General features: G+C 71.9%; 46 protein-coding genes. 24 read left to right on the top strand and 22 right to left on the bottom strand.

The window, feature by feature from the left end; genetic code table 11:
- The 4 genes from ACWEPL_RS29515 to ACWEPL_RS29500 all read left to right on the top strand — a co-directional run.
- Nucleotides 1–2,361, top strand: a 2,361-nt coding sequence (locus tag ACWEPL_RS29515; RefSeq protein ID WP_452438059.1) for an SDR family NAD(P)-dependent oxidoreductase, incomplete at its 5' end; no start/stop codon positions are given.
- 70 nt (nt 2,362–2,431) lie between these two features.
- Nucleotides 2,432–3,778, top strand: coding sequence for a crotonyl-CoA carboxylase/reductase (gene ccrA / locus ACWEPL_RS29510; protein WP_363982061.1), 1,347 nt, complete (start codon nt 2,432–2,434; stop codon nt 3,776–3,778).
- Nucleotides 3,779–3,795: 17 nt separating this feature from the next.
- Nucleotides 3,796–4,557 carry an SDR family NAD(P)-dependent oxidoreductase gene (locus tag ACWEPL_RS29505; RefSeq protein ID WP_350743003.1) on the top strand — a complete coding sequence of 254 codons (762 nt, stop codon included), beginning with the start codon at nt 3,796–3,798 and terminating at the stop codon, nt 4,555–4,557.
- 100 nt (nt 4,558–4,657) lie between these two features.
- Entirely contained in the window at nt 4,658–5,623 is a 966-nt protein-coding gene (locus ACWEPL_RS29500) for an alpha/beta hydrolase (RefSeq protein ID WP_452438058.1), read from the top strand.
- 76 nt (nt 5,624–5,699) lie between these two features.
- On the opposite strand, the gene ACWEPL_RS29495 is transcribed toward ACWEPL_RS29500, so the two are convergent.
- A complete protein-coding gene (locus ACWEPL_RS29495; protein ID WP_452438057.1) occupies nt 5,700–7,211 on the bottom strand; it encodes an AMP-binding protein in 1,512 nt (503 codons plus the stop codon).
- Nucleotides 7,212–7,351: 140 nt separating this feature from the next.
- On the opposite strand from ACWEPL_RS29495, the gene ACWEPL_RS29490 reads away from it, so the two are divergent.
- Entirely contained in the window at nt 7,352–7,600 is a 249-nt protein-coding gene (locus tag ACWEPL_RS29490; RefSeq protein WP_452438056.1) for a phosphopantetheine-binding protein, read from the top strand.
- 60 nt (nt 7,601–7,660) lie between these two features.
- On the opposite strand, the gene ACWEPL_RS29485 is transcribed toward ACWEPL_RS29490, so the two are convergent.
- From ACWEPL_RS29485 to ACWEPL_RS29460, 6 genes are read right to left on the bottom strand one after another with little or no spacing between them, the layout of a single operon-like run.
- Complete coding sequence (locus ACWEPL_RS29485) at nt 7,661–8,605, bottom strand: ACP S-malonyltransferase (RefSeq protein WP_452438055.1); 945 nt, start codon at nt 8,603–8,605, stop codon at nt 7,661–7,663.
- Entirely contained in the window at nt 8,602–9,714 is a 1,113-nt protein-coding gene (locus ACWEPL_RS29480) for a DegT/DnrJ/EryC1/StrS family aminotransferase (protein ID WP_452438054.1), read from the bottom strand. The genes ACWEPL_RS29485 and ACWEPL_RS29480 overlap by 4 nt, the downstream gene beginning before the upstream one ends.
- 31 nt (nt 9,715–9,745) lie before the next feature.
- Complete coding sequence (rfbC, locus tag ACWEPL_RS29475; protein WP_350742991.1) at nt 9,746–10,354, bottom strand: dTDP-4-dehydrorhamnose 3,5-epimerase; 609 nt, start codon at nt 10,352–10,354, stop codon at nt 9,746–9,748.
- A 33-nt stretch (nt 10,355–10,387) separates the two neighbouring features.
- Nucleotides 10,388–11,248 (bottom strand): 3-hydroxybutyryl-CoA dehydrogenase, encoded by an 861-nt coding sequence (locus ACWEPL_RS29470; protein WP_350742989.1) that lies wholly within the window; start codon nt 11,246–11,248, stop codon nt 10,388–10,390.
- Nucleotides 11,248–12,267: a 3-oxoacyl-ACP synthase III family protein gene (locus tag ACWEPL_RS29465; RefSeq protein ID WP_350742988.1), complete on the bottom strand. Its 1,020-nt coding sequence runs from the start codon at nt 12,265–12,267 to the stop codon at nt 11,248–11,250. Before ACWEPL_RS29465 ends, ACWEPL_RS29470 begins: the two co-directional genes overlap by 1 nt.
- 38 nt (nt 12,268–12,305) lie before the next feature.
- Nucleotides 12,306–13,733, bottom strand: coding sequence for an acyl-CoA carboxylase subunit beta (locus tag ACWEPL_RS29460; protein ID WP_452438061.1), 1,428 nt, complete (start codon nt 13,731–13,733; stop codon nt 12,306–12,308).
- 400 nt (nt 13,734–14,133) lie between these two features.
- Here ACWEPL_RS29460 and rfbB point away from each other — a divergent pair, with 400 nt between their 5' ends.
- From rfbB to ACWEPL_RS29430, 6 genes are read left to right on the top strand one after another with little or no spacing between them, the layout of a single operon-like run.
- Nucleotides 14,134–15,117 carry a dTDP-glucose 4,6-dehydratase gene (gene rfbB / locus ACWEPL_RS29455; protein ID WP_452438053.1) on the top strand — a complete coding sequence of 328 codons (984 nt, stop codon included), beginning with the start codon at nt 14,134–14,136 and terminating at the stop codon, nt 15,115–15,117.
- A 17-nt stretch (nt 15,118–15,134) separates the two neighbouring features.
- The gene (locus ACWEPL_RS29450) at nt 15,135–17,489 is read left to right on the top strand and encodes a penicillin acylase family protein (protein ID WP_452438052.1); all 2,355 of its coding nucleotides are present in this window, start codon (nt 15,135–15,137) and stop codon (nt 17,487–17,489) included.
- Between the two features lie 39 nt (nt 17,490–17,528).
- Nucleotides 17,529–18,419 (top strand): glucose-1-phosphate thymidylyltransferase RfbA, encoded by an 891-nt coding sequence (gene rfbA / locus ACWEPL_RS29445; protein WP_350742982.1) that lies wholly within the window; start codon nt 17,529–17,531, stop codon nt 18,417–18,419.
- Nucleotides 18,420–18,444: 25 nt separating this feature from the next.
- Entirely contained in the window at nt 18,445–19,185 is a 741-nt protein-coding gene (locus ACWEPL_RS29440; RefSeq protein ID WP_350742980.1) for a thioesterase II family protein, read from the top strand.
- A complete protein-coding gene (locus ACWEPL_RS29435; RefSeq protein ID WP_452438051.1) occupies nt 19,182–20,009 on the top strand; it encodes a metallophosphoesterase family protein in 828 nt (275 codons plus the stop codon). Before ACWEPL_RS29440 ends, ACWEPL_RS29435 begins: the two co-directional genes overlap by 4 nt.
- Nucleotides 20,006–20,665 (top strand): 4'-phosphopantetheinyl transferase family protein, encoded by a 660-nt coding sequence (locus ACWEPL_RS29430; protein WP_355213022.1) that lies wholly within the window; start codon nt 20,006–20,008, stop codon nt 20,663–20,665. The genes ACWEPL_RS29435 and ACWEPL_RS29430 overlap by 4 nt, the downstream gene beginning before the upstream one ends.
- A 10-nt stretch (nt 20,666–20,675) precedes the next feature.
- Here the strand turns inward: ACWEPL_RS29430 and ACWEPL_RS29425 are convergent, their stop codons facing one another.
- Entirely contained in the window at nt 20,676–21,074 is a 399-nt protein-coding gene (locus ACWEPL_RS29425; protein WP_350742974.1) for a winged helix-turn-helix transcriptional regulator, read from the bottom strand.
- A gap of 123 nt (nt 21,075–21,197) precedes the next feature.
- Between ACWEPL_RS29425 and ACWEPL_RS29420 the strand changes: the two genes are divergently transcribed.
- The 3 genes from ACWEPL_RS29420 to ACWEPL_RS29410 all read left to right on the top strand — a co-directional run bounded on the left by ACWEPL_RS29420 (nt 21,198) and on the right by ACWEPL_RS29410 (nt 24,949).
- On the top strand, nt 21,198–21,338 hold the full coding sequence (locus ACWEPL_RS29420) for a hypothetical protein (protein ID WP_350742972.1): 141 nt from the start codon (nt 21,198–21,200) through the stop codon (nt 21,336–21,338).
- Nucleotides 21,335–21,997: a DsbA family oxidoreductase gene (locus ACWEPL_RS29415; RefSeq protein WP_452438050.1), complete on the top strand. Its 663-nt coding sequence runs from the start codon at nt 21,335–21,337 to the stop codon at nt 21,995–21,997. Before ACWEPL_RS29420 ends, ACWEPL_RS29415 begins: the two co-directional genes overlap by 4 nt.
- A 108-nt stretch (nt 21,998–22,105) precedes the next feature.
- Nucleotides 22,106–24,949, top strand: coding sequence for a SpoIIE family protein phosphatase (locus tag ACWEPL_RS29410; RefSeq protein WP_452438049.1), 2,844 nt, complete (start codon nt 22,106–22,108; stop codon nt 24,947–24,949).
- 49 nt (nt 24,950–24,998) lie between these two features.
- On the opposite strand, the gene rpoB is transcribed toward ACWEPL_RS29410, so the two are convergent.
- The 3 genes from rpoB to ACWEPL_RS29395 form a co-directional block, all read right to left on the bottom strand.
- Nucleotides 24,999–28,451, bottom strand: a complete 3,453-nt coding sequence (gene rpoB, locus ACWEPL_RS29405) for a DNA-directed RNA polymerase subunit beta (protein WP_363982097.1) — start codon at nt 28,449–28,451, stop codon at nt 24,999–25,001.
- Between the two features lie 586 nt (nt 28,452–29,037).
- The gene (locus ACWEPL_RS29400; RefSeq protein WP_452438048.1) at nt 29,038–29,547 is read right to left on the bottom strand and encodes a 6-pyruvoyl trahydropterin synthase family protein; all 510 of its coding nucleotides are present in this window, start codon (nt 29,545–29,547) and stop codon (nt 29,038–29,040) included.
- Complete coding sequence (locus ACWEPL_RS29395; RefSeq protein WP_452438047.1) at nt 29,519–30,259, bottom strand: 7-cyano-7-deazaguanine synthase; 741 nt, start codon at nt 30,257–30,259, stop codon at nt 29,519–29,521. The genes ACWEPL_RS29400 and ACWEPL_RS29395 overlap by 29 nt, the downstream gene beginning before the upstream one ends.
- Before the next feature lie 117 nt (nt 30,260–30,376).
- On the opposite strand from ACWEPL_RS29395, the gene ACWEPL_RS29390 reads away from it, so the two are divergent.
- Nucleotides 30,377–31,219, top strand: coding sequence for a TauD/TfdA dioxygenase family protein (locus tag ACWEPL_RS29390; RefSeq protein ID WP_452438046.1), 843 nt, complete (start codon nt 30,377–30,379; stop codon nt 31,217–31,219).
- A gap of 8 nt (nt 31,220–31,227) precedes the next feature.
- Here ACWEPL_RS29390 and ACWEPL_RS29385 read toward each other — a convergent pair whose 3' ends face one another.
- Nucleotides 31,228–32,112: a helix-turn-helix transcriptional regulator gene (locus ACWEPL_RS29385; RefSeq protein WP_363982109.1), complete on the bottom strand. Its 885-nt coding sequence runs from the start codon at nt 32,110–32,112 to the stop codon at nt 31,228–31,230.
- Nucleotides 32,113–32,234: 122 nt separating this feature from the next.
- Here ACWEPL_RS29385 and ACWEPL_RS29380 point away from each other — a divergent pair, with 122 nt between their 5' ends.
- The 5 genes from ACWEPL_RS29380 to ACWEPL_RS29360 all read left to right on the top strand — a co-directional run bounded on the left by ACWEPL_RS29380 (nt 32,235) and on the right by ACWEPL_RS29360 (nt 37,781).
- Nucleotides 32,235–33,125 carry a sensor histidine kinase gene (locus tag ACWEPL_RS29380; protein ID WP_363982112.1) on the top strand — a complete coding sequence of 297 codons (891 nt, stop codon included), beginning with the start codon at nt 32,235–32,237 and terminating at the stop codon, nt 33,123–33,125.
- Between the two features lie 11 nt (nt 33,126–33,136).
- Nucleotides 33,137–33,817 carry a response regulator transcription factor gene (locus ACWEPL_RS29375; RefSeq protein WP_363982115.1) on the top strand — a complete coding sequence of 227 codons (681 nt, stop codon included), beginning with the start codon at nt 33,137–33,139 and terminating at the stop codon, nt 33,815–33,817.
- 105 nt (nt 33,818–33,922) lie between these two features.
- On the top strand, nt 33,923–34,975 hold the full coding sequence (locus tag ACWEPL_RS29370; protein WP_452438045.1) for an ABC transporter substrate-binding protein: 1,053 nt from the start codon (nt 33,923–33,925) through the stop codon (nt 34,973–34,975).
- The gene (locus ACWEPL_RS29365; protein WP_452438044.1) at nt 34,972–36,693 is read left to right on the top strand and encodes an ABC transporter permease; all 1,722 of its coding nucleotides are present in this window, start codon (nt 34,972–34,974) and stop codon (nt 36,691–36,693) included. The genes ACWEPL_RS29370 and ACWEPL_RS29365 overlap by 4 nt, the downstream gene beginning before the upstream one ends.
- Nucleotides 36,690–37,781, top strand: coding sequence for an ABC transporter ATP-binding protein (locus ACWEPL_RS29360; RefSeq protein WP_363982124.1), 1,092 nt, complete (start codon nt 36,690–36,692; stop codon nt 37,779–37,781). The genes ACWEPL_RS29365 and ACWEPL_RS29360 overlap by 4 nt, the downstream gene beginning before the upstream one ends.
- Here ACWEPL_RS29360 and ACWEPL_RS29355 read toward each other — a convergent pair.
- From ACWEPL_RS29355 to ACWEPL_RS29330, 6 genes are all read right to left on the bottom strand, one after another.
- Nucleotides 37,776–38,567, bottom strand: coding sequence for an SDR family oxidoreductase (locus tag ACWEPL_RS29355; protein ID WP_452438043.1), 792 nt, complete (start codon nt 38,565–38,567; stop codon nt 37,776–37,778). The two genes, ACWEPL_RS29360 and ACWEPL_RS29355, sit on opposite strands and share 6 nt — an antisense overlap.
- 187 nt (nt 38,568–38,754) lie before the next feature.
- Nucleotides 38,755–39,126, bottom strand: a complete 372-nt coding sequence (locus ACWEPL_RS29350; RefSeq protein ID WP_363982130.1) for a hypothetical protein — start codon at nt 39,124–39,126, stop codon at nt 38,755–38,757.
- A gap of 29 nt (nt 39,127–39,155) precedes the next feature.
- Nucleotides 39,156–39,530: a roadblock/LC7 domain-containing protein gene (locus ACWEPL_RS29345; protein WP_350741003.1), complete on the bottom strand. Its 375-nt coding sequence runs from the start codon at nt 39,528–39,530 to the stop codon at nt 39,156–39,158.
- A gap of 29 nt (nt 39,531–39,559) precedes the next feature.
- Nucleotides 39,560–40,462: a hypothetical protein gene (locus tag ACWEPL_RS29340; RefSeq protein ID WP_452438042.1), complete on the bottom strand. Its 903-nt coding sequence runs from the start codon at nt 40,460–40,462 to the stop codon at nt 39,560–39,562.
- Between the two features lie 3 nt (nt 40,463–40,465).
- A complete protein-coding gene (locus ACWEPL_RS29335; RefSeq protein ID WP_319719198.1) occupies nt 40,466–40,840 on the bottom strand; it encodes a roadblock/LC7 domain-containing protein in 375 nt (124 codons plus the stop codon).
- A gap of 268 nt (nt 40,841–41,108) precedes the next feature.
- A complete protein-coding gene (locus tag ACWEPL_RS29330) occupies nt 41,109–41,240 on the bottom strand; it encodes a hypothetical protein (protein ID WP_452438041.1) in 132 nt (43 codons plus the stop codon).
- An 80-nt stretch (nt 41,241–41,320) separates the two neighbouring features.
- Between ACWEPL_RS29330 and ACWEPL_RS29325 the strand changes: the two genes are divergently transcribed.
- From ACWEPL_RS29325 to ACWEPL_RS29310, 4 genes are read left to right on the top strand one after another with little or no spacing between them, the layout of a single operon-like run.
- Complete coding sequence (locus ACWEPL_RS29325) at nt 41,321–42,043, top strand: FadR/GntR family transcriptional regulator (protein WP_449910467.1); 723 nt, start codon at nt 41,321–41,323, stop codon at nt 42,041–42,043.
- Between the two features lies 1 nt (nt 42,044).
- Entirely contained in the window at nt 42,045–42,848 is an 804-nt protein-coding gene (locus ACWEPL_RS29320) for an SDR family oxidoreductase (RefSeq protein WP_452438040.1), read from the top strand.
- The gene (locus tag ACWEPL_RS29315) at nt 42,849–43,874 is read left to right on the top strand and encodes an alcohol dehydrogenase catalytic domain-containing protein (protein ID WP_452438039.1); all 1,026 of its coding nucleotides are present in this window, start codon (nt 42,849–42,851) and stop codon (nt 43,872–43,874) included. It begins immediately after the preceding gene.
- A gap of 58 nt (nt 43,875–43,932) precedes the next feature.
- On the top strand, nt 43,933–46,206 hold the full coding sequence (locus tag ACWEPL_RS29310; protein WP_452438038.1) for a glycoside hydrolase family 6 protein: 2,274 nt from the start codon (nt 43,933–43,935) through the stop codon (nt 46,204–46,206).
- A gap of 7 nt (nt 46,207–46,213) precedes the next feature.
- On the opposite strand, the gene ACWEPL_RS29305 is transcribed toward ACWEPL_RS29310, so the two are convergent.
- Genes ACWEPL_RS29305 through ACWEPL_RS29290 form a run of 4 tightly spaced genes read right to left on the bottom strand, consistent with a single transcriptional unit; the run spans nt 46,214 to nt 50,153 of the window.
- Nucleotides 46,214–46,795 carry a GTP-binding protein gene (locus ACWEPL_RS29305; RefSeq protein ID WP_350740995.1) on the bottom strand — a complete coding sequence of 194 codons (582 nt, stop codon included), beginning with the start codon at nt 46,793–46,795 and terminating at the stop codon, nt 46,214–46,216.
- The gene (locus ACWEPL_RS29300; protein ID WP_452438037.1) at nt 46,776–47,126 is read right to left on the bottom strand and encodes a DUF742 domain-containing protein; all 351 of its coding nucleotides are present in this window, start codon (nt 47,124–47,126) and stop codon (nt 46,776–46,778) included. Before ACWEPL_RS29300 ends, ACWEPL_RS29305 begins: the two co-directional genes overlap by 20 nt.
- Nucleotides 47,123–47,548: a roadblock/LC7 domain-containing protein gene (locus ACWEPL_RS29295; protein WP_363982151.1), complete on the bottom strand. Its 426-nt coding sequence runs from the start codon at nt 47,546–47,548 to the stop codon at nt 47,123–47,125. Before ACWEPL_RS29295 ends, ACWEPL_RS29300 begins: the two co-directional genes overlap by 4 nt.
- Nucleotides 47,529–50,153, bottom strand: a complete 2,625-nt coding sequence (locus ACWEPL_RS29290; protein ID WP_452438036.1) for a nitrate- and nitrite sensing domain-containing protein — start codon at nt 50,151–50,153, stop codon at nt 47,529–47,531. Before ACWEPL_RS29290 ends, ACWEPL_RS29295 begins: the two co-directional genes overlap by 20 nt.
- Nucleotides 50,154–50,270 lie beyond the last annotated feature (117 nt).

The raw sequence follows: 50,270 nt of genomic DNA, 5'->3' as shown, positions 1-50,270 counted from the left end.
ACCAACACCACCCCCAACTGGACCACCCTCATCCCCCACGCCACCACCACCGACCTGCCCACCTACCCCTTCCAACACCACCACTACTGGCTCGAGCCGTCGTCCCACGGGCACGGGTCGGACGGCCCCCAAGACGACGGTTTCTGGAAGGCGCTGGAGTCGGAGGAGACGGAGGCACTGGCCACCCGGTTGAAGGTGGACGCGGACGCGCTCAGGACCGTGCTTCCCGCCCTGTCGTCCCTGCGGGACGCGGAGCGCAAGCGCTCCGTGCTCGACGACTGGCGTTACAAGCTGGTGTGGCGCGGGGTGAGCGCGCCGAGCCCGGCGGGGATCACCGGTACGGCGTGGCTGGTGGCCGTGCCCGCCGCGGGCGGCGATCCGCGGATCGTCCGGGACGTCCTGGACGGTCTGTCCGCGCGGGCCGCCCAGGTGTATCCGCTGGTGGTCGGCGGTGAGGACCGCGCCGCGCTCGCTGAAGCCATACGTGCGCAGGCCCGGCCTGGACTGACCGGTGTGCTCTGTCTCCTGCCGCTCGACGACGAGCCGCACGAGGAGCACCCGACGCTGTCCCGGGGCGCCGCGGCCACCGTCACGTTGGTGCAGGCGCTGGCCGATGCGGAGGTGAGCGCGCCCCTGTGGCTGACCACGTCCGGCGCGGTCGCCCTGGACGAGGCCACCGGAAACGGAGCGACCGGAAACGGAGCGGCTGGAAACGGAGCGGCTGGGGACAGCGCCACCGGAGACAGCGCCAGCGGAGACGGCGCCAGCGGAGACGGCGCAACCGAAGAGGGAAGCGGCGGAGACAGGGCTGTGGAGAGGGTCAGTCCGTTCCAGACTGCGCTCTGGGGGCTCGGCGCGGTTCTCGCGGTGGACCACCCGGACACCTGGGGCGGCATCGTCGACCTTCCCCCCGCCCCCGGAGCCGACGATATCGCGCTGCTCCAAGGGGTGCTCGCGGGCACGAGCGGCGAGGACCAGGTGGCGATCCGCTCAGGCGTCGTACGGGCACGCCGCATGGTGCGCTCGCCGAACGGCGGCGCGGACCGGGCGCGGAGCTGGAGGCCGAACGGAACGGTGCTGGTCACCGGCGGCACCAGCGGGGTCGGAGCGAACGTGGCGCGGTGGCTCGCCCGGGAGGGCGCCGACCGCCTGGTGCTGGTCAGCCGACGCGGAAGCGCCGCTGAGGGCGTCGCGGAGCTCGAGGCGGAGCTGACCGAGCTGGGCGCAGCCGTCACGGTGGCCGCCTGCGACGTCGCCGACCGGGCGGCGGTACGAGATCTGCTGGAGTCGATCCCCGACCTGACGGCGGTGATGCACGCGGCCGGTGTCGGGCACGACGACGTGCTCGTGGCCGACACCACGCTGGAGGACTTCGCCGGCTACGCCCGGTCCAAGGTCATCGGGGCGATCAACCTGGACGAGGTCCTGGGCGACCGGCCGCTGGAGGCGTTCGTGATGTTCTCCTCCGGCGCGGCCGTGTGGGGGTCGAGCGGGCAGGCCTCCTACGCCGCCGCCAACGCGTTCCTCGACGGGCTGGCGCAGCGCCGGCGGATCCGCGGGCTCGCGGGCTCCTCGATCGCCTGGGGCGGTTGGGGCGGCGGCGGGATGATGGAGGACGCCGGGGAGCAGCTGGGCAGGAGCGGCCTGCGGCCGATGGCGCCCGACGCCGCGGCGATGGCCATCGGCCAGCTGGTCGGCAGCGGCGGAGGCCACCTGGTGGTGACCGACATCGACTGGGAGCGCTTCGCGCCCGCCTTCGCGCTGGCGCGGCCGCGTCCCCTGGTGAGCGCCGTTCCCGAGTTCACGCGGGCGCTCGAAGCGCCGGCGGCCACCGGGGGCGACGACGACGGTACGGCGTTCGCGGCGCGGCTCGCGGAGCTGCCGCCGGCCAAGCGGGAGCGCCTGGTGGTCTCCCTGGTACGCGCGGAGGCCGCGGCGGTGCTGGGACACACCTCGGACGACCCGGTACAACCGGACCGGGCGTTCAACGAGCTCGGGTTCGACTCGCTGACCGCGGTGGAGCTGCGCAACCGCCTGGGCCGGGCCACCGGCCTGAAGCTACCGGCCACCCTGGTCTTCGACTATCCCACCCCGATCGCCCTCGCCCGGTTCGTCCAGGACAGGCTCGCGCCCGAGACGCCGTCCGGCTCGATCTTCGCCCAGCTCGACGAGATGGAGCGGCTGCTACGGGAGCAGGCCCTGTCCACCGGGGACCGGGCGCAGATCAGCGACCGCTTCCGGGCCATCCTGCACGCGGCCGAAGGGGTGAACGGCGCGGCGGAGGAGGCCGACCGGGACCTCGACGACCTTTCCGACGAGGAGCTCTTCGCCGCGCTGGACGACCAGCTCGGCGCGTCCTGACCCGGCGGGCCGCGCGTCCTGTCGCCGGCCCTTGACCCCCACCCGCTCGAACTCCCGCCAAGGAGAATCGATGAAGGAAATCAGAGACGTCCTCCTGTCCGAGCAGTACGACGCCGAGCAGCTCAGGAACCTCCCGATCCCGGAGAGCTACCGGGCGGCGGTCGTGCTCCACGACGACGTGGACATGTTCGGCGGCATCGCGGCCGAGAACCGCGATCCCGCGAAGTCGCTGACCCTGTCCGACGTCCCCACGCCGGAGCCCGGCCCGGGCGAGGTGCTCGTCGCGGTGATGGCGAGCAGCATCAACTACAACACGGTGTGGAGCGCCATCTTCGAGCCGATGCACACGTTCGGCTTCCTGAAGCGCTACGCGAAGGCGGTCCCGTCGGCCGGGATCCACGACCAGCCCTTCCACGTGCTCGGTTCGGACATGTCCGGCGTCGTGCTGAGGACCGGCCCCGGCGTCCACCGGTGGCAGGCCGGTGACAAGGTCGTGGCGCACTGCCTGTCGGTCGAGCTCTCCTCGGCCGACGGCCACGACGACAGCATGCTCGACCCCGACCAGCGCATCTGGGGGTACGAGACCAACTACGGCGGGCTCGCACAGCTCAGCCTGGTCAAGGCGAACCAGCTCATGCCCAAGCCCGCCCACCTGACCTGGGAGGAGTCGGCGTCCTCCGGCCTGGTGCACTCCACGGCCTACCGCCAGCTCATCTCGCGCAACGGCGCCCAGATCAAGGTCGGCGACGTGGTGCTGATCTGGGGGGCCGCGGGCGGGCTCGGCTCGTACGCCACCCAGCTCGTCCTGCGCGCCGGGGGGATCCCGGTGTGCGTGGTCTCCAGCGACCACAAGGCCGAGCTGGTCCGGGCCCAGGGCGCGGAGCTGGTGATCAACCGGGCCGACGAGGGCTTCCGGTTCTGGAAGGACCCGGAGACCCCCGACCCCAAGGAGTGGAAGCGGTTCGGGGCGCGGATCCGGGAGCTGACCGGCGGCGACGACCCCGACGTGGTCTTCGAGCACCCGGGCCGGGAGACCATGGGCGCGAGCGTGTACGTGGCCCGCCGCGGCGGCACTATCGTCACCTGCGCCTCCACCTCCGGCTACCAGCACCAGTACGACAACCGCTACCTGTGGATGGCGCTGAAGCGGATCGTCGGCACCCACTTCGCGAACTACCGGGAGGCCTGGGAGGCCAACCGCCTCATCGCCAAGGGGGCAATCCACCCCACCCTGTCCGCCGTATACGACCTCGACGAGGTCGGGGTGGCGACCCGCCGCGTCCACGCGAACGCCCACAGCGGCAAGGTCGGGGTCCTGTGCCTGGCGCCGCGGCCCGGTCTCGGCGTCGACGACCCCGAGTTCCGCGCCCGCCACATCGACCAGATCAACCGGTTCCGCGAACCGTCGGACAACTAGCTTGCGGAGGATGAGACGTGGCTGCTGACCTGGCTTCCAAGGTCGTCGTGATCACAGGAGGGACTTCCGGCATCGGGAAGGCCGTCGCGGAGCGGGTCGCCGCCGACGGCGGTGCCGTGGTGATCGCGGCCCGGCGCGAGGACGTCGGCGCGCAGGTGGCGGCCGACATCCAGGCGAAGGGCGGCCGGGCGCTGTTCGTCCCGGCCGACGTCACGGTGGAGGCCGACGCCGAACGGGTGGTGCGCTCGGCGGTCACGGAGTTCGGCCGGCTGGACGGGGCGTTCAACAACGTCGGCGGCGTGAACGGGACGGGGCTGGTGTCCGACGTGGACGAGGCCCACTGGCGGGCGGACCTGGAGCAGAACCTCACCAGCGTCTTCTACGGCCTCAAGCACCAGGTCCCGGCGATCCTGGCCGCCGGCGGGGGCTCGATCGTGACCAACGCCTCCACCTACGGCTGCGCCGGGATCCCGGGCGCGGCGCCGTACGTGGCCGCCAAGCACGGTGTGGTCGGGCTGACCAGGGCCGTCGCCCTGGAGAACGCCGAGCGGGGTGTACGGGTGAACGCGCTGGTCACCGGCAACGTCGACACCCCGCTGCTCCGCAACCTGCTGGGAGCGCCGCTGGACGGGCCGCTGGAGACCCGGGTGCCCAACCCCTCGGGACGGGCGGCGCATCCCGAGGAGATCGCCGCGCTCGTCGCGTTCCTCCTCAGCGACGACGCGGCCTTCATCACCGGCGCGGCACTGGCCATCGACGGCGGCGCCACCGCGCAATAGACGCTGCCCAAATGAACACCGCCGTTCGGCCGGGCGGACCCGCCCGGCGGCGGCCATTCGGCGGATGACCCGGCGCCGCCCCGGCGCGGAGGATGATCTCATGCGCTACAACCTCGACTCAGAGCTCGCGCCATGGGCGTCGATGATCCCCGACGTCGAACTCTCCCAGGTCGTCAACCGGGAGATCACCCTCACCCCAGAGGAAGAGCAGGCGTTCCACGAGAAGCTCCCGCACTACACGCCCGAGCAGGCCGTGGACATCAGCGATCGCGAGATCCCCGGCCCCGAGGGCGCGCCCCCGGTGAAGGTACGCCTCTACCGGCCGCCCGCCGCCGACCGGCCCCGGCCGGCGCTCCTCTACCTCCACGGAGGCGGATTCGTCGCCTCGGACTTAGTGGTGTTCGACGCCCGGTGCACGGAGATCGCCGACCGGGCCGGCGCCGTCGTGGTGTCGGTCGACTACCGGCTCTCCCCCGACACCCCGTTCCCCGGGGCACTGGAGGACACGTACGCGTCGCTGACGTGGTTGCACTCCGCGGCCGGGGAGCTCGGCGTGGACCCCGAGCGGATCGCGGTCGGCGGTGACAGCGCCGGCGGGAACCTCTCCGCGGCGGTCTCCCTCCTGGCCCGCGACCGCGGCGGCCCGGAGATCTGCTTCCAGTTCCTGGACGTGCCGGTGCTGGACGACCGGATGACGACGCGGTCCGTGCGGGACTTCGTCGACACTCCCAGCTGGAACAGCCGCAACAACGAGGCCATGTGGCGGTACTACCTCAAGGACGGCCCGGCTCCGGGCGGACCGGACGTGTCCCCCTACGCCGCGCCCATGCGCGCCGGCGACCTCACCGGGCTGCCTCCGGCGCTGGTGGTGGTGTGCGAGTTCGACCCGCTGCGCGACGAGGGCATCGAGTACGCCCAGCGGCTCGTCCAGGCGGGGGTCGCGACGGAGCTCGTGCTGTATCCGGGGACCTTCCACGGCGCGTCCGTGATCGCGCACGCCGAGATCACGAAGAAGATGCGCGAGGACATGATCTTCTCACTGCGCCGCGGGATGCGGCGCCGCTGAGCTCCGCCCCGCTCACCCGCCGCTGGGCCCGCCCGGCCGGCGCCCCTCACTCAGCGGAGCAGCTGAGCCCAGCAGCTCAGCCGACCAGCTCCGTGGCCCGGGCCCGCAGGCCGGCCCGGTCGACCTTGCGGTTGGGGTTCAGGGGCAGCTCGTCCAGGTGGTGGTAGTGCCGGGGAATGAGGCCCGCCGGCAGCGTCCTGCGGAGCTGGGCGGCGAAGCGGGCCGGCGGCGCGGGGACTCCGGTGTAGAAGACGACGAGCGCGGTGGCGTCGTCGGCCGTGGTGCTCACCGTCACCGCGTCCTCGACGCCGTCGCAGCCGCGTACCGCGTGGTCGATCTCGGCCAGCTCGACGCGCCAGCCCTGCACCTGGACCTGGGCGTCGCCCCGGCCGAGGTAGACGAGCTCGCCGTTGGCCGCGCGCCGGACCCGGTCACCGGTGTTGTACCAGACGCGGCCCTCGCGCTCGACGAACCGGCCGTGGTCGTGCTCGGGGTCGAGGTATCCGGGGGTGGTCTGCGGGCCGGTGATCCACAGCTCGCCCTCGGTGCCGGTCGGCCGTCCCTCGTCGTCGAGCAGCAGGTGGTCGTGGCCGTCGTTGACGAACCCGATCGGCGACAGGCCGTTGACGCCCAGCCCGGGCGAGGTCTCCTGGGACCAGCGGTGACCGACGATGGTGATGGTCAGCTCGGTCGGGCCGTACAGGTTCTCCAGGACGGAGGCGGGGGCGGCCCGCTGCCAGTCGGTGGCGTCCGCGACCTTCAGCGCCTCTCCGGCGAAGAAGCTCCAGCGCAGGAACGGCATGGCGGCTCCGCCGAGACCACCCGTCCTGCGCACCATCGAGATCGCGCTGGGGGTGGAGAACCACACCGTGATCCCCTGCTCGGCGAGGAAGCGCGGCAGGTTCCGGTACGCGTGCGGCGGCACCGCCACGGACGTCGCCCCGGCTCCCCAGGCGCAGAACAGGTCGAACATGGCGCAGTCGAAGGTCAGGTCGAACGTCTGGGAGAAGACGTCGTCGCCGGTGAAGTCGTACCGTCCGGCCAGGAACCGGAAATAGTGGGCGGTGTTGCCGTGGGTGATCGGCACGCCCTTGGGCGTCCCGGTGGAGCCCGAGGTGAACAGCACGTACGCGATGTCGCCGGCCTCGACCGGCCGGGGCCGCGGGAGGGCGAGCCCGGGGTCGATCGGGTCGGTGTCGGGTGCGAGGACGGCGACGTCCACCCCCTCGCCCAGCAGCTCCTCGGCGATCTTCCGCCCGCGTTCGTCGACGATGAGCGCCGACACCCCGGCCGCCTCGATCATCTGCCTGGTGCGCGCGGCCGGGAAGTCCGGCTGCAGCGGCACGACGGTCACCCCGGCGAAGAGGCCGGCGAGGATCCCGACGTAGGAGACGGTCCCCTTGGCTGCCAGCACCCCGACGGCGGCGGGTGACGTACGCGGCAGCGCGCCGCCCCACAGCAGGGCCAGCCGGTGGACCTGGTCGTAGGTCAAGGTGTCCGCGCCGGCCCGGAACGCCGCCCGGCCGGGCGACTTCGCCAGACCGCGCAGAAAGAATTCATAGAGTGCGGGGCTGCATTCTCCGGTCATTGTTTCCTCCGGCCACAATTATTCCGGGCACCAGGTCCGAATATGTTTGTCAAATTCTTTTGTCGAATCCGTGGACATCGAGGTTTCCGCGCTATAACGTCAAGTCCAGATAATTCGATTGAGAAAGGAATCCGCGCGCCATGTGGGACAACCGTTTCGAGGAGATCCTGCGCCAGCACCTGCCTTTTCTCCCGGCCGACGAGAAACTCCGGGAGGACGTCGCGCTGCTGGACTTCGGCCTCGACTCGCTCGGCATCGTGCAATTGCTGGGCGCTCTGGAGGACACGTACGGGGTGCGATTCCGGGACGACGCGCTGACCCCGGAGACCTTCCAGACCCCCGCCGTGTTGTGGAACACCTTGACCGGGATTTCCGAGAACGCCGGCTGACGCCCGCGACGAGGCCACGCGCTCATCACCCGGTGAGCCGTGGCCTCGTCGCATGTCGGGCTAGGCCACCGGGGCCGGGCGGGGCATCATCGCCAGCCTCGGGTTCACCGGGGTCACCGCGAAGTTCTCCCTGGTGACCGCCACCCGGCCGAACAGGCTGTCCGGGCCGGAGACGCACACCCGGGCGACCTCCAGCCGCCGCAGCGCCGCCACCACCTCCGGCCAGCGCAGGGGCCGGACGAAGCCGTCGAGCAGCATCGTCCGCATGCCGTCCCCGGTCGTCAGCAGGGCGCCGTCGTGGTCGTCCACCACCGGCAGCCTCGGGTCGGAGAACCGGAGGCCGTCGAGGACCTCCTCCTCCGCCCGCCGCCGCAGCGCCTGGAACGCCGCCGAGTGCATCGGGGGGCGCATCGTGTACAGCGGGAGCCCGCCGAGGGCGCGTACCCGCCGCTGCAGCCACTCCACCTGCCGCTCCGCCAGGGAGAGCATGTAGAAGTCGTGGTCGATGTAGCAGGAGAGGTCGTACCACTCGCCGCGCTGGTCCAGCTCGGCCAGCACTTCCCGCAGCCCGGGCTCCGGGGTGCGCACGAAGGAGTGGGTGACGATGTCCCGGTGCTCGTGGGCGAAGTAGTCGTCGGTGCAGCGGGCCAGCCCGGCCGTCATCCGTACGGCGTCCTCGAAGGACATGGCGCCCGAGTACGCCGCGGCCGCCTTGCCGCCGAAGCTCGGGCCGACGCACACGACCGGCTCCACGCCCAGGGTCCGCTCGGCCCAGTCCGCGAGGGCCACGCAGTTCACCATGAACGCCACCTGGGCGGCCTCGCTGTAGTCGTTCCTGGACTCCTGGAAGCGGTCCACCAGCGAGTAGCCGAGGACGTCGTCGGCGGCGGCGATCAGCCGCCGCGCCGCGGGATCGCCCCGCATGAACTCGGCGACGTCGGCGAACTGGACGGGGCCCATCCCGGGGAAGACGATCGCGGTCCGGGGTGAGGTGGCGGAGGTCACCAGCCCTCCTTGATGGTGTCCACGATGTGGCGGCGCTGCTCGTCGGTCACCCACCAGCCCACCGGTACGCACACCACGCGCTTGGCGACCCGCTCCAGACCGGGAAGCAGGGCGGCGTACTCGCGCACGCAGGTGTGCAGGTCGTTGCGCTCGTGCACGTTGCTGGCCATGATCCCGGCCGCGTCCATGCGCTTGAGGAACCCGTCCCGGTCGTCCACCTTCATCGGGTAGATCCAGAAGGAGGACTGGCGGTCGCCGGAGCGTTCGGTCAGCTCCAACCCCGGGACGCCGGCCAGCTCCCGGTCGTAGAAGGCGGCGTTGTCACGGTGCCTGGCCACCACCTCGTCCGCCTTGGCCAGGTTGGCCAGCCCGATCGAGGCGTTGATGTCGGTCATGTGGAACTTGTAGCCCCACTCGGGCACGTCGGGCGGGTTGCGCAGCCGGTCCGCGCTGCGGTCGATGCCGAACCAGCGCAGCAGCCTGGTCCGCTCGTGCAGCTCGTCGGTGGGCAGCGCGAGCGCGCCGCCGTCGCCGGTGGTGAGGTGCTTGATGGCCTGGAAGCTGAAGACGGAGATGTTGCCGTGGGTGCCGATCGGCGCGCCTCGGTAGGTGGCGCCCCAGGCGTGCGCGCAGTCCTCGATCACGGTGATCCGGGAGCCGAACGCGGCCTCGGCGTCGTCGAGGATCTCGGCCAGCCGGTCGAGGTCCACCGGGTATCCGGCGAAGTGCACGACCATGATGGCGCGGGTCCTGGGGGTGATCTTCCTGGCCAGGTCGTCGAGGTCGACGTTGAGGGTGGCCGGGTCGACGTCCACCCACTTGATCCGCAGCCGGTTGGCCAGGATCGCCCAGTTGGTGGCCTCCATGGTCAGCGGCGTGGACAGCACCTCGCCCTGGCCGTCGTCGTCGCCGGCGACCAGGCGCAGCGCGAGCTGGAGCCCGGCGGTGGCGCTGTTGACGGTGGCCACCCTGGGGTTGCCGATCCTGGCGGCGAGCGCCGCCTCGAACTCGACGACCTTGGCTCCCTGGCCGATCTGGCCGCTGCCGACCACCTCGGCGACGGCGGCCGGCGCCTCGTCGGACATCGGCACCTTGAACAACGGGATCATTGGCTGTGCTCCTTGCCTGTCTCGCCCGTCGTCAGCCGACGAGGGCGGGGTCCTCGAGTTCGGCGTAGCGGGCGCGGCAGGCGGAGTAGTCCGGCAGCAGCCCGAGCTTCTCGGCCTCGCGCAGGGACGGGGCGGCGAGGTCCTTCTCCGACAGCAGGTCGCGCTTGGCCGGCCAGGGCAGGGCCAGCTCCGGGTCCAGGGGGTCGATCTGGATCGACGTGCCGGGGGACCACGTGCTGGAGCACAGGTACACCACCGTGGCCTGGTCCGTCAGCGGCGCGAACCCGTGGGCGAGCCCTTCGGCCAGGTAGAGGGCGTTGCGGTTCTCCGCGCTCAGCTCGACCGCGACGTGCTCGCCGTAGGTGGGCGAGCCGACCCTGATGTCGACCAGGATGTCGATGATGGCGCCCTGCGGGCAGGTCATGTAGCGGGCCTGGCCCGGCAGCGCGGTGGCGTGCAGGCCGCGGATGGTCCCGCGCCGCGACACCGAGCAGTTGACCTGGGCGACCGAGAGCTCGTGGCCGACCGCCTTCCGGAACTCCGGCTGGCTGAAGGCCTCGAGGAACAGGCCCCTGTCGTCGTGGAAGACCTTGGGCTGGATCAAGAACGCGCCGTCCACCCTGAGCTGGCGGATCTGCATGTCCGAAAACCTTTCTGTGGTGTCCGCCGGCCGCTACGCGTATTCGTAGAATCCGCGGCCGGTCTTCTTTCCCAGGAGGCCGCCCTCGACCATGCGCAGCAGGAGCGGCGGGGGCGTGTAGAGCGGCTCCTTGAACTCCTCGTAGAGGGCCTCCGCGATCGAGGCCACCGTGTCCAGGCCGATCAGGTCGGCCAGCTTCAGCGGGCCCATCGGGTGGGAGCAGCCCAGCACCATGCCCTGGTCGACGACGTCGGCGCGGGCGAACCCGCTCTCCACCATCCGCACGGCCGACAGCAGGAACGGGATGAGCAGCGCGTTGACCACGAAACCGGCGCGGTCCTGCGACCTGATCACCTGTTTGCCGAGCGTCCCGGCGACGAACGACTCCGCCCGCGCGTACGTCTCGTCCGCCGTCAGCAGCGACCCGATGAGCTCCACCAGCGGGAGCGCGGGCATCGGGTTGAAGAAGTGCACCCCGATCACCTGGGCGGGCCGGCTGGTGGCCCGCGCCAGCCGGATGATCGGGATGGAGGAGGTGTTCGACGCGAGGATCGCGTCCGGGTCGTCCAGGATCTTGTCCAGCGCCCCCAGTACGTCGAGTTTGATCGACTCGCTCTCGGGGACGGCCTCGAAGACGATCTGCCGGTCGCCGAGCTCGGCGAGGTCCGTGACGAAGGAGACGCGGGCCAGCGCCGTGTCCCGCTCGGCCTCGGTGATCGTGGCCCTGCGCAGGCCCCGGTCGAGCCACGCGGTCACGCGCCGCCGCGCGGGCGCGAGGGACGCCTCCGTGGACACGGCGACGATCACGTCGAGCCCGGCGCGGGCGCACGCCTCCGCGATGCCCGAGCCCATGACGCCGCACCCGACGATGCCGACCTTGCGCATCTCGCTCATCACGCCTCCTGTGACACCGGCACCGTCGGCGCCGACCAGTGAAGAAGGCACGCCCCGATGGACATGCCGCCGCCGAACCCGGCGAGCAGGACGAGATCGCCGTCCTTGATGAGGCCCGACCGGTTCGCCTCGTCGAGCGCCACGGGGACCGAGGCGCTGCCCACGTTTCCGTACCGCTCCAGCGTCCGGGCGGTGCGCGCGCCGGTGAGGCCGACGCGTTCGACCAGTTCGGTGACCATGACCCCGTTCGCCTGGTGCGGCACGAAGACGTCGACCTCCTGCGGCCGGAACCCGGCGCGGCTCACCAGGCCCTCCAGGATGGGCGGCACGTGCTCCATCACGTAGTTCCTGACCCCGCGGCCGTCCATGCGGAAGTAGTGGTCGCCGGCCTCGACCGTCTCGTGGGAGGCGGGAAGCCTGCTGCCTCCGGCGTCGACCCTGATGAGCTGGCTGGCCCCGCCGTCGCTGGTCAGGTCGAAGCCGATGATCCCGGAGCGTTCCGGCACCGGGCCGACGACGGCCGCGCCGGCGCCGTCCCCGAAGAGCACGGCCGTACGGCGGTCGGTGGCGTCGAGGATGCGCGAGTACACGTCCGCGGCCACCACCAGCGCGTAGGTGTCGGGGCGGAGCGCGACGAGGCTGTCGGCCAGCGCCAGCGCGTACACGAAACCGCTGCAGACGACGTTGATGTCGAAGCAGGCGGCGCCGCGCCCGCCGAGCGCGTCCTGGACCAGGTACGAGGTCGGCGGCTGGGGCGAGTCGCCGGTCGAGGTGGACACGATGATGTAGCCGATCCGGCCGATGTCGACGCCGGCCTGGCTCAGCGCGTTCCTGGCGGCCCGGACGGCGAGGTCGGAGGTGGCCTCGTCGGGAGCGGCATGGCGGCGGGCGGAGATCTGGGTCTTGCGCTGGATCCATTCCGCGGTCACGCCGGCCTTGGCCGCCACCTCCTCGTTGGCGACCTCTTCCTTGGGCAGGTAGGAACCGGTTCCCAGGATTCCCGTGAATTGCTTGGCCACTGCCAGTACGCCTTTCCCATCAGTACCACCGGGCGCGGTCAGAGGGGGATGTTGCCGTGGTCGCCGCGCCGCGCCGGCGTCGCGGCCAGGGCCTCGGCGATCCTCCGCCGGGTGTGCTCGGGCTCGACCACCTCGTCCACGACGCCCAGCGCGAGGGCCCGTCCCACGCCGCCGGCCGTACGGATCTGCTCCTCGACGAGGCTCAGCCGCAGCGCCTCGCGGTCCTCGTCGGGGGCGGCGGCCAGCCGCTTGCGGTGCAGGATGCCCACGGCGGCCTCCGCGCTCATCACCGCGACCTCGGCCTGGGGCCAGGCGAAGACCGCCGTCGCCCCGAGGCAGCGGGAGTTCATCGCGATGTACGCGCCGCCGTACGACTTGCGCGTGACGAGGGTGACCCTGGGCACGACGGCCTCGGCGAACGCGTGCAGGAGCTTGGCGCCTCGCCGGATCACGCCGTCCCACTCCTGGCCGACGCCGGGCAGGTAACCGGGCACGTCCACGAGCACGACCAGCGGGATGCCGAACGCGTCGCACATGCGGACGAACCGCGAGGCCTTCTCGGCGCTGAGCGAGTCCAGGCAGCCGCCCTTGCGCAGGGGGTTGTTGGCGATGACGCCGACGGCCCCGCCGGCGAGCCGGCCGAGCCCGATGACGACGTTGGCCGCCCAGCGCGGCTGCAGCTCCTCGAACCCGCCGTCGTCGAGGAGCTCGCGGACCAGGGGGCGCACGTCGTAGGCGCGGCGCGGGTTCTCCGGCAGCAGCGCCGCGAGGTCGTCGCCGTCCTTCACCAGGTCCGGGTCGAAGGAGCGCGGACCGTTGAAGAGCTCGGTGAAGCGCCGTGCCGTCTGGTACGCCTCCGCCTCGTTCTCGACGACCACGTGCGCCACGCCCGACTTGCGGCCGTGGGCGCCGGGGCCGCCGAGCGACTCCATGTCGACCTGCTCGCCCGTGACGGTGCGTACGACGTCGGGGCCGGTCACGAACATGCGCGCGGCGGACGACATGATCACGACGTCCGTCAGCGCGGGCCCGTAGGCGGCGGCCCCGGCGGCCGGTCCGAGGACGACCGAGATCTGGGGCACCCGGCCGGAGGCCCGCGTCATCGCGCGGAACACCTTTCCGACGCCGTCCATCGACTCGACGCCGTCGGCCAGCCTGGCCCCGCCGGAGTGCCACAGGCCGATCACGGGAACGCCTTCGAGCACGGCCGCGTCGATGGCCTCCACGACCCAGCGGCAGCCCTCCGCGCCCATCGCGCCGCCCATGTTGAGGGCGTCGGTGCAGTAGGCGATCACGTCCCTTCCCGCGACGCGCCCGCGCACGGCGGTCACGCCGCTGGCGTCCTTGTCGTGCAGCGGCACGACGGAGCCGGCGTCCAGCAGCCGGGCCAGGCGTACGGCAGGTTCACGAAAATCGCGCTCGCGCTCCTCCTGAACGACAGGGGAGCCGGTGGGGCTGATAGTCAGCAACGTCGTCCGCCCTCAAAAAGATTTGATTCCGAAAAGGAGGTCTTTTCTCGCACGTTCGCCACCTCTCACATGCCGTGGGCACGGGTGCGACCGATCTTCCGGGAATTTCCGAGACGGCTCTGAATTCGGCCGGTCTCATCAGCAAGAACGCTACATGGGCACCCCTCCCACACCAACCCTTATCCCCACCCCTACCGGGTTTCGGCAGGCACGGCCGGGTGCCGTCCCGTCAGCCCCTAAACAGCCCCTAAATGTACGGCGGGACGGGAGCGAAGAGCTTTTTCCGGTGCCGGTCCCCCCTAAATATCCGGAATTCACTGGCCGATGCCGCCGCGCGCGTCCTGTCATGGAAGTCGCCGCCGGGCGGACCGGACAGGGCCTACGAAGAGGACTGAGGATGCGCATTCTTGTGACGGGTGGCGCCGGTTTCATCGGGTCGAACTTCGTCAACAGGGTGTTCCAGGGGCACTATCCGGCGCTGGCCGAGGCCGAGGTCGTGGTGCTCGACAAGCTGACGTACGCGGGGAACCTGGAGAACCTGGCGGAGGTGCTCGACGACCCCCGGCTCCGGTTCGTCCACGGGGACATCGCCGGCGTGGCACTCGTGCGGGACGCGATGGAGAAGGTGGACCTGGTCGTCCATTTCGCCGCCGAGTCGCATGTCGACCGCTCCATCGAGGGGTCGGCGGAGTTCGTCCGGACCAACGTGCTCGGCACCCACACGCTGCTGCAGTGCGCGCTGGAGGCCGGGGTCGGCAGGTTCGTGCACGTCTCCACGGACGAGGTCTACGGCTCCACCCCGGAGGGCTCGTTCTCGGAAGACGACCCCCTCGGCCCGAACTCCCCGTACTCGGCGTCGAAGGCGTCCTCCGACCTGCTCGCCCTGGCCTACCACCGGACGCACGGGCTGGACGTGTGCGTGACCCGCTGCTCCAACAACTACGGCCCCTACCAGTTCCCGGAGAAGGTCATCCCGCTGTTCGTCACCAACCTGGCGGACGGGCTGCCGGTGCCTCTTTACGGCGACGGCGCGAACGTGCGGGACTGGCTGCACGTGGACGACCACTGCGACGGCATCGCGCTGGTCGCGGAGTCGGGACGCGCCGGGGAGGTCTACAACATCGGCGGCGGTACCGAGCTGAGCAACCTGACGCTGACCAGGCGCGTGCTGGACATCATGGGCATGCACTGGTCGATGGTCCGGCCGGTCGCCGACCGCAAAGGCCACGACTTCCGCTACTCCGTGGACATCAGCAAGATCCAGAAGGAGCTGGGCTACGCGCCGCGCGTCCCGTTCACCGAGGGGCTGGCGGAGACGGTGCGCTGGTATCTGGAGCACCGCGACTGGTGGAAGCCCCTCAAAGCATATGAGCCGCGTTGAACGAGAGGTGCTGTGCCATGCGGAGACGCCTGCGCGCCGGAACGGCGCTGACCGCCGGGCTCGTCCTGGCACTGACGACACTGCCCGCCGCCGCCCGCCCGCAGGACGCGGAGACCCTGCGGGTCCCCGGCCTCAAGCAGCCGGTCGAGCTGATCGTGGACCGGTGGGGCGTGCCGCACATCTACGCCCGGAACACCGACGACCTCTTCCTCGCGCAGGGCTTCAACGCCGCCAGGGACCGGCTGTTCCAGATCGACCTCTGGCGGCGGCGCGGCCTGGGAGAGCTCTCCTCGGTCCTCGGCCCCGCCTACGTGGAGCAGGACAAGGCCGCGCGGATGTTCCTCTACCGCGGTGACATGGACCGGGAGTGGGCGAGCTACGGCCCCGGGGCGCAACGGGCCGCGACCCGCTTCACCGAGGGCATCAACGCTTACGTGCGCCGGCTCGGGCAGAACCCGGAGCAGCTGCCGCCCGAGTTCCGGCAGCTCGGGTACGCGCCCGCGTTGTGGAAGCCGGAGGACGTGGTGCGGATCAGGAGCCACGGCATCGCCAAGAACGTCTACAGCGAGGTGCTGCGCTCGCTCGTCGTCTGCGCGGGCGGGGCCAAGGCCTCGGCGGCGCTGTGGCGGCTGGAGCCCGAGCGCGCCGCCGCCGTGCCCAAGGGACTCGACCCCTGCTCCGTGCCCATGGACGTGCTGCGGACGTACGAGCTGGCCACGCGGGGCGTGGTCTTCGAGAACGGCGCGTTACGCCCGGCCCCCGCCTCCCCCGCGGACCCCGGTGGCAGCAACGGTGGCAGCAACAGCTGGGCGATCTCGCCGGGCCGCACCGCCACGGGCCGGCCCATCCTGGCCGGCGACCCGCACCGGTCGCTGACCGCGCCTTCGCTGCGCTACATGGCCCATCTGTCGGCCCCCGGGCTCGACGTCATCGGGGCCGGTGAGCCCGCGCTCCCCGGGATCTCGATGGGGCACAACGGCACCGTCGCGTTCGGCCTGACCATCTTCGGCGCCGACCAGGAGGACCTCTACGTCTACGAGCTCGACCCCGCCGACCCGGGCAGGTACCGGTACGGCGGCGGCTGGGAGCGCTTCAGGACGACGGCCGAGCGGGTGCCGGTCGCGGGCGCGGCGCCGGTGGACGTGGAGCTCCCCTTCACCCGGCACGGCCCGGTGATCAAGATCGACCGGCAGCGCAACCTCGCGTACGCCGTGCGCACCACCTGGCTGGAGCCCGGCACGTCCCCCTACTTCGGCAGCATGACGTACATGGGGGCCCGCGACTTCACGGAGTTCTCGGCGGCCATGCGCACCTGGGGCGGCCCTCCCGAGAACCAGGTGTACGCCGACGTCTCGGGCAACATCGGCTGGGTGCCCGGCGCCCTCACCCCCAAACGCGACGGCTACGACGGCCTGCTGCCCGTCCCGGGCGACGGCCGCTACGAGTGGGACGGCTTCCTCGACGGCGCCCGCCTGCCGCGCTCCTACAATCCGCGGCAGGGGTTCGTCTCCTCGGCGAACGAGTTCAACCTCCCCGCGGACCACCCCGACGAGATCGGGTTCGAGTGGGACCCGCCCTACCGCAGGCAGCGGATCGACGAGGTGCTCGCGGCGAGCCCGCGCGGCACGGTCGAGGACTCCATCCGCCTGCAGGCCGACAAGGTGTCCACGCCCGCGCGGCGGATCGTGCGCCTGCTCGACGGCCTGACGAGCACGGACCCGGACACCACGCGGGCGCTGCGGCTGCTCCGCTCCTACGACGGCGTCGCGGACGCGGACTCGCCGGAGGCGGCGCTGTTCGAGCCGTGGTTCTCGCGCCATCTCGGGCCGGCCTTCCGCCGCGCCGTGCTGCCGCCGGAGGTGGCGGACTCCATCCCCTTCGTCGACGCCCGCCTGCTGGTCGACGCGCTGGAGAACCCGGACCGGTGGTTCGGCTCCGGCGGGAAGGCGGCGCGGGACGAGCTGCTGGACACGTCGCTGGCAGCCGCCTACCGCGAGGTCGCCGGGCGGCTCGGCGCCGACCCGCGCACGTGGAGGTGGGGGGCGCTGCAGTACACCGCGTTCACGAGCCCCGTCGGCGCGGACGTGGGTCCCTTCCCACGGGGCGGGTCGGCGTACACGGTCGACGCGTCCTCCTACAGCCCGGCCACCTTCCAGCAGTCGTCGGGGGCCTCGTTCAAGATGGTGCTGGACGTCGGCCGATGGGACAACTCCCGCGCCGTGAACGCGCCCGGCCAGTCCGGCGACCCGCGCAGCCCGCACTACCGGGATCTCGCGGAGCGCTGGAGGTCGGGCGAGTATTTCCCGCTTCTCTACAGCCGCGCGCAGGTGGAACGGCACGCCGCGAGCAGGATCACACTCACCCCCCACTGATTGATTTCCGTTTACGAGTTTTCATCGAAGGAATCAGACATGAAGGGCATCATTCTGGCGGGCGGTCACGGAACCCGGCTCTACCCGCTCACCCTGGCCGTCTCGAAGCAGCTTCTCCCGGTGAACGACAAGCCGATGATCTATTACCCGCTGTCGGCGCTCATGCTGGCGAACATCACCGACATCCTGATCATCTCGACCCCCACGGACCTGCCCCAGCTGACCCGCCTGCTGCGCGACGGGTCGCATCTGGGGCTCGACATCACTTACGCGGAGCAGTCCCAGCCGGTCGGCCTGGCGGACGCCTTCATCATCGGGGCCGACCACATCGGCGACGACTCGGTGGCCCTCGTGCTCGGTGACAACATCTTCCACGGCCACTCGTTCTTCGACATCCTCCAGCAGAGCACGTCCGACGTGGACGGCTGCGTGCTGTTCGGCTATCCGGTGAGCGACCCCGAACGCTACGGGATCGGCGAGACCGACGCCGACGGCCGGCTCATCTCCATCGAGGAGAAACCCATCAATCCCCGGTCCAACCGGGCGATCGTCGGCCTGTACCTCTATGACAACGACGTGGTGGACATCGCCAAGAACCTGCAGCCGTCCGCCCGGGGCGAGCTGGAGATCACCGACGTGAACCGTACCTATCTGGCGCGCGGCAAGGCCCGGCTCGTCGACCTCGGGCGCGGGTTCGCCTGGCTGGACGCCGGGACCCCGGAGTCCATCCTCCAGGCCAGCCAGTACGTCCAGGTGCTGGAGCAGCGGCAGGGGGTGCGCATCGCCTGCGTGGAGGAGATCGCGCTCCGGATGGGCTTCATCGACGCCGAGGCCTGCGACCGGCTGGGCAGCGAGCTCTCCGCGTCCAGTTATGGTCGCTATGTCCGTTCCGTCGCCGCCGAGTTCCGCGACTCCCCGTCCCCGAACTGAGTCCCCGAACCGAAGGAGAGACGCCGTGACGAGGACCAATCCCTGGCTGCACCGCTCCCATCCGTCGCCGCACAGCGACGCGCAGGTGATCTGCTTCCCGCACGCCGGAGGCTCGGCCGGCTTCTACCACCCCCTGGCGGCGGCGCTGGCGCCCGCCGCAGAGCTGGTCGCCGTCCAGTACCCCGGCAGGCAGGAGCGCCGCCACGAGCCGCCCGTCAACGACCTGCGGCTGCTGGCCGGCCGCATCGCCGACGTCCTGGGCCCCGGGGACGGCCGGCCGCGGGCGTTCTTCGGGCACAGCATGGGGGCGCTCGTCGCGTTCGAGACCGCCCTGGCCCTCGGCGACCACGGGCCCACGGCGTTGTTCGTGTCGGGGCGGCGCGCGCCCAGCCGGGTCCGCCACGACATGCTGCACCTGCTCGACGACCACGAGCTGGTGGCGCACCTGAAGGCGCTGAACGGCAGCGAGGCGGCGGTGCTGGACGACGCCGAGCTGCGGGCGATGGTGCTGGCCACGATCCGGGCCGACTACCGGGCGATCGAGACCTACCGGTTCGCGGGAGGGGCGCCGGTGGGCTGCCCGATCGTCGCGCTGACCGGCGACGCCGATCCCCTGACGAGCCCGGCCGAGGCGCAGGCGTGGGAGGCGCACACCAGCGGCGGCTTCGAGCTGCACGTCCTGTCCGGCGGGCACTTCTTCGTCCGCGACCACAACGCCGCCGTGGCCGAGACGATCCTCAAGTCCCTGGAGACGATCCGCGCATGACCGCGCTGCTGGCCATCAGCGATCTGCACATCGGATACGCGGAGAACAGGCGCATCCTCGAAGGACTCCACCCCGGCGACCCCTCGGACTGGCTGCTGGTCGCCGGGGACGTGTCGGAGGAGGTCGCCGGCCTCGAATGGGCCCTGACCCTGCTCAGCCGCCGCTTCGCGAAGGTGGTGTGGGTGCCGGGCAACCACGAGATGTGGACGCATCCCTCCGACCCGGTCCAGCTGCGCGGGGAGGAGCGCTACCAGCACCTGGTGAAGGTCTGCCGCAGCCTGGGCGTGGTCACGCCGGAGGACCCGTATCCCACCTGGACGGGCCCCGGCGGCCCCGCCGTGATCGTCCCGCTGTTCGTCCTGTACGACTACACCTTCCGCACCCCCGACGCCGAGACGAAGGAAGAAGCCCTCGCCCTCGCGTACGCCAAGGACGTGGTCTGCACCGACGAGTTCCTCCTCCACCCGGACCCCCACGCCTCCCGGGACGCCTGGTGCGCCGCCAGGGTCACCGAGACCGAACGCCGCCTGGCCGAGCTCCCGCCGGGCGTCCCGACGGTGCTGGTCAACCACTATCCGCTGGTCAGGGAGCCGACTCTGGTCCTGCGGCATCCGGAGTTCGCGATCTGGTGCGGCACCGAGCGCACCGCCGACTGGCACCTGCGCTTCAACGCCTGCGCGGCCGTCTACGGCCATCTCCACATCCCCCGCACCACCTGGCACGACGGCGTCCGCTTCGAGGAGGTCTCCCTGGGCTACCCGCGTGAGTGGCGGCCCCGCCCCACCCCGCCCGGCCGGCTCCGCCAGATCCTGCCCGTGCCATGATCGAGAAGATCCTGCCGCCGTGGGTGGCCGCCGAGGAGGCGTTCGGGGACCCGCCGGACGCGACCCTCTTCCCCGAGGAGGAGGCCGTCATCGCGCGCGCGGTGGACAAGCGGCGCCGCGAGTTCACCACGGCCCGCCACTGCGCCCGCCGCGCCCTGGACCGGCTCGGGCTGCCCGCGGCGCCGATCCTGCCCGGCGAGCGCGGCGCTCCCGGCTGGCCGCCGGGGGTGGCCGGGGCGATCACGCACTGCGCCGGATACCGGGCGGCCGCGGTCTCCCTGGACGCGCTGACCGTCGGCATCGACGCCGAACCCCACGAACCGCTCCCCGACGGCGTCCTGCCGGCCATCGCCCTCGACCGGGAGCTCGCCGCCCTGGCCCGGCTCGGCCCCGGCGTCCACTGGGACCGGCTGCTGTTCTGCGCCAAGGAGGCGGTCTACAAGGCGTGGTTCCCCCTGACGCGGCGCTGGCTGGGCTTCGACCAGGCCCACATCACCCTCACCCGTACGGGGACCTTCACGGCCCGCTTCCTCGTCCCCGGCCCCCGGGTGCTGGGGCGGGAGCTGACCGGCTTCGTCGGCCGCTGGCTCGCCGCCGACGGCCTGCTCGTGACGGCCATCACCGTACGCCCGGCGGAGCTGTACGGCCGGGTTTGAGGCCCCGGGTTCACCCCCGGGCGGCCTCCGCCTCCGGGGCGTCATGGTGCCGGCGGGCGGCCACGATGTCATCGCGGTGCTCGCGGGCCCAGGCGTCGAGCGCGGTCAGCGGGTCGAGCAGGGTACGGCCGAGCTCGGTCAGCTCGTACTCGACGCGTGGCGGGACCGTCGCGTAGGCGGTCCGGGCCACGAGGCCGTCGCGTACGAGGGTGCGCAGGGTGAGGGTGAGCATGCGCTGGCTGATGCCCTCGATCGAGCGGTGCAGCTCGCTGAAGCGGTGGATCCGCTGCCCGAGCAGCACGACGATCAGCACGCTCCACTTGTCGGCCACGATGTCGAGGACCTCGCGGATGGGGCAGTCTCCGTCGGCGGGGACGGGCACGGGAACGTTCAGGTACGGGCCTGACACCGGAGCGCCTCCTTCCCAGGCACACGCGTGTGCGTAACTGACATGAATGTACCTTCTTCCCGGTTACCTCTAGGGTTACCTATCCTTAGGTTGCATACAAGAAGTAACTATTAGGAAGTGACCATGTCTGTCTCCCCCTTCGAGACGCCGGCGCCGGTCGACGGCACCGACCAGTCCGACCCTCAGCCGGCCGGGCTCCCGACGCTGATCCCCGTCGGCACGGATGCCGCGCCGGTGTGCACGGACGGGGTGTGCTACCTGTGAGCGCGCAGGTACGGATCGACGTGTGGTCCGACATCGTCTGCCCGTGGTGCTACATCGGCAAGCGCCGCCTGGAGACGGCCATCGGCCGGTTCGAGCACGCCGACCAGGTCCAGGTGCGCTGGCACAGCTTCCAGCTCGATCCGTCGCACCCCAAGGGCGTCCGCGAACCGGTGTACGACATGCTGGCCAAGAAGATCGGCGGGTCGGCGGCCCAGGTACGGCAGATGACCGGCCAGGTCGCCGAGCTGGCCGCCGCCGAGGGCCTGACCTACGACTTCGACCGGGCGGTCTCGGTGAACACCCTGGACGCGCACCGGCTCGGCCAGCTCGCCGCCGAGCACGGCCTGGACGGCCCGATGCACGAGCGGCTGCTGCGCGCGCACCTGATCGAGGGCGAGACGGTCGACGACCCCGACACACTGGTACGCCTGGGCACCGAGGTCGGTCTCCCCGACGAGGAGGTGCGGCGGGTCGTCGGCGGCGACGCGTACGCCGGCGAGGTGGCCGCGGACGTCCGCGAGGCGCGCCGGCTCGGCGCCGGCGGCGTGCCGTTCTTCGTGCTCAACGACACCTGGGGCGTGTCGGGCGCCCAGCCGGCCGACCTGTTCCTGTCCGCCCTCCAGCAGGCGTACTCCGCCGCCGGCGCGGCGGCCCGCTGACCGCTTTGCCAGCCCTTGGCGGCCGTTTCGTTACCCTGTGGAAGAAGCGTCCGGCATCGGGCTGGTGGCCTATTTCTCTCGTGACTGCTGGGGGGCGAGAGGATGGCGGTGAACAGGTCCCCCGTCGCGGCTTCGGGGGACGAACGCCTTCGCGTGCTCACCTCGGTGTGCGCCGGTCTGAGCGACATCGAGGTGCTGGAGTACGCCCTTGATCAGGCGGTCGCCGACCTGCACGCGCTCGGCGGCATGATCCACTGGGCCGGGCCCGTCGGCAGCCGGGAGCCGCGGCTGGTGTCCGCGTCCGGGCTGCCCCCGGCGGTCCAGGAGGCGTGGGGCGGGACCCGGGACGTGATCGTGCGGGTCCTGCGTGACGGGACGCCCGCCTGCCACCCCGTCTCGCGTTCCGACCTGGACGGGGCCAGGCCCGTGACGGTGGCGGCCGTCCCGCTGCGCGGCCCGGGCCCGCCGTTCGGCGTGCTGTCCGTGCTCTGCGACGGAGCCGCCGAGCCGACCGGCGACCAGCGGGAGTTCCTCGGGTCGCTGGCCGGTTGGCTGGCCAAGCGGCTGGCCAGGACCGGCGCCGACTCGGGTGCGAAAGGCTCGTGGTGGCCGGAGCGCTCGGCCGACTCCGGCCTGCGCAAGGCGCTGAAGGCCGTCAAGATCGGGTCCTGGGACTGGAACATCCGCACCGGAGAGCTCTACTGGGACGAGCCGGCGCTGATCATGCTGGGCATCGACCCCGCGACCGGGCCGCACCACATCGACACCTGGTCGAACATCGTCCACCCGAAGGACCTGCCCAGGGTGATGGCCGCGACCGAGGAGGCCATCCGCACCCGGGCCATCTACGAGGTCGAGTACCGCGCCTGCCGCCCGGACGGGACCACGGGCTGGATGCACGCCCGGGGCCGCCTGGTGCTGGACGAGCAGGGCGAGCCGGTCCGCATGGTCGGGACGGTCTGGGACACCACCGAGAGCCGCGTGGCCCGCGAGTCGGCCGGCCGCGCGCTGCGCGACATGAGCGACGCCTTCCTCGCCGTGGACCGCGACGGGCGGATCATGTTCGTCAACCTCGTCGCCGAGCGGCTCCTCGGGTCCAGCGACCTGAACGGCCGGGTGCTGTGGGAGCTGACCTCGGCCCACACGCCGGAGCTGCAGGCGATGTGCCGCCAGGCCGCCGCCGAACGCGTGCCCGCCAGCTTCGACATGCGCTGGCCGACCGACGACCGGTGGTACCACGTACGCCTGGTGCCGGTGCCGGACGGGCTGACGCTCTACCTCGCCGACGTCACCGACAAGCGGATCCAGGACGAGCAGCGCGAGGCCGCCGAGCAGGCCTCCGCCGAGCGGGCCGCGCGGATCCAGGAGCTGACCCGCACCCTCGGCGACGCGGTGACGCTCCGCGACGTCATGCAGGTCATCGCCGAGCAGGTGCTGCCGCCGTTCGGGGCCGCGGGGCTGGCGGTCCTGACCCGGGAGGGCGATCACCTCCATCTGGTCGAGTCGATCGGCGCCCCCACCGACCTCCTCGGCGAGTTCCAGAACCGCGCGGCCCTCGTCCCCTCCGCCTACGCGGACGTGCTCCGGTCCCACGTGCCGATCTTCATCACGTCGACGGCCGAGCAGCGGCCACCGGGTGCCGGCGGCGGCGACCGTAGGGCCGGTTCGCGCATGGACAGCTGGGCCATCCTCCCGCTGCGCGTGCCCGACCAGCCGATGGGCTACTGCGTGATCTCCTTCGACCGGCCCCACCAGTTCACCAGCGAGGAGCGCACCCTGCTCACCGCGCTCAGCGGGCTGATCGCCCAGGCCCTGGCCCGGGCCCGCATGTACGACCTGGAGCACACCCGCGCCCAGGAGCTGCAGCGCCACCTGCTCCCCCGGGCCCTGCCGTCCCTGCCCGGCCTCACCGCCGCGGCCCGCTATCTGCCCGGCGGCACCGTGGCGGTCGGCGGCGACTGGTACGACATCATCCCGCTGTCCGCGGACCGGGTCGCCCTCGTCATCGGCGACGTCATGGGCCACGGCCTGACCGAGGCCGTCACCATGGGGCGCCTGCGCACCGCCGTACGCACGCTCGCGGACCTCGAACTGCCGCCGGGAGAGCTGCTCGCCCACCTCAACGACCTCGTCAGCGACCTCGGCGACGACTTCTACGTCACCTGCCTGTACGCGGTGTACGACCCGACGAGCGGCGAATGCTCCCTGGTCAGCGCCGGTCATCCGCCGCCCGCTCTGGTCCACCCCGACGGCACGGTCCGCGTCCTCGACGTGACGCCCGATCCGCCCCTCGGCGCCGTCGCGCCGCCCCTCAGCACGCACGAGCTGCGCGTGCCGGAGGACAGCCTGCTCGTGTTCTACACCGACGGGCTGATCGAGTCCTCCAGCCGCGACATCGAGAGCGGCCTGGCCGAGCTCACCCGGCTCCTGACCGGCCTGCGCGGCGGCCTCTCGGACAGCGACCTCGACCGGCTCTGCGAGTCCGTCATCGAGGCCATGCTGCCGACCCGCAAGCAGATCCCCGACGACGCCGCCCTGCTCATCGCCCGCACCCACCGGCTCCCGGCCGAGGACGTCGCCTCCTGGGCCCTTCCCGACAACCCGATCGCGGCAGGCGAGGCCCGCGAGCACGTACGCGACCAGCTTGCCCGCTGGCATCTGGACGACCTCGTCATGACCACCGAACTCGTGGCCAGCGAGCTGGTCGGCAACGTCATCCGGCACGCCAGGGGCCCGCTCCGGCTGCGGTTGCTGCGCAGCCGTACGCTCATCTGCGAGGTCGCCGACGGCAGCCAGACCACCCCGAGGATCCGCCGCGCCAGCGAGACCGACGAGGGCGGGCGCGGCCTCCAGCTCGTCGCGGCCCTCTCGCAACGCTGGGGAACCCGCTTCACCGCCGACGGCAAGTGCATCTGGGCCGAGCAGGCGCTCCCAGCGCCGGACGCGACCTGAGCCGTCCGGCGCCTCCCTCCGGAGGCGCCGGATCTCGCTGGGGGCGGGCTCAGATCTCCTCGACGCTGCTCGGCTCACGCCGGGACAGGTCGATGCCGAGCTCTTCCGCCGCGCGGAAGACGTCCTCGTCCGTGTCGCGCATCTCGATGGACGTGCCGTCGCTGGAGAGCACCTCGACGTTGAGGCACAGCGACTGCATTTCCTTGATGAGGACCTTGAAGGACTCCGGAATGCCCGGCTCGGGAATGTTCTCGCCCTTGACGATGGCCTCGTAGACCTTCACCCGGCCGAGAACGTCGTCGGACTTGATGGTCAGCTGCTCCTGGAGCGCGAAGGCGGCGCCGTACGCCTCCAGCGCCCACACCTCCATCTCACCGAATCGCTGGCCACCGAACTGCGCCTTACCACCCAGCGGCTGCTGGGTGATCATCGAGTACGGACCCGTCGAACGCGCGTGGATCTTGTCGTCGACCAGGTGCAGCAGTTTCAGGATGTAGATGTAGCCGACCGCGATGGGGTAGGGGAACGGCTCGCCACTGCGACCGTCGAACAGCTGCGCCTTGCCGCTGCGCTGCACCATCCGGTCACCGTCGCGGTTGGGGACGGTGTTGTCGAGGAGGCCGACGATCTCCTCCTCGTGGGCGCCGTCGAAGACCGGCGTGGCCATGTTGGTGCGCGGGGCCACCTTCTCGAAGCCCTTGTCACGCAGCCGCTCGGCCCAGGCCTCGGCGATGCCGGAGATGTCCCAGCCGCGGGCGGCGATCCACCCGAGGTGGGTCTCCAGCACCTGGCCGACGTTCATCCGGCCGGGCACGCCCAGCGGGTTGAGGATGATGTCGACCGGCGTGCCGTCCTCCAGGAACGGCATGTCCTCGACGGGCAGGATCTTGGAGATGACGCCCTTGTTGCCGTGCCGACCGGCCAGCTTGTCGCCGTCGGTGATCTTGCGCTTCTGGGCCACGTAGACGCGGACCAGCTCGTTCACACCCGGAGGCAGCTCGTCGCCCTCCTCGCGGGAGAACACGCGGACGCCGATGATCTTGCCCTGCTCGCCGTGCGGCACCTTCAGCGAGGTGTCACGGACTTCGCGGGCCTTCTCACCGAAGATCGCGCGCAGCAGCCGCTCCTCCGGCGTCAGCTCGGTCTCACCCTTCGGGGTGACCTTGCCGACGAGGATGTCGCCCTGCGTGACCTCGGCGCCGATGCGGATGACGCCGCGCTCGTCGAGGTCGGCCAGGACCTCCTCGGAGACGTTCGGGATGTCCCGGGTGATCTCCTCGGGGCCCAGCTTGGTGTCGCGGGCGTCGACCTCGTGCTCCTCGATGTGGATCGAGGAGAGCACGTCGTCCTGCACCAGCCGTTGCGAGATGATGATCGCGTCTTCGTAGTTGTGGCCCTCCCACGGCATGAACGCCACCAGGAGGTTCTTGCCCAGCGCCATCTCGCCCTTGTCGGTGCAGGGGCCGTCGGCGATGACCTGGTTGACCTCCACCCGGTCGCCCTCGGCGACGATGGGCTTCTGGTTGAAGCTCGTGCCCTGGTTGGAGCGGTCGAAGGTCGCCAGCCGATGTGTCGTGCTGGTGCCGTCGTCGTTCGAGATCGTGATGTAGTCGGCGGAGACCTCCTCGACCACGCCGGCCTTCCCGGCGCTGATGACGTCACCGGCGTCAGTGGCGGCACGGTATTCCATGCCGGTTCCGACCAGCGGCGCCTCGCTCTTCAGCAGCGGCACCGACTGGCGCATCATGTTCGCGCCCATGAGCGCCCGGTTGGCGTCGTCGTGCTCCAGGAAGGGGATCATGGCCGTGGCCACCGACACCATCTGGCGCGGCGACACGTCGATGTAGTCGACCTCCTCGGCCCGCATGAGCTCGGTCTCACCGCCCTTGGTGCGGACCAGGACGCGGGACTCGGCGAACGAGCCGTCGGGGTGGAGCACCGTGTTGGCCTGCGCCTTGACGTAGCGGTCTTCCTCGTCGGCCGTGAGGTAGTCGATCTGCTCGGTGACCTTGCCGTCGACGACCTTGCGGTAGGGAGTCTCGATGAAGCCGAAGGCGTTGAGCCGGCCGAAACAGGCGAGGTAGCCGATGAGGCCGATGTTGGGGCCTTCAGGGGTCTCGATCGGGCACATCCGGCCGTAGTGGGACGGGTGCACGTCGCGGACCTCGAAGCCGGCCCGCTCACGGGACAGACCACCGGGGCCCAGGGCGTTCAGCCGCCGCTTGTGCGTCAGGCCGGACAGGGGGTTGGTCTGGTCCATGAACTGCGACAGCTGCGAGGTGCCGAAGAACTCCTTCATGGACGCCACGACCGGGCGGATGTTGATCAGGGTCTGCGGCGTGATCGCCTCGACGTCCTGCGTGGTCATGCGCTCGCGAACGACGCGCTCCATGCGGGCCAGGCCCAGGCGGACCTGGTTCTGGATGAGCTCGCCGACGTTACGGATCCGCCGGTTGCCGAAGTGGTCGATGTCGTCGGTCTCCAGCGGCCGGTCCGCCGGCTCCGCACCGGCGTGCAGCCGCACCAGGTATTCGACCATCGCCACGATGTCTTCCTCGGTCAGGACGGTGACGTTGATGTCGGTGTCCGAGCCGAGCTTCTTGTTGACCTTGTAGCGACCGACCTTGGCCAGGTCGTAGCGCTTGGGGTTGAAATAGAGGTTCTGCAACAGGGTCTGCGCCGACTCCTTGGTCGGCGGCTCACCCGGCCGCAGCTTGCGGTAGATGTCCAGCAGCGCGTCATCCTGGCCGGCCGTGTGGTCCTTCTCCAGGGTGGCCCGCATCGACTCGTACTGGCCGAACTTCTCGAGGATCTGCTCGCTGGTCCAGCCCAGCGCCTTGAGCAGCACCGTGACGGCCTGCTTGCGCTTACGGTCGATGCGAACACCGACGCTGTCGCGCTTGTCGATCTCGAACTCCAGCCAGGCACCCCGCGACGGGATGACCCTGCAGCCGAACAGGTCCTTGTCGGACGTCTTGTCCACATTGCGTTCGAAGTAGACACCGGGCGAACGCACCAGCTGCGAGACCACGACACGCTCGGTGCCGTTGATGATGAATGTGCCCTTCGGCGTCATGAGCGGGAAATCGCCCATGAACACCGTCTGGCTCTTGATCTCACCGGTGGTGTTATTGATGAACTCCGCCGTCACGAACATCGGGGCGGAGAAGGTCATGTCCTTGTCTTTGCACTCATCCACGGAGTACTTCGGCGGCTCGAATCGGTGGTCGCGGAACGACAAGGACATGGTCCCCGAGAAGTCCTCGATCGGACTGATCTCTTCGAAGATCTCTTCGAGGCCCGACTGAGCCGGGACGTCCTTGCGCCCGGCCTGGCGAGCCGCCTCTACCCGGGCCTTCCACCTCTCGTTCCCGAGCAGCCAGTCGAACGACTCGGTCTGCAGAGCGAGAAGGTCAGGAACTTCGAGGGGCTCCTGGATGCGCGCGAAAGACACGCGACGGGGACCAGCGGGTACGGCGGAGGCGTTGCGCGAGGCTGCCAACAGATGTCCTTCCGGGAGCTGACGGCGGGACTGAATGCGCGCATGCCGAGCGCCCGGCAGTCACCGGGACATGAGGCGTCGAAAGGCAGCGCGGAATGGCAGCATAAACCGAGAGGGACATGGATGGCAACATTTAATGTTGATGTCAACCTCTCTCCCGCCTTAGGATCGCACACCCTCCTAGTCGTCGTCAACTTCAACACCACGGCTCCACCCACACGACCACCCCCCGGCCCCGCCGCCCCGACCGACGGGGGCACCCCTCGACGACAAGCCGCCACCCGGCTCCGGCCCACGATGACCAGGCCGGACCCGGCGACCTTCGCCCAAGCGCGCAGGCCCACGCACCCGGCGCCGTGTCACGGAGAGGGAGGTGCGCATCGTGGTGGACCCGGTCGAAGGGGCAGTGCCGGTGGGCCACGCCGGGGCTCAGCCGTGGCCGCCCGGACGAGGACGGCGGTGGCGGCGACGGGCCGAGGGCTGTGGCGGCGGGCCGAGGGAGGCGGTGGTGGCGGACCGAGGAGGCGACGGCGGGCCGGGGGCGGTGGTGGCGGGCCGAGGGCGGCGCATCGGGCGACGGCCGCGTTCACGCACCGCTGACCGTGTCGGCGGCCGGCGACCGGGTGGCGGGCGTCGCGCCGGCCTGCGGCCGGAACTCCGCGGCGTTGACGTGCGTCTCGGTCACCTTCACCCTGGCCACGGCGGCGCCCGCGGCGTGCGGCAGGCCGGCCAGCAGGCTCTGCGCGGCCCTGCCGAGCATCACCGCCACCGCCTCGACCGTGGGATACGGCAGATCCCTGGCGTACGGGTGCTCACCGAACAGGTAGACCTTGCTGCCATGGGCCACCAGGAGCGAGGCCAGCGGGTCATCGATCCCCAGCATGGCGCCATGATCGAGGTGCTCGTCGACGAAAGCCCGCAGAGCCTTCTTGAACGCGCCGAACTCCACCACGGTCTGCTCTTCGCTCAAGCAGGCCGCCCGCACCGTGACCTCGGCCCACCAGGAGTGGCCGTGCAGGTTCACGCACTTGCCCGCCAGGTGCGGGAGCCGGTGCGCGGTCTCGAAGTTATGCCGTACGCAGATCTGATGCGTCATCACTGGCCTCACCTTCGTAGACGGTCGGGTCGGGCGCTCCGCTCAGCGAGAAGGCGTCCCTGCGTGACACGCACGCCAGGCACACGCCGCAGTGGACCGGGCCGTCGAGGTAGCAGGTCCAGCTCCTGCCCATCGGCGCGTCCAGGCGCAGGCCGTAGGCGACGACGTCCTCCTTGAGCATGCCGAGGAAAGGCGTCTCGACACGGGGAAGGTGGAACCCGCGGCCGCCGAGGCGGATCATCTCGCGGTAGGCGTCGAAGAAGTCGGGCCTGCCGTCGGGCATCGGATGGCCCTCCGGGGTGCGGTGGATGCCGAGCGCCACCACGTCGGCGCGGCGGGCCATCGCGACGGCCACGGCCATGTCGGCGATGAAGGCGTTGCGGTTGGGGATGGTGATGGAGCGCAGGGCGGCGCCGGTGGGCACGAGGGTCGGCACGTCCTGGGCGCGGTCGGTGAGCGAGCAGCCGGTCAGCAGGGGGCCGAGACCGGTGATCGTGATCGTGTGGTGCTCGGCCTCCAGGTGGGCCGCCACCTCCCGGGCGGCCGCCAGCTCCCGCGGGCCGTTGCGCTGGCCGTAGTCGAAGGAGATCAGCAGCAGGCGGTGGGTCGCGCGGTAGTGGGCGGCCAGCACCGTGGAGTCCAGCCCGCCGGAGAAGACCACCACGGCCGACGGCGGGACGACCTCGGGCGCGGAACTCATCGCACTCCTCACCGACCACGAAAGATTGCCGAACGTAACGCTATATCACTCTCCGTAAATGAGCGGCCGCGTGCGGGGGTATCGATCCGGCGAACGTACTACCGGAGACCACCGAAGGCAGGCGCGTCGATGTCCGTCCCACCCCCGTCCGATCCGACCATCGACGTCCGGCGGCAGGAGCCGTTCGGCGCGCGGCTGCTGGGCGGCGGGGACGCCCGGCTCGCCGGGCTGCCGCCGGAGCGGCTCCTGGACCTGGTCGCCGAGCATCACCTGGTCGTCCTGCGGGGCTTCACGGGGGCCGCGACCGACGAGGAGTTCGAGGAGTTCGCCGGTGGGCTGGGCGAGCCGGTGGCGTGGAACGGCAGCCGGACGTTCTACGTGGAGGCGCACGCCGAGCCGGAGGACCACCTCTTCGAGACGGGGTTCATGCCGATCCACTGGGACGGCCTCTACATGAACGCCGGGAGCGCGCCCGACCTGCAGATCTTCCAGTGCCTGCGGGCCACCGACCCGGTCGTGGGCGGGGCGACGCTGTTCTGCGACACGACGCTGGTCCTGGCCGACGCCGACCCGGAGACGCGGGCATTGTGGGAGGGCCTGACGTTCCGCTACGAACGGCCCACCGCCGGCGGCGAAGTGGTGACGCGCGAGGTGCCGCTCGTCGTGCCCCATCCGCGTCTCGGCCATCCGACCCTGAGGTTCTCCGAGCCCGTTCCCGAGGACGTCGTCATCATCAACCCGACCACCACCACGCTGCCGCGCCCGCCGGCGGGCCACGACGCCACGCGGATCATCGAGGGGATCCGCCGGGCGCTCTACGACCCCCGGCACATGTACGCCCACCGCTGGCAGGCCGGCGACGTCGTGATCGCCGACAACCAGACCCTGCTGCACACCCGCGAGCCGTACCCGGCCGGCGTGCCCAGGAAGCTCCGCCGGGTCACGACCCGGCTCGGGGCCCGGTTCTCATAATCCGTGGGTCACGGGTGGCGGTGGTCCGCGGCGGGCTTCGAGGCGTGCTCGGAGGCGGCCAGGTCGAGCAGGACCATGGCGTCGTACTCGGGCGTGCCGGGCTCGGCGTAGTAGGCGACCAGGCGGTGGCCGGGGGTGCCCTCCAGCTGCATGGACTGGTAGCCGAGGGTGAGATCGCCGACGTCCGGGTGGTGGAAGGTCTTGCGGCCCTGGGTGTGCGCCCGCACGTCGTAACGCTCCCACAGGCGGGCGAACTCCGGGCTCTTGGACAGCAGTTCGTCCACCAGTTCGGCCAGGTCGGGGGCGTCCGGCTCGGTGCCGGCCAGCGCGCGCAGGCGGCCGACGCAGGCCCGGATCTGCTCGTCCCAGTCGTCGTACAGGTCCGGGGCGTCGGGGTGGAGGAAGACGTAGCGGACCACGTTGCGCTGCGTGATCGGCCACTTCTCCATCCCGGCGAACAGCCGCATCCCGCTCGGGTTGCAGGCGAGCACGTCCATGGTGCGGCTGACCACGTGCGCGGGGTTGGGCCGCAGGCTCTCCAGCAGCAGCTTGATCCCGGACGGCACCGACCGGCTGGGCGGGGACGACGGTTCGGGCGCGGGGCGGGCGGCGCACGCGGCGAGGTCCCGCAGGTGCTCGTGCTCGCGCTCGTCCAGCAGGAGGGCGCGGGCGAGCGCGTCGACCACGGACGGGCTGGGCCGGGTCTCCTTGCCGCGCTCCAGGCGCGTGTAGTAGTCGATGCTGACCCCGGCCAGGGTGGCCAGCTCCTCCCGGCGCAGCCCGGGCGTGCGCCGCAGGCCGGGACCGGCCGTGAGACCGGCCTCGGCGGGGGTGACCCGCGCACGGTGGGCCCGCAGGAAGTTCCCCAGCTCACTGCCAGTTTTTGGTCCCATATCTCCCAGTGTGTCAGGCCCGGCGGGGCATTCCTGACACCCCGTCGGATCACCGCTTCCGCCATGCGTACCGGTACGTCATCCTTTTCACGATGCCGCACGTTTCGGCGAGGGAGGCGTGGATGGGATGGAAGGAGTTGTCCGGCATCGCCAGGTCGCCGCGATTACCCCTGCTGACCGGCGTGATCGGGGTCGCGGGCGCGGTGGCGGCGGTGCTGACCGGGACGTGGCCGGCGCCGGCGGCGTTCGCCGGGCTGCTCGGCGGCGCCGGGCTGGCGGTGGCCGCCATGCGGCGGGCGGCCGTGGCCCAGCAGGCCGAGCTGGCCAGGCTGGGCGAGCTGGTAGAGCGGCGGGCCGAGCAGGTGACGGCGCTCAGCCACGAGCTGCGTACGCCGCTCAGCATGATCAAGGGAGCGGCGGACCTGCTGGGAGAGGGCAGCCCCGGGCCGCTGACCCCGGATCAGCAGCGCTTCATCACCATCGTGGACCAGCAGTGCGCGCAGGTCATCGCGTTGTGCGAGAGCCTGCTCACCCAGGCCAAGATCGAGGCGGGGCTGTTCACGCCGCGGCTGGAGCAGGTGGACGTCTCGGTCGTGGCGCGCGACGTGGTCATCGCCATGCGCGCCCTGTGCGCCGAGCGCAAGCAGCACATCACTCTTGACACCCCGCAGGTCACGCCGCGTATCCAGGCCGACCCCATGCTGATCGTGCAGGCCCTGACCAACCTGCTGTCCAACGCCGGCCGGTTCACCACCGTGGGCGGCGGCATCGACGTGCGGGTGGCCGTCATCGACACGGGGATCGCGGTGTACGTCACGGACGACGGCGCGGGAATGACCCGGGAGCAGCGGCGGCGCCTGTTCCAGCGGTTCGTGACCGGCCGCCCGCTGGCCGACGGCACCGGGCTCGGCCTGGTCATCACCAAGACGATCATCGAGCTGCACGGCGGATCCATCATGGTGGACACCACGTCGATGCACGGCACCACCTTCCTGTTCACGCTGCCGGGCTAGGGAGAGCCTCCATGTCCACCGCACTCGTCGTCGACGACGAACCCCAGATGACCGCGATCATCGCCTTCGCGCTCACGACGCAGGGCTTCCACGTGATCGAGGCGCACGAGGGCGCGACCGCCATGCACCTGCTCCGTACCCACCACGTGGACCTGGTCGTGCTCGACGTGCTCATGCCGGCGCTCGACGGGCTCTCCCTCTGCGAGCTGATCAAGGCCAAGTACCCCAATGTCGCGATCGTGCTGGTCACCGCGCTCTCCCGGCCCGAGGAGGTCATCGCCGGGCTGGAGCGGGGCGCGGACGACTACGTGACCAAGCCGTTCCACCCGAGGGAGCTCGTCCTGCGGGCGCGGGCCGTGCTGCGCCGCTACACCGGCCCCGCGCTGCTGCGGGTCGGCGACCTGGTCATCGACGCCGCCCGGCACACCGTCACGATCGGCGGGCGGCGGCTGACCCTGACGGACACCGAGTGCAGGCTGCTCGCCCATCTCGCCGCGCGGCGGGGCACCCCGCAGTCGTGGCAGGACCTGCTGCGGGAGGTGTGGGGCACCACCAACCTGACCGGCGGGCGGGACGTGGTCAAATCCACCGTCTACCGGCTGCGGTCGGCGCTGGAGGCGCTCGACGCCGCCTCGTACGTGCAGACGGTGCGCGGCGCCGGCTACATGATGCCCGACCAGCCCGATCGGTAGGTGACGGCGCCGTCACCAACGCTCACCGCGCTGTCACCGGCGGGGCCCGCCCCGCGGCCTAGCTTTGCGGCATGGCAACCCTTCAGCCGCCCCAGGAGGTCGACGATGGCTTCACCTCTTGCCCGCTCACGTCCGGTCCTGTCGATCGGCGCCGCCCTCGTGCTCGCCTGCTGCGGGTGCACGCGCGCCCCCGGAGCGGCGAGCGCCGACGCCGGGAAGGTGGTGGTCGCGTGCGGCGCCACCGAGGAGTGGTGCGCGGCGATGACCTCCGTCTTCACCTCCGAGACGGGGATCCCGGCGGAGTTCGTCCGCCTGTCCAGCGGTGAGGCCCTCGCCCGGATCAAGGCGGGGCGGGCCGATCCGGAGTTCGACGTCTGGCACGGCGGCCCGGCCGACGGGTACGCCGCGGCGGCCGGCGACGGCCTCCTGCAGGACTACGTCTCGCCGAACGCGGCCGCCATCCCCGACCGGTACAAGGACCCCGACGGCACCTGGACCGGCGTGTACGTGGGCGTGCTCGGCTTCTGCGACAACACCGCGGTCCTCGCCGAGAAGCACGTGCGGGCGCCCACGTCGTGGGAGGACCTGCTGGACCCGGCGTTCAGGCAGAACGTCGGCATCGCGCACCCCTCCACGTCCGGCACCGCGTACACGGCGCTGTGGACGCAGGTGGAGCTGCACGGGGGGGCCGACGACGGGGCGCTGGCGTACATGAGGCGGCTGCACCCGAACGTGCTGCAGTACAGCAAGTCCGGCGCGGCGCCCGCGCAGCAGGCCGCCAGGGGCGAGGTCGGCGTGGGCGTCGTGTTCTCCCACGACTGCGTGGCCACGCGGGAGCAGGGCTTCACCGACCTGCAGGTCACGTTCCCGGCCGAGGGGACGGGCTACGAGGTGGGCGGCGTGGCGCTGCTCAAGGGAGCGCACAACGTGGCCGGCGCGAAGAAGTACGTCGACTGGGCGCTGACGCCGGGGGCGCAGGAGATCGGGCCGACCGTCCACTCGTACCAGGCGCCGACCAACCCGGCCGCGAAGCGGTCGGACAAGACCGCCGACCTGGCCGCGCTGAAGCTCATCGACTACGACAGCACCGCCGCGGGCGCCCGCAAGCTCGACCTGACCCGGCGCTTCGACGCCGAGATCGCGAAGGCCCCCAGATGAGCGCACCCGCCGGCCCCCCGCACGCGCGGGCGCGGCGCAGGCGGCGCCGCGAGACCAGCGTCGCGCTGGCGATCGCCGCCTGCGTCGTCCTCGTCCTCGCCGGCAGCGTCTTCCCGCTCGGCACGGTGCTCGCCTCGGCGCTGTCGGCCGAGGCGTGGCCGCGCTATGCCCGGTTCTTCACCTCGCCGGTCGACCTGCGGATCCTCTGGAACACGCTCGTCCTCGGCGTGCTGGTCGGCCTGTGCGGCACGGCGATCGGCTTCCTGTTCGCCTTCGTGCAGACCCGGCTGGACGTGCCGGGCAAGCGGCTGCTGCACCTCGTCGCGCTGATGCCGGTGGTGAGCCCGCCGTTCGCGGTGGCCACGGCCACGATCGTGCTGTTCGGCCGGCGCGGGATGGTGACGCACGACCTGCTGGGCGTCGAGTACGACGTCTACGGGCTGGACGGGCTGGTGTTCGTCCAGTCGCTGTCGCTGTTCCCCGTCGCCTACCTGGGGCTGCTCGGCATGATGCGCGGCCTCGATCCGGCCATGGAGGAGGCCGCGATGACCATGGGCGCGTCCCGGTGGCGCGTCTTCAGGACCGTCATGCTGCCGCTGCTCGCGCCGGGGCTGGCGGCGCCGTTCCTGCTGCTGTTCGTGGAGGCCGTCGCGGACCTGGCCAACCCGCTCGTCGTGAGCGGCGACTACACGGTGCTGGCCAGCCGTGCCTACCTGGCCGTGACCGGCGAGTACGACACCACGGGCGCGGCCGTCTACAGCCTGATCCTGCTGGTGCCGTCCGTGGGCGTGTTCGTGGCGCAGCGGTACTGGCTGGGCCGCAAGGTCCGCACCACGATCACCGGCAGGCCGTCCGGCAGCGTGCACCCGGTCACGAGCTGGGTGCGCTGGCCCGTCCTCGCCCTGGCGGTGCTGGTCGCGCTGGTCATCGTCAGCCTCTACGGCACCATGGTGGCCGGCGGGGTCACAAGGGTGTTCGGCGTGGACAACGCGCTCACGTTCACGCACCTGCGCGAGGTGCTGCTCGGCGTGGGCCAGGAGGCGCTGAAGGACACGACCCTGCTGGCGGCGATCGCCACCCCGGTCGCCGGGGGGTTCGGGCTGCTCATCGCCTGGCTCGCGGTGCGGCAGCTGGCTCGGACGGGCGGCTGGCTGGACTTCGCCGGGACGCTCGGCGTGGCCGTGCCGGGTACGGTGCTCGGCATCGGCTACGTGCTGGCCTACCGGCCCGCCCGGTACGTCGGCGACCTGCTGGTCCTGCCCGGCTTGGTGGGCGGCAGCGCGGTGGCGGGCGGGGCGCTGGCGATCGTGCTGGCGTACGTCGTCCGTTCCGTCCCGGCCGGGCTGCGTACGGGCACGGCGGCGCTGTCGCAGCTGCACCCGAGCCTGGAGGAGGCGTCGAGGAACCTCGGCGCCGGCCCGCTGCGGACCTTCCGCAAGGTCACGCTGCCACTGATCCGCCCGGCGCTGCTCACCGGGCTCAGCTACGGCTTCGCGCGCTGCATGACCTCCGTCTCGACGATCATCCTGCTCGTCACCCCGGGCACGCACATCATCACCTCGCAGATCCTCAGCGCCGCCAACACCGGCCGCTACGGGGTCGCGTTCGCCTACTGCACGGTGCTGACCGCGATCGTGCTGGCCGGCTTCGGGGTCATCCGGCTGCTCGTCGGGCGCTCCGCGACACTCCACCGCTCCCCCGGAAGGCAGGAACGATGACGGACGAGACCCGCAGGGGGCGCCTCCACCTGGACGAACTGACCAAGGCGTTCCTCGGCCGCGCCGGCGCCCCCGTCGTCGCGGTCGACACGATCACGCTCGACGTGGCGCCCGGCGAGTTCATCACGCTGCTCGGGCCCTCCGGCTGCGGCAAAACCACGACGCTGCGCATCGTGGCCGGGCTGGAGGAGGCGTCGAGCGGGCACGTGCGGCTGGACGGCGAGGTCATCGACGGGCTGCCGCCGCAGCGCCGCCCGATGGCCATGGTGTTCCAGAGCTACGCCCTGTTCCCACACCTCACCGTGGGCGAGAACATCGCCTACGGCCTGCGTACCCAGCACCGGGCCAAGGACGAGACCGACACCGCCCTCCAGATCGCCCTCACCAGCATGAACCTCGTCGGCCTGGAGAACCGTGCCCCGCACGAGCTGTCCGGCGGCCAGCAGCAGCGCGTCGCCCTGGCCCGCGCGCTCGTCGTCCAGCCCGAGGTGCTGCTGTTCGACGAGCCGCTGTCGAACCTGGACGCCAAGCTGCGCGGCGCCATGCGCGCCGAGATCCGCCGCATCCAGCGCCGGCTCGGCATCACCAGCCTGTACGTCACCCACGACCAGGACGAGGCGATGACCATGTCGGACCGCGTGGTGGTGATGAACAGGGGCCGGATCGAGCAGGCGGCCACCCCCGCCGACATCTACTTCCGGCCGGCGACCGTGTTCGTGGCGGACTTCATCGGCCGGGCCAACTTCGTCGAGGTCGTGCCCGAGCGGATGGCCGCGGGCGGCGCGGTCGTCACGGCCCTGGGGCGGACCATGACGGTGGCGGCCCACCCCGACGTGCAGGTGAACGCCGCCGCCTACCTCATGGTCCGGCCGGAGACGCTGTCGCTCCGCCCGGCCGCCGAGGGCGGGACCGGCTCGGTGCTGCGGGCCGCCTTCCACGGGCACAGCGTGGACTACGAGGTGGAGACCGCCTCGGGCACCCTGCTGGTGACCGTGCCGGGGCCGGATCCGCAGGGCCTGCTGGCCGAGGGCACGAACGTGACCGTCGCGATCGACCCCGGCCGCGCCTACGTCCTCACCAAGTCATGACAGGTCGGGCAGCCCGAGGTCGAGGTTGGGCCGGTCGATCCCGCCGTCCACTTCGAGCACCTTGCCCGTCACGTACCGGGCGGCCGGGGAGACCAGGTAGAGCACGGCGGCCGCCACGTCCTCCGGTTCGCCGATCCGCCGCAGCGGCGTGGCCTGCTCCATCTGGGCGCGCAGGCCCTCGTCGTTCATGACGATGTCGAGCGCGGAGGTGGCGACCGCGCCGACGGCGACCGCGTTGACCCGGACGGCGGGGGCCAGGTCGAGCGCGGCCAGCCGGGTGTAGTGCGCCAGGGCCGCCTTGGCGGTGCCGTAGGCCAGGTAGCCGCGGCCCGCCACGCGGCCCACGGCGGAGGAGACGTTCACGACCGCGCCGCCGCCCGCCTTCAGCAGGTGCGGGACGGCGGCCCTGGTCAGCTCGTGCGCCACGCCGACGTTTAACTGGAACGCGTTCTCGAGATGCTTCCGTTTCGTGTCGAGGAAGGCGCGGGGCATCGCACCGCCCACGTTGTTGACGACCACGTCCAGGCGGCCGAACGCGGCCGCGGCCCGCTCCGCGAGCTCCTCCGCGGCGCCCGGGAGCGTCAGGTCGGCGGGGACGACCAGGACCCGCCTCCCAGCCTGTTTCACCTGCTCGGCGATGGCGTGGAGCTGGTCCTCCGTGCGGGCGCAGATCGCGACGTCGGCGCCGGCCTGGGCGAGGGCGACGGCGGTGGCCGCGCCGATGCCCCGGCCCGCGCCGGTGACCACGGCCGCGGCGCCGCCGATCTGGAAGCGGTCCAGGATCATGCGCTCAGCCTAAGGACGAACTGCAACCCGTTTCAATACGGCATCCGGCTGCGGCTCGCGACCGCCGCCGCCACCCTCGTCTCGGTCCGTACGACCGACCTCCCTCTCACCGGCCGGCCGCGGCGCGGTGGAGAGGAAGGGTGGGTGGCCCGCGGTTGAGCGAGGGCGGGCCACCCGAGGGCCGGGGTCAGACCTCCAGTTTCTCCTCGATGCCCCGGAGCTGGTGCCGGGACATGGCCAGGTTGGCGCGCCCACGGTCGAGCGCCAGGTAGAGGAACAGCCCCTTCCCTCCGCGCCCCGTGATCGGCCGGATGATGTGGTACTGGCCGCCGAGCGTGATGAGGATGTCCTCGATGCTGTCCTTGAGACCGAGCGAGTCCATCGTGCGGAGCTTGGCCTTGACCACCTCCGTGTTGCCCGCGGCGGCGACCTGCAGGTCCAGGTCCTTGGAGCCGCCGAGGGTGCCCAGCGCCATGCCGCTCCCGTGATCGACGATCGCCGCTCCGAGGGCGCCGTCGATCGTCATCATCTCCTTGAGCGAGACGTCCATGCTGGCCATTGTTCTCTCCCTTTCTGCCAGGGGACGGTTCAGTGCCTACGTGCTGCGACGGCTGCCACTCCGGCGGCCGTCTTCCTGCCCTCCAGCCGCAGCAGCCCGACGTTCGCGCCGGGCTTGGCCAGGACTGTGAGGACGATGGTGGGGCCGGCGGCGTAGAAGGCCACGAAGCCGGCGGTGCCCGAGATGAGCGTTTCCTCAAGAGCGCCGTGGCCGGTCATGGTCAGCATCCGCCTGCTCATCGCGAGCAGCGCCGCCGACAGCGCAGCGGTCTGCTCGCCGCGGTCTCCTTCGAGGTCGCAGGCGATCTGTATGCCGTCCACGGTGCAGGCGACGCTTCCGCTCACGTCCGGTGTGCGCTCGCGCAGGAGCGTCATTTCCTCCAGAACCTCTTTCCGCAGCTCCACCGGTGGCCTCCTCCTGAGTACGGGGAACCTCACGCCAGCTCCTCGAGCGCCTTCTTGAGCCGCATCAGCAGCGCCAGATCGGTCGGGTCTCCCGTCACGGGCGGGCCGAGCGGCTGGGCCACCGCCCCGGGATCGTGGGGCGGCCGCTCGTAGGGGTGCCGCGCCCGCTTCGGCAGCCAGGCTCCAGGCGCTTCACCACCGTCGGCGACCTCATCGGGCTCGGTGGCCCCGGCGGTCCCGGCGGGCTCGGCATGCCTGGGCCGCTTGTCGGCGGGAGCGGCCCGGCCCGGGTCGGGTGGGGTGAGCAGGCCCGCGGCCGCCAGCCTCCTGACCGCCAGCAGCACCGCGTAGCCCGATCGCCCGAGCTGCTTGGCCAGCTCCAGCGGCGTGGCCTTGTGGTCGGCGCCGACGATCACCTCCCACTGGACCCGGGTCAGCGTCACCCCGTGCCCGGGCAACCACGGCACCGGCCGTACCGGCAGCGTGTCCACCTCCGCGGACGGCCAGATGTCGGCGAGGTGCGCCCGCCGCCGCCCGCACTCCCGCACCAGCCCCGCCACCTCGAAGAACCACTGCCCGCCCAGCCAGTGCCGCTCCCCCGGCCGGAACTTGGGCCGCGTCCCGCTGATCGGCAGCAGGAAGAAGGCCGCGTCGAGAACCGCGCCCAGCACCGCGAACTGCAGTTCGCCGGGCGTGAGCGGCCCCTCCTCCAGGAGCCGCGCGCAGCCGCCGTCCGCCTGGAGCCCGCGCAGCGCCGCCTCCGTCATCCGGCCCCGGGCCGTGAGCAGGCGCTCGACGCCCGGGGTCTGGGCGCACTCCATGTACGTCACGCGCCCGTCGTGGAGGAAGATCGTGCCGTTCCTCCCGAGCCGGAGCGCGCCCGTCGAACGCTCGTGCGCCAGCCCGGCCAGGAGTGCGTCGAGCCTGGTCATGACTCACGTCGTCAGCTGGCTGGAGACCGACCGCAGGCGGTGGCGCGCCAGGGCCAGGTTGGATCGTTCCAGGTCAAGGCGTACGTAGATGACCAGCGGCCCCTCGAAGACCGTCTCCAGCGGCCTGAGCAGATGGTGCCCCTTGTCCGTCGTGACGAGCATGTCGTCGATGCGGACGACCTCGCCCGGGCACGCGCGGGCGAGGCCGTCGGTCGTGGCCCGCAGCGCCTCGGTCAACGCGGCGGCCGACCGGTCGGCGTCCACGCCCGAGGCACTGCTGAAGGCCACCGCCATGCCGCTGGTGTGGTCGAGCAGCATGGCGTCCAGCGCCCCCGGTATGGACATGACCTCCGCCAGGCAGGTGTCGATTCCGAGCACGTGATCCCCCTCGCCGTAAGTGGAACGGGGACAGCGTAGGGGGGTTATGAATCGCACTGAAGTGGCCCATAGACCTGCGGTTACGCTTTTATGTGGCCAAGGCAGAGAAAACCAATACCCATACACATAGTTCTGATATTTGCGAGCATTTCTCGTAACGAATCAGCCGTTCAGCTCCGGCGGCCCCGGGGCGTGACCGACACGGCGGCGAACTTCGCCCGGCCGGTCCCCGTGCTGGTCTGCAGGCCGATGAAGCTGGAGGCGGGGATCAGGGTGGGATCGACGACGGACAGGACGAACCGGAGGCGCGGGCGAGCAGGACGTTGTCCCGCACCGCGCCCCGTTCGCTGATCGGCGTGATCGAGGCCGAGACCGCGTAGTCCAGCGCGTCGATCCGCACGTTGCCCTGCAGCGTCTGCGGCGGGCATCCCCACCGAAGCCGTTATATAGTGTGTTTAATCATACTTTTAAGGGTTGTCGATGGTCGAAAGCGCCCGGCCGGGTGGCCTGCACGCGCAGCTCGTTGACGCGCTCGGACGCCGGATCGCGCACGGCGACTTCCCCGTGGGCGGCATCGTCTCCCCCGAGCGCGTCGAGTCCGAGTACGAGGTGTCCCGGACGGTCGTGCGCGAGGCGCTGCGCTCGCTGGAGGTGCTCGGCATGGTCCGCCCGCGCCACAAGGTCGGCACCACCGTCCAGCCCCAGGAGAGCTGGGCGCTGCTCAACCCGCAGGTCATCGCCTGGCGGGCGGACGGCCCCGACGCCGACACCCAGCTCGGCGAGCTGCTGACGCTGCGGGAGGCCCTGGAGCCCGCCGCCGCCAGGATCGCGGCGCTGGGTGCCCGGCAGGCCCTCGTGGACACCCTCCGCGAGCACCTCCGGGACATGCGGGACGCCTACGAAAGACGCAGCCGCTCCGCGTTCGTGTCGGCCGACACCGGCTTCCACCGCACGGTCCTGAGGGGCGCGGACAACGCGGTCCTGAGCCAGCTCGTGCAGACCCTCATCGCCACCCTGCACGCCCGCTACTCCGACCGCCACCAGTTCTTCACCGCCGACACCGCCGCCTCGCTGGACCGGCACGAGCAGGTCGTCGAGGCCATCGCGGCCATGGACCCGGCGGCGGCGGAGGCCGCGGCCGCGTCGCTCGTCCGCGCGTCACGCGTCGAGGTTCTCGGATCCGCACCTGCAAGGGAGAGTTGACGTGCCCCTCCAGACCGCTCCAGGCGTCCCGGCGTTCGACCTGACAGGCAGGCTCGCCCTGGTCACCGGCTCGGGTCGCGGCATCGGGCATGCCATCGCGCGCGGCTACGCGCTGTCGGGGGCGCGCGTCGTGCTGAACGGCCGCGACCCGGCGCGCCTGGAGGCGGCGGCCGCAGCCCTGCGCGAGGAGCTCGCCCCCGGCCGTCCACCCGGCGACGTGCAGGTCCACGCGTTCGACGTCACCGACCCGGCGCAGGTCGAGCAGGCCTGCGAGGCCGTCGTCACCGCGTACGGCTGCCCGGACATCCTCGTCAACAACGCCGGCGTGCAGATCCGCGGCCCCCTGACCGAGATCCCGGTCGACGACTGGAAACGCGTGGTCGACGTCAACCTCACCAGCGGCTTCCTCGTCGGCCGCGCCTTCGCGCGCCACATGCTCCCCCGGGGCAGCGGGAAGATCATCAACATCTGCTCGGTCCAGAACCACCTGGTGCGGGCCACCACCGCCCCCTACGCGGCCGCGAAGAGCGGGCTCGGCGGGCTCACCCGGGCGATGTGCGCCGAATGGGCGTCCGCCGGCATCCAGGTCAACGGCCTGGCCCCCGGCTACATCGACACCGACCTGAACGCGTCCCTGGTCGCCGACCCCGACTTCAGCCGCTGGATCACGCGGCGCACCCCCGCGGCGCGCTGGGGCCGCGTCGAGGACGTGGTCGGCCCCGCGATCTGGCTCGCCTCACCGGCGTCCGACTTCGTCAACGGCCAGGTCATCTACATCGACGGCGGAATGACGGCGGTGATCTGAATGGACGCGAAGGCCCTCGTCGTCACCGGCCCCGGGCACCTGACGGTCGAGACCCGGACCACCCCGGCGCCGCGACCGCACGAAGCCGTCGTCACGGTCGTCTACGGCGGCATCTGCGGCTCCGACCTGCACTACTACAGGAGCGGGCGGGTGGGCGAGTCCGTCCTGCGCTCCCCGATGGTCCTGGGGCACGAGGTGGTCGGGGTCGTCGCCGAGCCCGCCGCCGACGGCTCGGGGCCGCCGGCGGGCGGCCGCGTCGCCGTTCACCCCGCCCAGGTGTGCGGCCGCTGCGGCTACTGCCTGCGCGACGAGCAGAACCTCTGCGCGGAGCTGCGCTATCTCGGCAGCGCCGCCCGGATGCCGCACACGGACGGCGGGTTCGCCGAGCGCCTCGTCGTGCCCGCGAGCCGCCTCGTGCCGATCCCCGACGGGCTCGACCTGCGGACTGCGGCGCTGGCCGAGCCCGCCTCGGTGGCGCTCCACGGCCTGCGCCGGCCGGGCTCCGGCGTCGAGGGCCGCGACGTGCTGGTGATCGGCGCGGGCCCCATCGGCCTGCTCTGCGCCGCCCTGGCCGCCTGCGCGGGGGCGGCCACGGTCACGGCGACCGACGTGTTCGGCGAACCCCTCCGGCTGGCGCTCCAGGTGGGCGCGACCCACGTCGTCCGCGCGGACCTCGGCGAGCCGATCCCCGCCGCCGACGTCGCGATCGAGTCCTCCGGCTCCCAGGCCGGGCTCGTCTCCGCCCTGGAGGCGCTGCGCCCCGGCGGAACCCTCGTCAACGTGGGGCACCTGCCCCCGGGCGGGGTCACCGCGCCGCTGCACCTCGCGGTCACCCGCGAGCTGACCCTGATGGGGTCGAGCCGCTTCTACCACGAGATGCCGGCCGCGTTGTCGATCATGAGCGGGGACGCCGGGCGGTTCGCACCCATTGTCACGTCCGTCTTCGGGCTCGGCGCGGCTGTGGCGGCGTTCGAGGAGGCGGCCGACGCCCGGCGGTCGAGCAAGGTCCTGCTCGCGTTCAGCTGAACCCCCGTGCCGCTCCGGCCGTACCTCCTGTCGACTGTCGGGTCGGGATGGGCGGGCGATGGCGAACGGCACCAAACACGGCGAGGCGGTGGACGGGCGGACCGGCGACGACCCGCGGCGGATCGGCGGCCACCGCATCGTGCGCCGGCTCGGCTCCGGCGGGATGGGCGTCGTCTACCTCGCGAAGAGCCGTTCGCGGCGGCTCGTGGCGATCAAGGTCATCCACCGGCACCTCGCCGGCGACCCGGAGTTCCGGCGGCGCTTCCGCCGCGAGGTCGCGACCATGCAGCGGGTCGCCCCCTTCTCGACGGCTCCCGTGCTCACGGCCGACCTGGACGGCGAGACGGCGTACGTCGTCACCGAGTACGTCCCGGGACCGACGCTGTTCCGCGCGGTCGTGGAGCGGGGCCCGATGTCGGGCTCGGAGCTCGAAGAACTGGCCATGAGCACGGCGGTGGCGCTGTGGGCCATCCACGCGGCCGGCGTCGTCCACCGTGACCTCAAGCCGTCGAACGTGCTGCTGTCCCCCATGGGCCCGAAGGTCATCGACTTCGGCCTCGCCTTCGTCTCCGACTCCACGACCCTCTCCGTCACCAGGATGGGCACGCCGGCGTACATGTCGCCCGAGCAGGTGCGCGGGCTGGCGTCGCCGGCCTCCGACGTCTTCGCCTGGGGCGGTGTCATGGCCTTCGCCGCGAGCGGGCGGCCGCCGTTCGGCTCGGGGGCGGGTCACGACGTGCTCTACCGCGTGGTCCACGAGGAGCCCGTGCTCCCCGAGCTGGGCGGCGTGGTCGGCCGGCTGGTGGCGCGGGCGCTGAGCAAGGACCCGGCGGCCCGCCCGACGGCCGCCGAGCTCGTGGACGCGCTCGGCGGGGGCGCGACGATCCGCCTCTCGCCCGACCTCGTCCCGGTCGGGCCCCCTCCACGACGCCGGGCGAGCGGCCGGTTCCCGTACGAACCCAGGGTGCCGGGCCCGGCCGCCACCGCCTCGGGCCGGAGCCACGCCGTCCCCGAGCAGGGCCACGCCGCCGCGGAGAAGGGCCGCACCACACCGGACCGGAGCCACGCCGCCCCGGCGCACCGGGGCCGGCGGCGGGGGACGTCCAGGCGCTGGGCGTGGGCCGGCGGCACGGTGGCCGCGCTCGCCGTGGCGACGGCGGGCGCGTACCTGCTCCCCAGCCTGTTCCCCGGCCTGCCCGCCGTGACCCCGGCGGTGAACCCGGCGGTGAACCCCGCCGTCGCGAAAGAGGCGGGCACGCTGTGGCGGGAGCTCCCCGGCGAGAACCCGCTGCGCGCGGACGGCGTGCGGTTCTACGTGCAGCCGGACACCGACGCGGCCCGGCAGTCCCGGACCTGGTCGGCGCAGGGCAGGACGGCCGACGCCGCCCTCATGCGGGCGCTGTCGCAGGTCCCCCAGGCGATCTGGCTCGCCGGCGGCTCCCCCGCCGACGTCTCCCGCACCGCGCGCGAGGCGGTCGCCCAGGCCGAACGCCGGCGGACCGTCCCGGTGTTCGTCACCAACAACATCCCGGGACGTGACTGCTGGAACGGCGGCGCCCCCGACACCGCGGGCTACCGGGCGTGGATCGACGCGGTGGCCGAGGGCATCGGGAACCGGCCCGCGGTCGTCGCCCTGGAGCCCAGCGGCCTGGCGCGGATGCCCGGCAGCCCCGAGTGCCCGCAGGGCGGGGAGTCCGCCGCCGTCCAGCGGTACGCCGATCTCACCTACGCCGTGGAGACCCTGACCGGCCTGGCCCGCACCGCCGTCTACCTCGACGGCGGGCTGGCGGGCTGGCCCGCGTTCACGCAGATCGCCGACCGGCTGGTCAACGCGGGGGCGGTGCGCGCCGACGGCTTCTACGTCAACGCCGTCGGCTACCGGCCGACGGCGCGATCGCTCACGTACGCGGCGAAGCTGTCCAGGTGCGTCTATCTGAGGGCGGCGTCGCGGAGCGCCTCGTGCGCCGACGCGGCCCTGGCCGCCGTGCCGGACGACGCGCCCGGCCTGCCGCACTTCGTCGTCGACACGAGCCGGAACGGGGCCGGCGAGTGGCAACCACCCGCCGGGCGCTTCCCGGTTCCGGACGAATGGTGCAATCCCCCCGGCAGGGGCGCGGGCGCCCGGCCGTCCGCCGGCACCGGGAAGCCGCTGGCCGACGCGTTCCTCTGGCTCAACAGCCCGGGTTTCTCCAACGGCCAGTGCACCCGGGGCACCCCGGGACCGGCCGACCCGGTATACGGCGTCGTCACCCCGGCCTCCGGCCAGTGGTGGCCCGATCAGGCCCTCGAACGGGCGCGCAACGCCGTCCCGCCACTCACGCCGGCCCCCTGAACCCGGCTCATCCGCCTTCCACCGCGTACTTCACCAATGTGGTGAGCACCTCCTTGACCGATGCGCGGTCGCGGACGTCGCACAGCACGATCGGGATGCGCTCGTTCAGCGCGAGCGCCCGCCGCACCTTGGCCGGGTCGTGGCGGCGGGCCCCCTCGAAGCAGTTCACGCCGACCACGAACGGGACGCCGCGCTGCTCGAAGTAGTCCACCGCGGGGAAGCAGTCGCCCAGGCGGCGCGTGTCGGCGAGCACCACGGCGCCGAGCGCGCCGAGGGCCAGTTCGTCCCACATGAACCAGAAGCGGTCCTGCCCGGGAGTGCCGAACAGGTACAGCCACAGCCCGTCGCGGATGGTGATGCGGCCGAAGTCGAGCGCGACCGTGGTGGTGGTCTTGGACTCCACGCCCGAGGTGTCGTCCACCCCGATGCCCCGCTCGCTCAGCAGCTCCTCGGTGTGCAGCGGCCGGATCTCGCTGATGGTGCCGACCAAGGTGGTCTTGCCGACGCCGAAGCCGCCCGCGATGAGGATCTTGATGGCCAAGGCCGAGGCGACGGCGGTCGTCCCCGGCTCAGAGGCTGCGTAGTCCATGCAGCACTTCCCTGTAGATGCGTTCGTCGATCGTCTGCGCCGCGGGGCGCGGGCGCTCGATGGTGACAAGGCCCTCTCGCCGCACATCGCTCAGGATCACCCGGGTGATGTTGAGGGGCAGCCTGAGGTGCGCCGCGACGTCGGCCACCGGCGTGGGCCTCTGGCACAGCGACAGCACGGTGCGATGCTCCGGGAGCAGCTCCGTGGGCTCGTAGGTGCCGGCGACCGTCGTGACGATGGCCACCAGGTCGAACGCCTCGCCCTGCGGGCGCGCCCGGCCCCCGGTCAGCCCGAAGAGCCGGAGCAGCGGCCCGGGATCCTCCCCGGTCACTGTCTCGCGCCGTTCCAGGCGGGTGCCGGTGCCGCTCCCCTCGGCTGCGCGGAGAGGTGCTCGCCGACCCGCTTGACCATGAGCGCCATCTCGTACGTGACCATGCCCAGCTCGGCGTCGCCCGTGGCGAGCACGGCCAGCCGGGCGCCCTGGCCGGCCGCGGTGACGAACAGGAAGCCGTCCTCCATCTCGATGATCGTCTGCCGTACGCCGCCCATGCCGAAGTGGCGCCCGGCGCCCATGGCCAGGCTGTGGCTGCCGGCGGAGATGGCGGACAGGTGCTCGGCGTCCTCCCGGGTCAGGTCCCGGGAGCCGCCCATGGCCAGCCCGTCGGCGGACAGCACGATGGCGTGCCGGATGCCGGGGATGCGCTGGGTGAGGTCGTCCAGCAGCCAGCTCAGTTCACTTCTGGGGTCGGGCATCGGGATGGTCGTCCTTTCGGTTCCACACGTCTGGTCCCTGCTCCGCCTGGCGACGGCCTTGCTGCCAGCCGCGTTGCATGGACGACATGAGTTGTGCGAGCTCCTCCGGCGAGCGCGCCGGGGTGCCGCGCCGGTCCGCGCGTCTGGCGGAGCGGAGCTGGGGAGCCAGGCTGGCCTGCGGTACCCGCATCGGCAGCCCGTCGAGGTCTTCGTCCGCGTCCTCGGCCGGCACGGTGACGCTCCAGTCGGCGGGCGGGCCGGGCGGGGTGGCGGGGCCGGGGACCGGCGTCGGAATCCGGATCGGTCCAGTGGCGGGCCCGCTGGCCGGTTCCTCCACGAGCCCGCCCGCGAGTCCGTTCGCGGGTCCGTTCGCGAGTCCGTTCGCAGGTCCGCCCGCGAGTCCGTTCGCGAGTCCGCCCGTGAGCCCGTCCGTGAGCCCGTTGGAGGACGAGCCCGTGAGCCCGTTCGCGGAGCCGTTCACAGGCCCACTCACTGGCCCGGCCTGGATGATCGGGGTCGGCGCGGGCCCGGCCTCGAACCAGGTCCCGCGCTCCGGGGCGCGGGCGGGCGCGTCCGGCCCGAGGGGCGGGAAGGGCTCAGGGGCGACGGCCACCCCGCGGGACCGGGGCTCGGCGGGCCCGGTGCCGAGCGCGCGCATGGGCCTGGCTATGTGCGCGGCGACGCGGTCCGTGGCGGGCGCGACGACGACCGGGGGCTGGAGGTTGACGAGCAGGGAGGCCGGCAGCAGCACGATCGCGGTGGTCCCGTCGTACGGCGAGCGGCGCAGCGAGACCTTGATCCCGTGCCGGCCCGCGAGCCTGGACACCACGAACAGGCCGAGCCGGTCGCTGTCGGCCAGGTCGAACTCCGGCGGGTCGGCCAGCCGGGAGTTGAGCTCGTCGAGGGTGGACTGGTTCAGCCCCAGGCCCCGGTCCTCCACCTCCAGCGCGAAGCCGTTGGCCGCGGTCATGCTGCGGATGTGCACGGTCGTGTCGGGCGGGGAGAAGACGGTGGCGTTCTCCACCAGCTCGGCGACCAGGTGGATCACGTCGGTGACGGCGGGGCCGACCAGCAGCGGGGCGTTCGGCATCGGTACGACGGTGACGCGGGTGTAGTCCTCGACCTCCAGCCCCGCCGCGCGTACGACGTCGAACAGCGGCACCGGGTCGCGCCAGCGCCGCGCGGGGGCGGAGTCGGACAGGATGATCAGGTTCTCGGCGTGCCGCCGCATGCGGGTGGTCAGGTGGTCGAGCTTGAACAGGTCCTCCAGGACCTCCGGCTCCTCGACCCGGCGTTCCATGGTGTCGAGCAGCGTGAGCTGGCGGTGGAGCAGCGCCTGGTTGCGCCGGGCCAGGTTGAGGAAGACGAGGCCGACGCCCTTGCGCAGGGTCGCCTGGCCCACCGCCGCCTCGACCGCCGTACGGCGTACGGCGGAGAAGGCGTGCACCACCCGGTCGACCTCGGCGGTGTCGGCGCGGTCGAGGCCGGGCGCCTCGGTGGCCGGGTCCACGTCGTCGCCGCGGCGCAGCCGCTCGACCAGCCGGGGCAGCCGCCGCTCGGCCAGCTCCACGGCCGACTCCTGCAGCCGGCTGAGCTCGGCGATCAGCGAGCGGCCGAACCGGTACGACAGCGCCACCGACGCCACCACCGCGAACAGCCCCAGGAGCAGGACCAGGCCGATCCGCCAGTACGCGCCGGACTTCTGGGACTGCGCCTCCTCCGCGGTGCGGGCCAGCTCCGTCTGCGTGTCGCGGCTGATCGCGCCGAAGATGGCGTCGGCGTCCCGCTTCCACACGGTGGGGTCCACGGGCGGCGCGCCGCCGCTGGTGTCCCAGCCGAACAGCAGGTCCTCCGCGTCCACCAGCCGCTTGAACGACGCGCTGGCGACCAGCCGGTCGTAGTTCGCCCGCAGTTCGGGGCCGACGTCGCGCTCGGCGTTGGCGAAGACGAGCCGGCGGCTGGTCATCGCGGAGACGAACGACGCCCGGTCCCTGGGGGTCATCTTGTGGTGCACGATCGTGGTGGTGAGCACGGCGTGCTCACGGCCCAGATACTCGGCCGCGGCGCTGTAGGCCGCCATGCCGCGCACCGCCTGGTAGGACGAGACGTCGCTGAGCGCGTCGCGGTCGCTGAACTGCCCGTTGGCGACGCTGATCAGGTTGTTGTACGCCTCGATGATGGTCAGCGGCGGGGCCAGCACGCCGCCGTCGGCCGAATCGCGCAGTGACTGCAGCCCGTCGAGCGCCTGCAGCAGCGCCTGCACCTGGGCCGGGGTCTCCCCGTCCGCCGCCCCGACGTCGAGGGCGCTGATCACCTCGCGCAGCCGCTTGGCCTTGCCGTCGGTGATCCGGCGCTGCTCGGCCAGCGGCTCGTACGAGCCGGTGCCGCGGACCGCCTCCGCCGAGAGCTGGCGCTCCCGCTGTAACTCGACGATCAGCTGAAGCACCGGCGACCCGATGCCCTCCCAGCGGTCCTGCGCCTGGGAGACGGTGACGATCTCCTCAACGCTGGAGTAGGCGATGAACCCCCACAGAGCGACCATGGAGACCAGCGGAAGCAGGAGAATCCTGAGCAGCTTGGTACGGATCGGCGGGGGCGAACTCATCCATCATGTCCAATTCCGCGCACCGGATGATGCGCCGCCGGGCAGTCGCGAACCGGCACTACCCCGAGAATGTCCGCCACGACTGGCACGCCTGTGGTGCGTCCACTATGCCGATGG

The sequence above is a fragment of the Nonomuraea sp. NPDC004186 genome (assembly GCF_053603495.1).
The sequence above is the reverse complement of the archived record's forward strand: the minus strand, read 5'-3'. Positions and strand labels throughout refer to the sequence as shown.

Coding starts and splice junctions, on each gene's coding strand:
- ccrA (WP_363982061.1), top strand. CDS start 2,432: ATGAAGGAAATCAGAGACGTCCTCCTGTCCGAGCAGTACGACGCCGAG.
- ACWEPL_RS29500 (WP_452438058.1), top strand. CDS start 4,658: ATGCGCTACAACCTCGACTCAGAGCTCGCGCCATGGGCGTCGATGATC.
- ACWEPL_RS29495 (WP_452438057.1), bottom strand. CDS start 7,211: ATGACCGGAGAATGCAGCCCCGCACTCTATGAATTCTTTCTGCGCGGT.
- ACWEPL_RS29490 (WP_452438056.1), top strand. CDS start 7,352: ATGTGGGACAACCGTTTCGAGGAGATCCTGCGCCAGCACCTGCCTTTT.
- ACWEPL_RS29480 (WP_452438054.1), bottom strand. CDS start 9,714: ATGATCCCGTTGTTCAAGGTGCCGATGTCCGACGAGGCGCCGGCCGCC.
- rfbC (WP_350742991.1), bottom strand. CDS start 10,354: ATGCAGATCCGCCAGCTCAGGGTGGACGGCGCGTTCTTGATCCAGCCC.
- ACWEPL_RS29470 (WP_350742989.1), bottom strand. CDS start 11,248: ATGAGCGAGATGCGCAAGGTCGGCATCGTCGGGTGCGGCGTCATGGGC.
- rfbB (WP_452438053.1), top strand. CDS start 14,134: ATGCGCATTCTTGTGACGGGTGGCGCCGGTTTCATCGGGTCGAACTTC.
- ACWEPL_RS29450 (WP_452438052.1), top strand. CDS start 15,135: ATGCGGAGACGCCTGCGCGCCGGAACGGCGCTGACCGCCGGGCTCGTC.
- rfbA (WP_350742982.1), top strand. CDS start 17,529: ATGAAGGGCATCATTCTGGCGGGCGGTCACGGAACCCGGCTCTACCCG.
- ACWEPL_RS29435 (WP_452438051.1), top strand. CDS start 19,182: ATGACCGCGCTGCTGGCCATCAGCGATCTGCACATCGGATACGCGGAG.
- ACWEPL_RS29430 (WP_355213022.1), top strand. CDS start 20,006: ATGATCGAGAAGATCCTGCCGCCGTGGGTGGCCGCCGAGGAGGCGTTC.
- ACWEPL_RS29420 (WP_350742972.1), top strand. CDS start 21,198: ATGTCTGTCTCCCCCTTCGAGACGCCGGCGCCGGTCGACGGCACCGAC.
- ACWEPL_RS29400 (WP_452438048.1), bottom strand. CDS start 29,547: ATGACGCATCAGATCTGCGTACGGCATAACTTCGAGACCGCGCACCGG.
- ACWEPL_RS29390 (WP_452438046.1), top strand. CDS start 30,377: ATGTCCGTCCCACCCCCGTCCGATCCGACCATCGACGTCCGGCGGCAG.
- ACWEPL_RS29385 (WP_363982109.1), bottom strand. CDS start 32,112: ATGGGACCAAAAACTGGCAGTGAGCTGGGGAACTTCCTGCGGGCCCAC.
- ACWEPL_RS29380 (WP_363982112.1), top strand. CDS start 32,235: ATGGGATGGAAGGAGTTGTCCGGCATCGCCAGGTCGCCGCGATTACCC.
- ACWEPL_RS29375 (WP_363982115.1), top strand. CDS start 33,137: ATGTCCACCGCACTCGTCGTCGACGACGAACCCCAGATGACCGCGATC.
- ACWEPL_RS29370 (WP_452438045.1), top strand. CDS start 33,923: ATGGCTTCACCTCTTGCCCGCTCACGTCCGGTCCTGTCGATCGGCGCC.
- ACWEPL_RS29365 (WP_452438044.1), top strand. CDS start 34,972: ATGAGCGCACCCGCCGGCCCCCCGCACGCGCGGGCGCGGCGCAGGCGG.
- ACWEPL_RS29360 (WP_363982124.1), top strand. CDS start 36,690: ATGACGGACGAGACCCGCAGGGGGCGCCTCCACCTGGACGAACTGACC.
- ACWEPL_RS29355 (WP_452438043.1), bottom strand. CDS start 38,567: ATGATCCTGGACCGCTTCCAGATCGGCGGCGCCGCGGCCGTGGTCACC.
- ACWEPL_RS29350 (WP_363982130.1), bottom strand. CDS start 39,126: ATGGCCAGCATGGACGTCTCGCTCAAGGAGATGATGACGATCGACGGC.
- ACWEPL_RS29340 (WP_452438042.1), bottom strand. CDS start 40,462: ATGACCAGGCTCGACGCACTCCTGGCCGGGCTGGCGCACGAGCGTTCG.
- ACWEPL_RS29325 (WP_449910467.1), top strand. CDS start 41,321: ATGGTCGAAAGCGCCCGGCCGGGTGGCCTGCACGCGCAGCTCGTTGAC.
- ACWEPL_RS29315 (WP_452438039.1), top strand. CDS start 42,849: ATGGACGCGAAGGCCCTCGTCGTCACCGGCCCCGGGCACCTGACGGTC.
- ACWEPL_RS29310 (WP_452438038.1), top strand. CDS start 43,933: ATGGCGAACGGCACCAAACACGGCGAGGCGGTGGACGGGCGGACCGGC.
- ACWEPL_RS29305 (WP_350740995.1), bottom strand. CDS start 46,795: ATGGACTACGCAGCCTCTGAGCCGGGGACGACCGCCGTCGCCTCGGCC.
- ACWEPL_RS29295 (WP_363982151.1), bottom strand. CDS start 47,548: ATGCCCGACCCCAGAAGTGAACTGAGCTGGCTGCTGGACGACCTCACC.
- ACWEPL_RS29290 (WP_452438036.1), bottom strand. CDS start 50,153: ATGAGTTCGCCCCCGCCGATCCGTACCAAGCTGCTCAGGATTCTCCTG.